At 70.9% G+C, this 56,413-nt stretch carries 52 protein-coding genes and 1 pseudogene (2 of these 53 cut by a window edge); 32 read left to right on the forward strand and 21 right to left on the reverse strand.

Annotated features, from left to right (window positions below):
• Window positions 1-869: the 3' portion of an alpha/beta hydrolase gene (locus tag ACWGIH_RS22315; protein ID WP_453444682.1), read on the forward strand. It extends 250 nt beyond the left edge of the window; the window shows 869 of its 1,119 coding nt (coding positions 251-1,119); its start codon lies beyond the left edge, outside the window; its stop codon occupies window positions 867-869.
• A gap of 24 nt (window positions 870-893) precedes the next feature.
• Here the strand turns inward: ACWGIH_RS22315 and ACWGIH_RS22320 are convergent, their stop codons facing one another.
• The gene (locus ACWGIH_RS22320) at window positions 894-2,051 is read right to left on the reverse strand and encodes an ABC transporter ATP-binding protein (protein WP_453444683.1); all 1,158 of its coding nucleotides are present in this window, start codon (window positions 2,049-2,051) and stop codon (window positions 894-896) included.
• 132 nt (window positions 2,052-2,183) lie between these two features.
• Between ACWGIH_RS22320 and ACWGIH_RS22325 the strand changes: the two genes are divergently transcribed.
• From ACWGIH_RS22325 to ACWGIH_RS22340, 4 genes are all read left to right on the forward strand, one after another.
• Window positions 2,184-2,912 carry an ABC transporter permease gene (locus ACWGIH_RS22325; protein WP_363210601.1) on the forward strand — a complete coding sequence of 243 codons (729 nt, stop codon included), beginning with the start codon at window positions 2,184-2,186 and terminating at the stop codon, window positions 2,910-2,912.
• Window positions 2,909-3,589, forward strand: coding sequence for an ABC transporter permease (locus tag ACWGIH_RS22330; RefSeq protein WP_453444684.1), 681 nt, complete (start codon window positions 2,909-2,911; stop codon window positions 3,587-3,589). The genes ACWGIH_RS22325 and ACWGIH_RS22330 overlap by 4 nt, the downstream gene beginning before the upstream one ends.
• Before the next feature lie 58 nt (window positions 3,590-3,647).
• A complete protein-coding gene (locus tag ACWGIH_RS22335; protein ID WP_453444686.1) occupies window positions 3,648-4,622 on the forward strand; it encodes an ABC transporter substrate-binding protein in 975 nt (324 codons plus the stop codon).
• A 153-nt stretch (window positions 4,623-4,775) separates the two neighbouring features.
• Complete coding sequence (locus ACWGIH_RS22340; RefSeq protein ID WP_453444687.1) at window positions 4,776-5,777, forward strand: hypothetical protein; 1,002 nt, start codon at window positions 4,776-4,778, stop codon at window positions 5,775-5,777.
• A 144-nt stretch (window positions 5,778-5,921) separates the two neighbouring features.
• On the opposite strand, the gene ACWGIH_RS22345 is transcribed toward ACWGIH_RS22340, so the two are convergent.
• Window positions 5,922-7,265, reverse strand: coding sequence for a PH domain-containing protein (locus ACWGIH_RS22345; protein WP_453444688.1), 1,344 nt, complete (start codon window positions 7,263-7,265; stop codon window positions 5,922-5,924).
• Window positions 7,262-7,780, reverse strand: a complete 519-nt coding sequence (locus tag ACWGIH_RS22350; protein WP_453444689.1) for a PH domain-containing protein — start codon at window positions 7,778-7,780, stop codon at window positions 7,262-7,264. Before ACWGIH_RS22350 ends, ACWGIH_RS22345 begins: the two co-directional genes overlap by 4 nt.
• A gap of 63 nt (window positions 7,781-7,843) precedes the next feature.
• Between ACWGIH_RS22350 and ACWGIH_RS22355 the strand changes: the two genes are divergently transcribed.
• Window positions 7,844-8,995, forward strand: a complete 1,152-nt coding sequence (locus tag ACWGIH_RS22355; protein ID WP_453444691.1) for an NADH-quinone oxidoreductase subunit D — start codon at window positions 7,844-7,846, stop codon at window positions 8,993-8,995.
• Window positions 8,996-9,024: 29 nt separating this feature from the next.
• Here ACWGIH_RS22355 and ACWGIH_RS22360 read toward each other — a convergent pair whose 3' ends face one another.
• The gene (locus ACWGIH_RS22360) at window positions 9,025-9,972 is read right to left on the reverse strand and encodes an SAM-dependent methyltransferase (RefSeq protein ID WP_453444757.1); all 948 of its coding nucleotides are present in this window, start codon (window positions 9,970-9,972) and stop codon (window positions 9,025-9,027) included.
• A gap of 162 nt (window positions 9,973-10,134) precedes the next feature.
• Between ACWGIH_RS22360 and ACWGIH_RS22365 the strand changes: the two genes are divergently transcribed.
• Entirely contained in the window at window positions 10,135-11,337 is a 1,203-nt protein-coding gene (locus tag ACWGIH_RS22365) for a sensor histidine kinase (RefSeq protein WP_453444693.1), read from the forward strand.
• A gap of 116 nt (window positions 11,338-11,453) precedes the next feature.
• Window positions 11,454-12,128, forward strand: a complete 675-nt coding sequence (locus ACWGIH_RS22370; protein ID WP_453444694.1) for a response regulator — start codon at window positions 11,454-11,456, stop codon at window positions 12,126-12,128.
• 54 nt (window positions 12,129-12,182) lie between these two features.
• Here ACWGIH_RS22370 and ACWGIH_RS22375 read toward each other — a convergent pair whose 3' ends face one another.
• Window positions 12,183-13,295, reverse strand: a complete 1,113-nt coding sequence (locus ACWGIH_RS22375; protein WP_453444758.1) for a DUF5937 family protein — start codon at window positions 13,293-13,295, stop codon at window positions 12,183-12,185.
• Between the two features lie 220 nt (window positions 13,296-13,515).
• On the opposite strand from ACWGIH_RS22375, the gene ACWGIH_RS22380 reads away from it, so the two are divergent.
• On the forward strand, window positions 13,516-13,743 hold the full coding sequence (locus tag ACWGIH_RS22380) for a hypothetical protein (RefSeq protein ID WP_453444696.1): 228 nt from the start codon (window positions 13,516-13,518) through the stop codon (window positions 13,741-13,743).
• Here ACWGIH_RS22380 and ACWGIH_RS22385 read toward each other — a convergent pair.
• Entirely contained in the window at window positions 13,700-14,863 is a 1,164-nt protein-coding gene (locus tag ACWGIH_RS22385) for a threonine aldolase family protein (protein ID WP_453444698.1), read from the reverse strand. The genes ACWGIH_RS22380 and ACWGIH_RS22385 overlap by 44 nt on opposite strands.
• Window positions 14,864-15,010: 147 nt before the next feature.
• Here ACWGIH_RS22385 and ACWGIH_RS22390 point away from each other — a divergent pair, with 147 nt between their 5' ends.
• The 11 genes from ACWGIH_RS22390 (at window position 15,011) to ACWGIH_RS22440 (ending at window position 23,606) form a co-directional block, all read left to right on the forward strand.
• Window positions 15,011-15,955 (forward strand): Rossmann-like and DUF2520 domain-containing protein, encoded by a 945-nt coding sequence (locus tag ACWGIH_RS22390; RefSeq protein ID WP_453444699.1) that lies wholly within the window; start codon window positions 15,011-15,013, stop codon window positions 15,953-15,955.
• Window positions 15,952-16,953, forward strand: coding sequence for a pantoate--beta-alanine ligase (gene panC, locus ACWGIH_RS22395; RefSeq protein ID WP_453444700.1), 1,002 nt, complete (start codon window positions 15,952-15,954; stop codon window positions 16,951-16,953). Before ACWGIH_RS22390 ends, panC begins: the two co-directional genes overlap by 4 nt.
• A complete protein-coding gene (locus ACWGIH_RS22400) occupies window positions 16,950-18,665 on the forward strand; it encodes an L-aspartate oxidase (RefSeq protein ID WP_453444701.1) in 1,716 nt (571 codons plus the stop codon). Before panC ends, ACWGIH_RS22400 begins: the two co-directional genes overlap by 4 nt.
• 2 nt (window positions 18,666-18,667) lie before the next feature.
• A complete protein-coding gene (gene nadC, locus ACWGIH_RS22405; RefSeq protein ID WP_453444702.1) occupies window positions 18,668-19,651 on the forward strand; it encodes a carboxylating nicotinate-nucleotide diphosphorylase in 984 nt (327 codons plus the stop codon).
• A 7-nt stretch (window positions 19,652-19,658) separates the two neighbouring features.
• On the forward strand, window positions 19,659-20,465 hold the full coding sequence (locus ACWGIH_RS22410) for a type III pantothenate kinase (protein WP_363210616.1): 807 nt from the start codon (window positions 19,659-19,661) through the stop codon (window positions 20,463-20,465).
• Between the two features lie 142 nt (window positions 20,466-20,607).
• Window positions 20,608-21,027 carry a hypothetical protein gene (locus ACWGIH_RS22415; RefSeq protein ID WP_453444704.1) on the forward strand — a complete coding sequence of 140 codons (420 nt, stop codon included), beginning with the start codon at window positions 20,608-20,610 and terminating at the stop codon, window positions 21,025-21,027.
• A gap of 101 nt (window positions 21,028-21,128) precedes the next feature.
• Window positions 21,129-21,743: a hypothetical protein gene (locus ACWGIH_RS22420; RefSeq protein ID WP_453444759.1), complete on the forward strand. Its 615-nt coding sequence runs from the start codon at window positions 21,129-21,131 to the stop codon at window positions 21,741-21,743.
• Between the two features lie 14 nt (window positions 21,744-21,757).
• Window positions 21,758-21,931, forward strand: a complete 174-nt coding sequence (locus ACWGIH_RS22425) for a hypothetical protein (RefSeq protein ID WP_453444706.1) — start codon at window positions 21,758-21,760, stop codon at window positions 21,929-21,931.
• A 153-nt stretch (window positions 21,932-22,084) separates the two neighbouring features.
• A complete protein-coding gene (locus ACWGIH_RS22430) occupies window positions 22,085-22,501 on the forward strand; it encodes a BlaI/MecI/CopY family transcriptional regulator (protein WP_453444707.1) in 417 nt (138 codons plus the stop codon).
• 9 nt (window positions 22,502-22,510) lie between these two features.
• Window positions 22,511-23,044: an amino-acid N-acetyltransferase gene (locus ACWGIH_RS22435; RefSeq protein WP_453444708.1), complete on the forward strand. Its 534-nt coding sequence runs from the start codon at window positions 22,511-22,513 to the stop codon at window positions 23,042-23,044.
• Window positions 23,045-23,267: 223 nt separating this feature from the next.
• The gene (locus ACWGIH_RS22440) at window positions 23,268-23,606 is read left to right on the forward strand and encodes a histone-like nucleoid-structuring protein Lsr2 (RefSeq protein ID WP_363210622.1); all 339 of its coding nucleotides are present in this window, start codon (window positions 23,268-23,270) and stop codon (window positions 23,604-23,606) included.
• Here ACWGIH_RS22440 and ACWGIH_RS22445 read toward each other — a convergent pair.
• Entirely contained in the window at window positions 23,585-24,178 is a 594-nt protein-coding gene (locus tag ACWGIH_RS22445; RefSeq protein WP_453444710.1) for an SCO3374 family protein, read from the reverse strand. The genes ACWGIH_RS22440 and ACWGIH_RS22445 overlap by 22 nt on opposite strands.
• A 441-nt stretch (window positions 24,179-24,619) precedes the next feature.
• On the opposite strand from ACWGIH_RS22445, the gene ACWGIH_RS22450 reads away from it, so the two are divergent.
• The gene (locus ACWGIH_RS22450; RefSeq protein ID WP_453444712.1) at window positions 24,620-27,145 is read left to right on the forward strand and encodes an ATP-dependent Clp protease ATP-binding subunit; all 2,526 of its coding nucleotides are present in this window, start codon (window positions 24,620-24,622) and stop codon (window positions 27,143-27,145) included.
• An 84-nt stretch (window positions 27,146-27,229) separates the two neighbouring features.
• Here the strand turns inward: ACWGIH_RS22450 and ACWGIH_RS22455 are convergent, their stop codons facing one another.
• The gene (locus ACWGIH_RS22455) at window positions 27,230-29,794 is read right to left on the reverse strand and encodes an NACHT domain-containing protein (RefSeq protein WP_453444760.1); all 2,565 of its coding nucleotides are present in this window, start codon (window positions 29,792-29,794) and stop codon (window positions 27,230-27,232) included.
• Between the two features lie 303 nt (window positions 29,795-30,097).
• Window positions 30,098-30,532, reverse strand: a complete 435-nt coding sequence (locus ACWGIH_RS22460; protein ID WP_453444713.1) for a PPOX class F420-dependent oxidoreductase — start codon at window positions 30,530-30,532, stop codon at window positions 30,098-30,100.
• A gap of 205 nt (window positions 30,533-30,737) precedes the next feature.
• Here ACWGIH_RS22460 and ACWGIH_RS22465 point away from each other — a divergent pair, with 205 nt between their 5' ends.
• Window positions 30,738-31,448, forward strand: a complete 711-nt coding sequence (locus ACWGIH_RS22465) for a DUF4232 domain-containing protein (RefSeq protein WP_453444715.1) — start codon at window positions 30,738-30,740, stop codon at window positions 31,446-31,448.
• A 25-nt stretch (window positions 31,449-31,473) separates the two neighbouring features.
• Here ACWGIH_RS22465 and ACWGIH_RS22470 read toward each other — a convergent pair whose 3' ends face one another.
• Window positions 31,474-34,572 carry an NACHT domain-containing protein gene (locus ACWGIH_RS22470; RefSeq protein ID WP_453444716.1) on the reverse strand — a complete coding sequence of 1,033 codons (3,099 nt, stop codon included), beginning with the start codon at window positions 34,570-34,572 and terminating at the stop codon, window positions 31,474-31,476.
• A gap of 489 nt (window positions 34,573-35,061) precedes the next feature.
• On the opposite strand from ACWGIH_RS22470, the gene ACWGIH_RS22475 reads away from it, so the two are divergent.
• Window positions 35,062-35,742, forward strand: a complete 681-nt coding sequence (locus tag ACWGIH_RS22475) for a M23 family metallopeptidase (RefSeq protein WP_453444718.1) — start codon at window positions 35,062-35,064, stop codon at window positions 35,740-35,742.
• An 11-nt stretch (window positions 35,743-35,753) separates the two neighbouring features.
• On the opposite strand, the gene ACWGIH_RS22480 is transcribed toward ACWGIH_RS22475, so the two are convergent.
• Window positions 35,754-36,329: a TetR/AcrR family transcriptional regulator gene (locus ACWGIH_RS22480; protein WP_453444719.1), complete on the reverse strand. Its 576-nt coding sequence runs from the start codon at window positions 36,327-36,329 to the stop codon at window positions 35,754-35,756.
• Between the two features lie 183 nt (window positions 36,330-36,512).
• On the opposite strand from ACWGIH_RS22480, the gene ACWGIH_RS22485 reads away from it, so the two are divergent.
• The gene (locus tag ACWGIH_RS22485; protein WP_453444720.1) at window positions 36,513-38,186 is read left to right on the forward strand and encodes an MDR family MFS transporter; all 1,674 of its coding nucleotides are present in this window, start codon (window positions 36,513-36,515) and stop codon (window positions 38,184-38,186) included.
• Window positions 38,187-38,313: 127 nt separating this feature from the next.
• On the opposite strand, the gene cseC is transcribed toward ACWGIH_RS22485, so the two are convergent.
• The 5 genes from cseC to ACWGIH_RS22510 form a co-directional block, all read right to left on the reverse strand.
• Window positions 38,314-39,678 (reverse strand): two-component system sensor histidine kinase CseC, encoded by a 1,365-nt coding sequence (gene cseC, locus ACWGIH_RS22490; protein ID WP_453444721.1) that lies wholly within the window; start codon window positions 39,676-39,678, stop codon window positions 38,314-38,316.
• Window positions 39,679-39,746: 68 nt separating this feature from the next.
• Complete coding sequence (gene cseB, locus ACWGIH_RS22495; protein ID WP_453444723.1) at window positions 39,747-40,460, reverse strand: two-component system response regulator CseB; 714 nt, start codon at window positions 40,458-40,460, stop codon at window positions 39,747-39,749.
• Window positions 40,461-40,469: 9 nt separating this feature from the next.
• Window positions 40,470-41,090 carry a hypothetical protein gene (locus tag ACWGIH_RS22500; RefSeq protein ID WP_453444724.1) on the reverse strand — a complete coding sequence of 207 codons (621 nt, stop codon included), beginning with the start codon at window positions 41,088-41,090 and terminating at the stop codon, window positions 40,470-40,472.
• 32 nt (window positions 41,091-41,122) lie between these two features.
• Entirely contained in the window at window positions 41,123-41,671 is a 549-nt protein-coding gene (locus ACWGIH_RS22505) for a SigE family RNA polymerase sigma factor (RefSeq protein WP_453444725.1), read from the reverse strand.
• A gap of 148 nt (window positions 41,672-41,819) precedes the next feature.
• Window positions 41,820-42,743: an A/G-specific adenine glycosylase gene (locus tag ACWGIH_RS22510; RefSeq protein ID WP_453444727.1), complete on the reverse strand. Its 924-nt coding sequence runs from the start codon at window positions 42,741-42,743 to the stop codon at window positions 41,820-41,822.
• A 541-nt stretch (window positions 42,744-43,284) separates the two neighbouring features.
• On the opposite strand from ACWGIH_RS22510, the pseudogene ACWGIH_RS22515 reads away from it, so the two are divergent.
• Window positions 43,285-43,676 (forward strand): annotated as a pseudogene (locus tag ACWGIH_RS22515) (response regulator transcription factor); the annotation flags it as partial.
• A 16-nt stretch (window positions 43,677-43,692) separates the two neighbouring features.
• Here ACWGIH_RS22515 and ACWGIH_RS22520 read toward each other — a convergent pair.
• Window positions 43,693-44,376 carry a phosphatase PAP2 family protein gene (locus ACWGIH_RS22520; protein WP_453444728.1) on the reverse strand — a complete coding sequence of 228 codons (684 nt, stop codon included), beginning with the start codon at window positions 44,374-44,376 and terminating at the stop codon, window positions 43,693-43,695.
• Window positions 44,377-44,560: 184 nt separating this feature from the next.
• Between ACWGIH_RS22520 and ACWGIH_RS22525 the strand changes: the two genes are divergently transcribed.
• Window positions 44,561-45,391, forward strand: coding sequence for a hypothetical protein (locus ACWGIH_RS22525; protein WP_453444729.1), 831 nt, complete (start codon window positions 44,561-44,563; stop codon window positions 45,389-45,391).
• Between the two features lie 68 nt (window positions 45,392-45,459).
• Here ACWGIH_RS22525 and disA read toward each other — a convergent pair whose 3' ends face one another.
• Together disA and radA are read right to left on the reverse strand one after the other, a co-directional pair.
• Window positions 45,460-46,584 carry a DNA integrity scanning diadenylate cyclase DisA gene (gene disA, locus ACWGIH_RS22530; RefSeq protein WP_363210644.1) on the reverse strand — a complete coding sequence of 375 codons (1,125 nt, stop codon included), beginning with the start codon at window positions 46,582-46,584 and terminating at the stop codon, window positions 45,460-45,462.
• Between the two features lie 79 nt (window positions 46,585-46,663).
• Complete coding sequence (gene radA / locus ACWGIH_RS22535; protein WP_453444731.1) at window positions 46,664-48,073, reverse strand: DNA repair protein RadA; 1,410 nt, start codon at window positions 48,071-48,073, stop codon at window positions 46,664-46,666.
• A 238-nt stretch (window positions 48,074-48,311) separates the two neighbouring features.
• Here radA and ACWGIH_RS22540 point away from each other — a divergent pair, with 238 nt between their 5' ends.
• Window positions 48,312-50,015 carry a BACON domain-containing protein gene (locus tag ACWGIH_RS22540; protein WP_453444732.1) on the forward strand — a complete coding sequence of 568 codons (1,704 nt, stop codon included), beginning with the start codon at window positions 48,312-48,314 and terminating at the stop codon, window positions 50,013-50,015.
• Window positions 50,016-50,054: 39 nt separating this feature from the next.
• Here the strand turns inward: ACWGIH_RS22540 and ACWGIH_RS22545 are convergent, their stop codons facing one another.
• A complete protein-coding gene (locus ACWGIH_RS22545) occupies window positions 50,055-50,888 on the reverse strand; it encodes a hypothetical protein (protein ID WP_453444734.1) in 834 nt (277 codons plus the stop codon).
• A 71-nt stretch (window positions 50,889-50,959) separates the two neighbouring features.
• Here ACWGIH_RS22545 and ACWGIH_RS22550 point away from each other — a divergent pair, with 71 nt between their 5' ends.
• The 5 genes from ACWGIH_RS22550 to ACWGIH_RS22570 all read left to right on the forward strand — a co-directional run bounded on the left by ACWGIH_RS22550 (window position 50,960) and on the right by ACWGIH_RS22570 (window position 56,058).
• The gene (locus tag ACWGIH_RS22550; RefSeq protein ID WP_453444735.1) at window positions 50,960-51,919 is read left to right on the forward strand and encodes a Ppx/GppA phosphatase family protein; all 960 of its coding nucleotides are present in this window, start codon (window positions 50,960-50,962) and stop codon (window positions 51,917-51,919) included.
• A gap of 98 nt (window positions 51,920-52,017) precedes the next feature.
• A complete protein-coding gene (locus ACWGIH_RS22555) occupies window positions 52,018-52,842 on the forward strand; it encodes a sugar phosphate isomerase/epimerase family protein (protein WP_453444736.1) in 825 nt (274 codons plus the stop codon).
• A complete protein-coding gene (locus ACWGIH_RS22560) occupies window positions 52,839-53,468 on the forward strand; it encodes a TetR/AcrR family transcriptional regulator (RefSeq protein ID WP_453444738.1) in 630 nt (209 codons plus the stop codon). The genes ACWGIH_RS22555 and ACWGIH_RS22560 overlap by 4 nt, the downstream gene beginning before the upstream one ends.
• 135 nt (window positions 53,469-53,603) lie before the next feature.
• On the forward strand, window positions 53,604-55,457 hold the full coding sequence (gene ilvD / locus ACWGIH_RS22565; protein WP_453444739.1) for a dihydroxy-acid dehydratase: 1,854 nt from the start codon (window positions 53,604-53,606) through the stop codon (window positions 55,455-55,457).
• 307 nt (window positions 55,458-55,764) lie between these two features.
• Complete coding sequence (locus tag ACWGIH_RS22570; protein WP_453444740.1) at window positions 55,765-56,058, forward strand: SH3 domain-containing protein; 294 nt, start codon at window positions 55,765-55,767, stop codon at window positions 56,056-56,058.
• A 35-nt stretch (window positions 56,059-56,093) separates the two neighbouring features.
• Here ACWGIH_RS22570 and ACWGIH_RS22575 read toward each other — a convergent pair whose 3' ends face one another.
• Window positions 56,094-56,413, reverse strand: the 3' end of a protein-coding gene (locus tag ACWGIH_RS22575; protein ID WP_453444741.1) for a protein kinase domain-containing protein. 1,900 nt of this gene lie beyond the right edge of the window; the window shows 320 of its 2,220 coding nt (coding positions 1,901-2,220); its start codon lies off the right edge, out of view; its stop codon occupies window positions 56,094-56,096.

Raw genomic sequence — 56,413 nt, forward strand, 5'->3', positions numbered from 1 at the left:
TCGACCACGATCCCGCCAAGGGCGGCTCCCCCGTCGACGTGCGCGGCACCCGGACCGTGAACGTGCCCGGCGGCGGCAGGCCGTCGACCGGCGGCCAGATCCAGAAGGTGGTCGTCAGCGGGAAGGAGGCGGACATAGCGAGCCCCGCGTACGTCTACCTGCCGCCCGAGTACTTCCAGCCGCGGTACAAGAACCGCACGTTCCCGGTGTCCGTCGTGCTGACCGGCTACCCGGGCACCGCCGAGGCGCTGATCAAGGGCCTGCACTACCCGCAGACCGCCCATTCGCTGGCCAGGCGGGACAGGATGAAGCCGATGATCCTGGTCATGATGCGGCCCACGGTGGCGCCGCCTCGCGACACCGAGTGCGTGGACATCCCCGGTGGACCGCAGGCCGAGACGTTCTTCGCGAAGGACCTGCCGGGCGCCATCTCCGAGCACTACCGGGTGGGCCGTACCGCGGGCAGCTGGGGCGTCATCGGTGACTCCACGGGCGGCTACTGCGCCCTGAAGCTCGCCCTGCACCATCCCGACGTGTACGCCGCGGGGGCGGGCCTCTCCGCGTACTACAAGGCGCCCATCGACGTGACGACGGGCGATCTCTTCCACGGCGACAAGGAGTTGGAGGAGCGTGCCGACCTCATGTGGTACCTCGACCACATGCCGGCGCCCGAGACGTCCCTCCTTGTCACCACCAGCCGACAAGGAGAGGACAACTTCGCGGACACCGAGAAGTTCATCGGCAAGGTGAAGTCGCCCACCAGGGTCTCGTCCATCACGCTCGACAGCGGGGGGCACAACTTCAACACCTGGCGCCGGGAGATCCCCGCGACCCTGGAGTGGATCAGCGGGCGGCTGAACGGCAAGTAGCGCCTCAGGACTTGCCGAAGCGCCTCAGGACTTGCCGACAGCCGTGATGGTCTCCAACTCGACCTCCCCACGCGCGATGTCGCGCGCGTCGGCCGCCGTCGACCTGCGCAGCGCCTCGTGCAGCCGGGCCGGGGTGAGGACGCCCAGGAAGCGGCCCTCGCTGTCCTTGTCGATGACCGCGATCCAGCCCGCGTCGTGCTGGAGCATCGTGGCGAACGCCTGCTTGAGGGTGGCGCCCACCGGGAGCCATGCCTCCATGCGGCGGGCGTGATCGCGCACGGCGCCCTTGCCGCCGTGCGCGTGCTCGGCGGAGATCCAGCCGTGCAGATTGTTCTCGCCGTCCAGGACGACCGCCCACTGGGCGTCGAGCCGCGCGGGCAGCGGGTCGTCCAGGTGCACGACGGGAGGCTGCTCCAGGTCGCCCTCCTCGATGGGCGTCACGGAGAGACGCTTGAGGCCGCGGTCCGCGCCGACGAAGTCCGCCACGTACGCGTTGGCCGGTGCGCCCAGGATCGTCGAGGGCGTGTCGAACTGCTCGATGCGCCCATCTCCGTAGACGGCCATGCGATCGCCCAGGCGGACGGCCTCCTCGATGTCGTGCGTGACGAAGAGGACGGTCTTGCGGACGGCCTGCTGGAGGCGGAGGAACTCGTTCTGCAGGTGCTCGCGCACCACGGGGTCGACCGCGCCGAACGGCTCGTCCATCAGGAGCACCGGCGGATCGGCCGCCAGCGCGCGGGCCACACCGACCCGCTGGCGCTGTCCTCCGGAGAGCTGCTCGGGGTAGCGGTCGCCGAAGACGGCGGGGTCGAGGCCGACCAGGTCGAGGAGTTCGGCGGCACGCTCGCGGGCCTTGCCGCGCTTCACGCCGAGCAGGTGCGGGACGGTCGCCGTGTTCTCCAGGACCGTCTTGTGCGGAAAGAGGCCGACCTGCTGGATGACATAGCCGATACGGCGCCGGAGCTGCACCGGATCGGTGGTGGATATGTCGTCGCCGTCGACGAATATCCGGCCTTCGGACGGCTCGATGAGGCGGTTCACCATCTTCATCGTCGTCGTCTTGCCGCAGCCCGACGGGCCGACGAGCGTGACCAGTTCACCCTCGGCGACCTCGAAGGACAGGTCGTCGACGGCCGTGGTGCCGTCCTCGTACCGCTTGGTGACGTGCTCGAACCGGATCATGATTCCCCATTGTTGCGGGCGTTGTGTAAAGCCCATGTTGCGCCAGTACGACGAGTCTCGGCGATTGTCGGTGCTGCGCGTTAGGGTCGCCAGACGGCCTCAGGAAACGGGACTCGGGGGGAGTGGGGCGGGATGAGCGAAGAGAACTGTCTGGTGACGAACGACTGGATCTGCGGGGAGTACGTCCGCTCCCGCAGCCAGGAGCTGATCGACGCCACCGTGCAGCACGTGGGCATCACCGCCGCCTCGGTCGCCATCGGCGTCGCCGTCTCGCTGCCGCTCGCGCTGCTCGCCCGGCGCTGGCGCTTCCTGGCGGGGCCGATCCTCGGCGTGACGACCGTGCTCTACACCGTTCCGTCGCTCGCGATGTTCTCGCTGCTCCTGCCGTTCTTCGGTCTCTCGGCGTCGCTGGTCGTCACGGGCCTCGTGCTGTACTCCCTGACGATCCTGGTGCGGAACATCCTGGCGGGGCTCCAGGCCGTCCCGGACGAGGCCAGGGACGCGGCCAAGGGGATGGGGTACGGACCGCTGAGGCTGCTGTGGGAGGTGGAACTGCCGCTCGCGCTGCCCGCCCTGCTCGCCGGAGTCCGCATCACCACGGTCTCTACGGTGGCGCTGACGACGGTCGGCGCGATCGTCGACTACGGAGGCCTCGGATCGCTGATCCTCGACGGCCTCGACACGACCTTCAAGGCGCAGGTGCTCACCGCGTCCGCGCTCTGCGTGGTCCTCGCGGTCGTCGCCGACCTGCTCCTCCTCGCGCTCCAGCGGTGGCTGACGCCGTGGACCCGCGTCCATCGCATACGTACGAAGCGTCCCGCCCCGGCGGAACGCACGGCCAAGGTGGCTGAACCTGCATGAACGCGATAACCGGCGCGTACGACTGGCTGACCACGAGTGCCAACTGGCAGGGCGAGAAGGGGGTGTGGCACCGCCTCGCCGAGCACCTCTACTTCAGCGGCGTCTGCCTCGCCGTCGCGTGTCTGATCGCGCTGCCGATCGCCCTGTACCTCGGCCACATCGGCAAGGGCGGCGCCCTCGCGGTGAACATCTCGAACATCGGCCGCGCGGTGCCGACGCTCGCGGTGCTCGTGCTGCTCACGCTCACCCCGCTCGGCGAGCACGGGGACATACCGACGCTGATCGCGCTCGTCCTGTTCGCGGTGCCGCCGCTGCTCACCAACGCGTACATCGGGATGCGGGAGGTCGACCGGGCGGTGGTGGAGGCGGCCCGGGGGATGGGCATGAGTGGCCGCCAACTGTTCGTACGGGTCGAACTGCCCCTCGCGTACCCGCTGGTCATGACCGGCGTGCGGTCCGCGGGAGTGCAGGTCGTCGCCACGGCGACGCTGGCCGCGATGGCGGGCGAGGGGGGCCTCGGCCGGATCATCACCGCCGGGTTCAACCTGCAGAACACGCCCCAGGTGGTGGCGGGCGCGCTCCTTGTGGCGCTTCTCGCGCTCTTCGTGGAGGTGGTTCTCGTCGTGGCGGGGAAGGTGTTCAGTCCCATGCGAGGGCGGTCGGGGGTCGCGCGGTGATTCCCGAGATCCCCAAGTTTTCCAGTTTGCCCGGGTCTTTCGAAATGGTGGTTCACCCATGAACAGCACAACGCGTCGCGCACGACGGATGGCAGGGGCGGCCGTGGCCGTCGTGGCGCTGACCGCGGGGCTCACCGCGTGCGGCGGGGACAGCCTGGAGAAGGACGGCAAGGGCGAAGGGGACAAGGCGGGCGGCAAGGGCAAGGTCGTGGTCGGGTCGGCCCGTTTCACCGAGCAGAAGGTGCTCGCCGAGCTCTATGTGGGCGTCCTCGAGGACGCCGGGTACGACGCCGAGGTCAAGACCGTCCAGAACCGCGAGGTGTACGAACCCGAGCTCAAGAAGGGCTCGATCGATGTCGCTCCCGAATACGCGGCGACGCTCGCGGAGTTCCTCAACCTCGGCAAGAACGGCCCGAAGGCGAAGCCGGTCGCCTCGAATGACGTGGACGCCACGGTGGCCGCGCTGAAGAAGCTCGCGGAACCGCAAGGCCTGAAGGTCTTGCCCGTCGGCGGGGCGGTCGACCAGAACGCGTTCGCGGTGAGCAAGGAATACGCGAAGGAGCACAAGCTCAAGACGCTTTCGGATCTCGGTAAGTCCGGCGAGAAGGTCAAGATCGCCGCGAGCGACGAATGCGAGTCGCGTCCGTTCTGCGCTCCGGGACTCAAGAAGACGTACGGCATCGATGTCGCGGGAATCGACCCCAAGGGTGTCGGCACCACGCAGTCCAAGCAGGCCGTGAAGAACGGCACGGACCAGGTGGTGCTGACCACGACCACCGACGCGACGCTCGACAGCTTCGGACTTGTGGCCCTTGAGGACGACAAGAAGCTGCAGAACGCGGACAACATCCTTCCGGTTGTGAACGCGAAGGAAGCGGGTGGCAAGGAGATAGCCGACGCGCTCGGGAAGCTGACCAAGACCCTGACGACGGAAGATCTCGCGGAACTCGACCGGAAGGTCGATGTGGAGCGGCAGAAGGAAGCCGATGTCGCCAAGGAGTATCTGGAGTCGAAGGGATTGATCAAGAAGTAGAGCCGGCCGGACGGGGCATCCTCGAAGTAGCACGGCCGAAAGTGGAGTTGAGTGGCCGAAGAGGACCGTGAAGGGTGGGGAGTTAGCGCTGTGACGCTCTCATTTTGGCGGGCGGGGCACCATAGTTCGCCTACGCGCGGTAAGTTTCTGGCCATGCCACGTGGACGTCACCGCCATTCCCCACCCCTGCACAGGCTGCTTCCTCCCTCGACGGTCGCAGGTCTCTCCCTTGTCTGCGCCGGCGGCGCCTGGCTGTTCGCGGAACCCGTCGTGCTCCGCGGCCTCGCCGCGGCCGCGGCCGCGGCTGCCGTCGTGGGCTCGGTCGTCATGCGCCGCTGGGACCTGGCGGCCGGCAAGCAGGTCGCCGAGCTGGGCCGGGCCCGCAAGAGCGACGAGTGGCGTTACGAGGAACGCATAGCCGAGTGCGAGTCCGACCTCGACGAGTCCCGCGAGATCCGGGGCCGTCTGGAGACGAAGCTGCGCTCCAAGCGGGCCGAGCTCGCCGCCCTGCGCAACGAACACGCGGCGCTCCTGCGGCGGTACGCGACGGCGGAGACCGAGCGCGCGAGCGCCCTCGAGGGCCGTCGGCTGCTCGCCATCGAGGCGTCCACCCCGGCGCGGGCGTTGCCGCCGGCCCCCACGCGCGTGGAGCCCGCGGCCCGAGTCGAGGCGCCGGCTCCCGTCGTGCGCCCGGGGTCGATCGCGCCCCCGTCGCTGTACGACAGGGCGAACATGGCGCTCGACCGGCTGACTCCGAAGCCTTCCCCCGAGGGCGATGCCTCCCGGCAGCGCGCGGACGGGGACGAAGCGCGGGGGAAGTCCGGGGCGGCCGAGGGGTACGGCGGGCATGAGCGCGCGGTCGCCGTCGCGCCGCCCGCGCAGAGGCGACGCCAGACCGCCCAGGGCGGCTTCGACTTCTTCGGCACGAAGAGCGAGGCGGCCGCCGGCGCGCTGGAGTCCGTGCAGAACGTGGACCTCGCGGACGTCGTGGGCGAGGAGGCACTCGCCGTGCACAAGGCGGAGTCCGAGGCCGAGTTCAAGAACGCGCCGCAGGACGACGCCGCGCGGGGCGTGGGCCAGGTCATCGACCTGACGGCGCACGACGAGACCGAGCAGATCGACGTGGCGGAGCTGCGGACGGCGCTGCGGGCGTAGGCGGGCCCCTGGGCCTTGGTTGCCGTCATCACCGGCTCCGCCGAGTTCGTCCTCCAACGCCGGACGGGCTGACGATTCGGCCCTACCGTCGGGGGCGGGGCCGGGGCAGAAGCCCTTTCGTCACGCCATCCACCGGTCAGGCCGTCACGCCATCCACCGGTCGGGCCGCGCCGTCCTGCGCCCCGTACGCGACCTCTCGGCCTGCGCGGACAGCAGCGCGAGCGCCTCCTCCGTGGGCCGCAACCGCGCCGTCACCGTCTTGTCGGCGCCCGTGTCGACGTGCACGTCAGCCACCCCCTTGAAGTGCTCCCAGGGCCCCTGCGTGAGCCGCACGCTCTGCACCTTCGCGTGCGGGACCAGGGACAGGCGGCGGCGCAGCAGACCGTGCCGCGCGGCGAACACCGTGTCCGTGACCGTCAGGCCGTACCCCTTCCACCACACCGGAAGGCACCACGCGGCCCGCGCGGGAGGGCGGACGAGCTCGGCGGCGTCCGGCACCCGCACCCCCGGCAGGATGCGCGCGATCACGGCCTCCGCGACCTCCCGCGGCGCGACCGGGACCAGGACGCCGTTGGACGAGCTCGCGACATCCAGTTCCACCCGCACCCAGCCGCGCCGCCGCCACAGCCACGGTTCCACGACGCGCACCGTCTGCACGCGTCCCGGGGGCACCGTCTCGTGCGCCTTGTCGAGCAGTCCGTGGTCGATGCGCAGGCCGTCGGGGGACTCGCCCACCTTCCAGTCGTACTCCGCGATGTACCGCCCCACGCTGCCGGCGAACGCGCCGCCGAGCATGGGCAGTCCCGTCGCGAGAACGGTCCACAGGTTGTGGGTGGTGAACCACAGGAGGGGCGGCACGATGAGCGTGGCGACGAGCATGCCCCACGTCGTGCCGGTCAGCAGCAGGGCGATCGCGAGCATGCGCGGCTGTACGTGGACCAGGTTGTTGACCGGCGCCTCGCCGACCTCGTGGGCCGTCTCGGGCGCGAAACCGGCCGCGCGCGCGAGGAGTTCGGCCCGCAGGGAAGAGGCCTCCTCCTGCCCCAGATAGGCCAGTTCGTCCTTCTTCTCCGTCCCGACGACATCCAGCTTGAGCTTGGCGACGCCCGCGATGCGGGCCGCGAGCGGCTGCGTCACGTCCACCGCCTGGAGCCGGTCGAGCCGGATGTGCGCGGTGCGCCGGAAGATCAGGCCCGTGCGGATGCGCAGTTCGGTGTCGGTGACGGCGAAGTGCGTGAACCACCAGCTCATGAAGCCGTAGCAGGCGCCGCCCAGGAGGACGACGGCGACACCGGCGAGCAGCCCGGTCACGGGCAGCTCGGAGACCCGCCGCTGCGTGCCACCCGGGTCGTGCACCGCGAAGCCCACGAGGACCGCGACCGGGGCCCAGGCCCGGCGCAGGGGCGTGACGGGGTGCAGACGCCGCTCTCGTACGACCTCGACGCCCGGGGCGTGTTCCTGCCCCGCGACCTCCCGTACGCCGCTCACAGCCCCGCCGAACGGGCCTCGCCCAGTTCGGTGAGCCGGTCGCGCAGCCGCTCCGCCTCCTCGGGGACGAGACCGGGGATGCGGGCGTCCGTGGCGGCGGCAGCCGTGTGCAGCTGCACCCCGGCCAGTCCGAAGTAGCGCTCCACGGGCCCCGACGTCACCTCGACGAGCTGCATCCGGCCGTACGGGACGACCGTCTCCTCGCGCCAGAGCACGCCCCGGCTGATCAGCAGGTCGTCCACCCGCTCCGCGTACCGCCACGAGCGCCAGTTGCGTCCCAGCATCGGCCAGCCCCACGCGACGAAGGCCAGCGGGATGGCCGCGAACGCCGCCCACGGGGGCCCCGCGAAGATCCACAGGAGCACCCCGACGGCCGCCGCGAGCGGCACGAGCCACACCACGAGAAGCAGCCGCCGCATCCGCAGCACTCCCCGCGGCAGCCCGGTCCACACCGGTTCCGCGTCTGACTCTCCCGGCCGCGCCGGACGTGCCGGTCCCGCCGTCCCCGTTTCCATGCCTCAAGCGTACGTAGCCGACGTGACAGTCGCGTATGTGCGCGCGTACGAGAGAATGCGCGCATGAGCCCCACGACGGAGACCACGCTCGGCATCGGCGGCGCCGCGGAGAGCACCGACATGGTGCTCAACATCGGCCCGCAGCACCCGTCCACGCACGGCGTGCTGCGGCTGCGCCTCGTACTCGACGGCGAGCGGATCCAGCAGGCCGAGCCGGTCATCGGCTATATGCACCGCGGTGCGGAGAAGCTCTTCGAGGCGCGTGACTACCGGCAGATCGTGGTGCTCGCCAACCGGCACGACTGGCTGTCCGCGTTCTCGAACGAGCTCGGCGTCGTCCTTGCCGTGGAGCGGATGCTCGGCATGGAGGTGCCCGAGCGCGCCGTCTGGATGCGCACGCTCCTCGCCGAGCTGAACCGCGTCCTCAACCACCTGATGTTCCTCGGCTCGTACCCGCTCGAACTGGGCGGGATCACCCCGGTGTTCCACGCGTTCCGGGAGCGCGAGGAGCTCCAGAACGTGATGGAGGAGATCTCCGGCGGCCGTATGCACTACATGTTCAACCGCGTCGGCGGCCTCAAGGAGGACCTGCCCGCCGGATGGGCCGCACGCGCGCGTGCGGCTGTCGCGTCGGTCCGTTCCCGCATGGACGTCTACGACAAGCTCGTCCTCGGCAACGAGATCTTCCGGGGGCGTACGCGCGGCGTCGGAGTGCTGTCCCCTCAGGCGGTGCACGCCTACGGAGTGAGCGGCCCCATCGCCCGTGCCTCCGGAGTCGACTTCGACCTGCGCCGCGACGAGCCGTACCTCGCGTACGGGGAGCTCCAGGACACCCTGAAGGTCGTCACGCGTCAGGAGGGCGACTGCCTGGCCCGCTTCGAGTGCCTTCTGGAGCAGACCCACAACGCCCTCGACCTCGCCGACGCCTGCCTGGAGCGGCTCGCCGAGCTGCCCCAGGGACCGGTCAACCAGCGCCTCCCGAAGGTGCTCAAGGCCCCCGAGGGCCACACGTACGCGTGGACCGAGAACCCCCTGGGCATCAACGGCTACTACCTGGTCTCCAAGGGCGAGAAGACCCCGTACCGCCTGAAGCTCCGCTCGGCGTCCTACAACAACATCCAGGCCCTGGCCGAACTGCTGCCGGGACAGCTGGTCGCCGACATGGTGGCGATCCTGGGGTCGCTGTTCTTCGTGGTCGGCGACATCGACAAGTAGCGGGCCGGTATCCACAAGTAGCAGGCCGGTCAAGCCTCCAGCGGGTCGGGGATGCCGACCGGCTGGATCAGCCACCCGAAGTCGCCGAGCCCGCCCTCGGCGGTCAGTTCGGCCGCCTCTCCCGCGCGCGTGAGGGCGTGCACGTACGCCGCCGGATCGCTGGATGCCAGGGAGAGCGGCGGGCGGGCGCCGCTCACGCCGAGCGCCCGCAGGGCCGCCCGCTGGGTGAGCAGCCGGGCTCCGGGCAGCGCGCACGCGTCGAGCGCCACATGGGCGGTGATGTCGCACGTGCCGTCGGGGACGGGCGCCGTCTCGCGGCCCTCCCTGAAGCCGGTCAGTGTCCCGAAGGGCGGCCGCGCGGCACGGTCGTGCGCGTAGTCCACGGCGACCGCGAGGCCGCGCGTCAGCGTCGCCGCGGCCGTCGCCCACGCCTCGTCCCGGGAGCGGCCGGTCTCGGCGCGCAGGCCGGGCTCCGGGGCGAGCGGCCACCACCGCGCCAGCCAGGAGGCGTCCGCGCCCTCCACCGCGTCGCCGAGGGACTCGCTGCCGTCGTCGCCGACGAGCACGTGCCGCGCCAGGCCTTCGGAGTCCACCTCGACGACGTCCAGCGGGACGTTGTCGAGCCATTCGTTGGCGAAGAGCAGGCCGGTGACCCCGGTGGGCGGCAGCTCGCGCCACTCGACGCGCGGATCGAGTCCCGCCGGGCGCGCGGCCCGCTCGACCGCGCAGGCACGCACGCGTGGCGCCACGTCGGCGGGCAGCGCGTCGAGGACGCCCGCGGTCAACTCGCCGCGCCCCGCGCCAAGATCGACGAAGGCCAACTCGTCCGGGTGGTCGAGCGCCTCGTCCACCCGGCACAGCAGCCGGGCCACCGCGCCCGCGAAATGGGCCGAGGCGTGCACCGACGTCCTGAAGTGTCCCGCGGGTCCCTCGGGGCGCAGATAGAAGCCGCCGGGCCCGTAGAGAGCGGCTTCCATGGCCTCCCGCCAGCCACGCCGTGCGTCTTTCCGCTCACCTGGCACCTCGTTCGTCACGCGAGAAGGCTAAGCGGGCCTCCACCTTGGGGAGTACACGCGAGCGGTACGGATCGGACCTCCGGTTGACCCCGGAGGGCCGTCCCGCTGCCTACGCTGGGTTACGTGCAGCGCGTCTATGACTTCCTCCGCAGACACCCGACCGGGGTCGATGGCTTCTGGGCCCTCGTCCTGCTCGGGGTCTCCGGGCTTGGCCTCGTCACCATGGCCGACGCGGAAGGCCATGACCCGGCGGTCCCGGCCGCCCTCGTCGTCGTCGGCATGTCCGTCGTGGTGGCACTGCGCCGCAGGTACACCGAGAAGATGCTGGTGCTCGCCGCCGTGCTCGGCATGGCCCAGCTGATCTTCGACGTCAAGACGATGCCGGCCGACTTCGCCATGCTGGTGATCATCTACACGGCCTCGGCCGACGGCACGAAATGGGCCTCGCGGTTCGCCCTCATGGGCGGCCTGTGCGCGGCTCCGCTGTCGTCGCTGCGCTGGCCGGAGGAGAGCATAAGTACCTTCGGCAGCATCTTCTTCGCGATCTTCCAGATGGTGCCCTTCGCCCTGGCCTGGGTGCTCGGCGACTCCATCCGCACCCGCCGCGCCTACTTCGCCCAGCTGGAGGAGCGCGCCGACCGCCTGGAGAAGGAGCGGGCGGCGCAGTCCAAGGTCGCGGTGGCGGCCGAGCGGGCCAGGATCGCGCGCGAGCTGCACGACGTCGTCGCGCACAACGTCTCGGTGATGGTCGTCCAGGCCGACGGCGCGGCGTACGTCCTCGACGCGGCCCCCGAGCAGGCCAAGCAGGCCCTGGAGACCATCTCGGGCACCGGGCGGCAGGCACTCGCCGAGATGCGCAGGCTGCTGGGCGTGCTGCGGACCGGCGAGCACCAGGAGAGCGGTGAGTACGTCCCGCAGCCCGACGTCGAGCAGCTCGACGAGCTCATCGAGCAGGTGCGCACGGCAGGCCTGCCGGTCGACTTCAAGGTCGAGGGAACTCCGCGCCCGCTGCCGAGCGGCGTCGAGCTCACGGCGTACCGCATCGTGCAGGAGGCGCTCACCAACACCCGCAAGCACGGCGGCGAGAACACCGGCGCGAGCGTGCGCCTCGTCTACTTCGACGACGGCCTGGGGCTGCTCGTCGAGGACGACGGCAAGGGCGCGCCCCACGAGCTGTACGAGGACGGCGGCGCGGACGGCAGCGGGCACGGCCTGATCGGCATGCGGGAGCGCGTCGGCATGGTCGGCGGCACCCTGGACGCGGGGCCGCGGCCGGGCGGCGGCTTCCGCATCAGTGCGCTTCTCCCGCTCAAGCCCGCGAATTGACACCTGTCACCGAAACGTCCACGCCATACGCTCTTGACCACGTACGCCACATCCGTTCGCTTACGAAGCACCTGCACGAAGCACACTCACGAAGCACATTCACGAAGGGGCCTTTGATGTCGATCCGCGTCATGCTCGTCGACGACCAGGCGCTGCTGCGCACGGGGTTCCGGATGGTGCTCGCCGCACAGCCGGACATGGAGGTCGTCGCGGAGGCGGGCGACGGGGTCGAGGCACTCCAGGCGCTGCGGACGACCGAGGTCGACGTGGTGCTCATGGACGTACGCATGCCGAAACTGGACGGCGTGGAGACGACCCGGCGCATCTGCCAGGACGAGAACCCCCCGAAGGTGCTGATCCTGACCACCTTCGACCTCGACGAGTACGCCTTCTCGGGGCTGAAGGCGGGCGCCTCCGGCTTCATGCTGAAGGACGTCCCTCCGGGTGAGCTGCTCGCCGCGATCCGCTCCGTGCACAGCGGTGACGCGGTGGTCGCGCCGTCCACGACACGGCGCCTTCTGGACCGCTTCGCGCCGATGCTGCCGAACGCGGGCGGGCAGCCCGCGCACAAGGAGCTGGAGCGGCTCACCGACCGTGAGCGCGAGGTCATGATCCTGGTCGCCCAGGGTCTTTCCAACGGGGAGATCGCGGCGCGGCTCGTCCTCTCGGAGGCCACGGTGAAGACCCATGTGGGGCGCATCCTGACGAAGCTCGGCCTGCGGGACCGGGTGCAGGTGGTCGTCCTGGCGTACGAGACGGGCCTGGTGCGGGCGGGCGGCGGCGGGGCCTGACGGGGGCGGACGGGGGCTGAGGAGCCAAGGCGGGGCGAGGCGGGGCAGGGCGGGTCAGCGCAGGATGCCCTCCAGGAAGTCGCTGCCCAGGCGGGCCACCACGGTGACGTCCAGTTGGTGCAGGACGTAACGGCCGCGCCGCCGTGTGGTGACCAGGCCCGCGTTCTTCAGCACCGTGAGGTGACGGGAGACCTCCGGAGCGCTCAGGCCGCTCGCGTGGGCCAGCTCGCCGGTGGTGAACGGTGCGCGGGCTATGTTGCGGCACAGCCGCAGGCGCACGGGGTGAGCCAGCGCGGTGAGCCTGCGCTCCAGGGTTTCCACGGACGTGGGGCTTGTCAGCTCGGGTGAGGCCACGGGGTAGTGGATCACCGGTCGCCAGCCGGGCGCGTGCAGGACCATCAGGTGCGGCCAGGAAAAGTGCGACGGCACGAAGGTGAGGCCCGTGCCGACCGTGTGGTCCAGGGCTGTCGTGGTGCCCTGGGGCAGCTTGTCCACGGTGATGCGGTGGCCGTCCTCGTCCAGTGAGAGTGCCGTCGACACCGTGGACAGCATGTCGGCGAGGCCCTTGTGGCGCAGGACTTCGGTCTTGTGCCGGGCGTCGGCGGCCAGTTGAACGTGCACCCGCCGCCAGGTGTCGGCGAAGAATGCCTCGTCGCAGTCCTCGAGGAGGCGGCGCAGCCAGGCCCGGACGGTGTGCGGATCGGTCAGGAGGCGCTCGGCGAAGTCCAGTTGCCGCGTGCCGCGCGTGGCGGCGAGCTCCAGGGCGCGGGCACCCCGGACCGGGTCGGTGAGCGGCGAGGGCCCGCCTTCGTTGTACGTCGTGCCGCAGGTGAACTCCAGGGCCGCCATGACGAAGCGCTCGTCGTCCAGGCGGTCGAGGAGGTCCAGTTCGTCGGTGAGCGTGGCGCCCGGCCTGCCGTCGCCGTCGACGACCCCGGCGAACGGCATGAAGACGTCCGAGAACGTGTTCCGCCACAGAAAGTCGGCCTCGCACAGCCGGTCGGCGAGGTCCGGCTTGAGGCCGGCGGTGGTCGCCGTGGCCCAGCCGTGCAGCCCCGGGTGGTGGCCCGGTTCGGCCAGCGCGTGCAGGGCGACGCCCAGCTCCGCCAGGGGCGAAGGGTCGAAGAAGATCCGCTCCTGCGGCAGGCCCGCGATCTCGATGTGCACGCTCATGGACCCATCGTGCACCGTGCCACCGACATGCCGGCCGCCGATTGACGCCCGGTGTCAATCGGCGCGACGACGGCGTGACGGCGGGAGCAGTCTGTGGTGACAGGGCCGGACACGACTCCACCGGATCCGGTCTCCACCCCCTGGTGCCGACTCTTGCTTCCCGTCGACCCAGGGGTGCCCGATAAGTAACAATTGTTCTGAGAGGCGAACCGTCATGAGCATCACCCAGCAGTACCTGCTCGACAGCTACCGCGCCGTCCAGCACGACGAACGCACCCCGCCCGCCCCCGGCCGTCACGACTGGCAGGTCGTCCGCGAGATACGCGACTACGGCCGCTTCCGTGCCGTCGTCGAGGGACGCCCCGCCCACGGAAGGCTCCGGGCCGCCGTGGCCCGGCTCATCCGGGGATCCGTCGCACGAACTCCGCGACCGCATCATTGACGTCGTCGGACGTCCACTCCAGGCCCGCCTCGGTCACGGTGACCTCCGTGACCGAGAGTCCGGGCGGCCCGTCCGGGAACCACCGGCCGAACAACTGGGTCTTGGTCTCCTCGGCCTGGCCGAGCGCCGCCTCGCTGAGGGCCTCGGCGTCGTACGGCAGCCAGACCTGGAACTGGTGCGTGTGCGGCCGCTCGGGGTGCACGCGCGACCAGGGCACCCCGGCGGCCGCGAACCCCTCGCGCAGCGCGTCGGCGACCACGCGCGCGTGGCTGACGTAATCCGGAAGCCGGGGGAGCGTGTTCTTCAGGCCGAGCAGAGCGGCGACGGCGGCCGGGAACTGCTGGAAGACCAGGCCCCCGTAGCGGTGACGCCAGGTCCGCGCCTCGTCGACCAGGGTGCGCGGGCCCGCGAGCACCGCGCCGCTCAGGCCGTCCAGGGACTTGTAGAACGACACGTACACGGTGTCCGCGAGGCCCGCGATCTCCGCGAGGGAGCGGTCGAAGTGCGGTGTGCACTCCCACAGGCGCGCACCGTCGAAGTGCACGACGGCGTCACGCTCCCTGGCCGCCTCCACGACCTCTTCGAGCTCCTCCCAGGTCGGCAGCACGAAACCGGCGTCCCGCAGCGGCAGTTCGAGCATCAGCGTCCCGAAGGGCTCATCGAAGTCCCGCACCTCGTCGGCCGTGGGCAGCCGCGGCTCCCTCGTCGGATGCACCGTGCGCAGCCCGCTCACCGCGGAGAGCGCGCCCCTTTCGTGCACCTCGGGGTGCGCCTTGGGATGGAGGGCGACCGTCGCGTTGCCGGTGCGGCCCGCCCAGCAGCGCAGGGCGACCTGCTGGGCCATCGTGCCGGTCGGGAAGAAGGCGGCGGACTCCTTGCCGAGCAGCCGCGCGACCTCGTCCTCCAGGCGCGCGACGACCGCGTTGCCGTAGATGTCGACGGGCTCGTCCGGGTCCACGACCTCCGAGGCCGCGTCCGCGAGCGCGGACAGCCGTGCCGCGAGGGGGAGGTGCGCGGACAAGCGGTGCAGGGTGCGGGTGGCGCCGAGGGCGGCGGACCGGCGGCGGGCGGCGAGCAGGTCCTGCTCGCTCACCTCGGATTCTCCGTCGTGTGAAGTCATCCCCCGAGCATGGCGTGCGAGCGGCCACCGGTCATACGAATACCCACAGCCTGTGGACAGCCGAGGACGCGGCACCGACCAATCGCGTTAGCATGACGAGAAATCGTCCGGTACCCCGAGCGGACTGGAACGGGAAGGCGTCATCGCGTGAACGCACCTCAGCAGCCAGACCCGCGGGACCGCCCCGCGAGGCTCACGGTGGGTGTCGTGGGAGCGGGCCGTGTCGGCCCCGCGCTCGCCGCGGCACTCCAGCTCGCCGGGCACCGCCCGGTCGCCGCGTCCGGGGTCTCCGACGCGTCCGTACGACGCGCGGCCGCCCTGCTGCCCGACGTGCCGCTCGTCCCGCCCGCCCAGGTCCTCGAGCGCGCCGACCTGGTCCTCCTGACCGTTCCGGACGACGCCCTCGTGGGTCTCGTCGAGGGTCTCGCCGAGACCGGCGCCATCCGCCCGGGCCAGCTCCTGGTGCACACGTCCGGGCGGTACGGCACCCAGGTGCTCGAGCCCGCGCTGCGCGCCGGTGCCCTGCCGCTCGCGCTGCACCCCGCCATGACGTTCACCGGCACCCCCGTCGACGTGCAGCGCCTGGCCGGCTGCTCCTTCGGCGTGACCGCCCCCGAGGAACTGCGCCTCGCCGCCGAGGCCCTGGTCATCGAGATGGGCGGCGAGCCCGAATGGATCGCCGAGGAGGCCAGGCCGCTCTACCACGCGGCGCTCGCCCTCGGCGCGAACCACCTGGTGACGCTGGTCGCCGAGTCCATGGATCTGCTCAAGGAAGCGGGCGTCTCCGCCCCCGACCGGATGCTCGGCCCGCTGCTCGGCGCCGCCCTGGACAACGCACTGCGGTCCGGTGACGCCGCCCTCACCGGGCCCGTCGCGCGCGGGGACGCGGGCACTGTCGCCGCGCACGTCGCCGAGCTGCGCAAGCACGCCCCGCAGACCGTCGCCGGCTATCTGGCGATGGCCCGCGCGACCGCCGACCGCGCCCTCGCCCACGGACTGCTCAAGCCCGAGCTCGCCGAGGACCTCCTGGGCGTCCTGGCCAACGGCGGGGGCGGGACCGGGAGCGGAGACGCCGAGGGAGGAGCCCGATGACCCGCCTGGTGCACACCGCCGAGCCGCTGCGCACGCGCGCACGCGCCGGGCGCCGCGTCGTCGTCATGACCATGGGCGCCCTGCACGAGGGCCACGCCACCCTGATCCGCACCGCGCGCCGCATCGCGGGCGACGAGGGCGAAGTCGTGGTCACGGTCTTCGTGAACCCCCTCCAGTTCGGCGCGGGCGAGGACCTCGACCGCTACCCCCGCACCCTGGACGCCGACGTCAAGATCGCCGAACAGGAAGGCGCGGACTTCGTGTTCGCCCCCTCCGTGGACGAGGTCTACCCCGGCGGCGAACCGCAGGTCCGGATCAGCGCCGGCCCCATGGGCGCCCTCCTCGAAGGGGCCACCCGCCCCGGACACTTCGACGGCATGCTCACGGTCGTCGCCAAGCTGCTGCACCTCACCCGGCCCGACGTGGCGCTGTACGGCCAAAAGGACGCCCAGCAGCTCGCCCTCATCCGCCGCATGGTGCGGGACCTGAACTTCGGCGTCGACATCGTCGGCGTACCCACCGTGCGCGAGGACGACGGCCTGGCCCTCTCCAGCCGCAACCGCTATCTCTCGCCGGCCGAGCGGCGCACCGCGCTCGCGCTCTCCCAGGCCCTCTTCGCGGGCCGCGACCGGCACGCCGCGCAGGAGGCACTGCACGCGCGGGCGGCGCTCGCCCCCGTCACGCACGCGCGCGCCGACGCCCTGAACGCCCTGGGGGAGTCCCGCGCCGCGGCCGACACCCACGCGGTCGCCCAGTCCGTCACGCCCTCCGTGCCCGGCGGCCCCGCGGCCGTCCGCGCCGCCGCCCGGCACGTCCTCGACCAGGCGGCCCGCAGCAGGCCCCCGCTCGAACTGGACTACCTGGCGCTGGTCGACCCCGCCGACTTCACGGACGTACAGCCGGGCCACACCGGTGAGGCGGTCCTCGCCGTCGCGGCCAAGGTCGGCGCGACCCGGCTGATCGACAACATCCCGCTCACGTTCGGAGCCACCCCATGAGTGCCACCGGAATACGGCTGCACGCCCCCGCGCCCGGCTGGTCCCTGGAAGCCGACCTCGTCGTCGTCGGCTCCGGAGTGGCCGGGCTGACCACGGCCCTGCGCTGCTCGGCGGCGGGCCTCAAGACCGTCGTGGTCACCAAGGCACGCCTGGACGACGGCTCCACGCGCTGGGCCCAGGGCGGCATCGCCGCGGCACTCGGCGAGGGCGACACCCCCGAGCAGCATCTGGACGACACCCTCGTGGCGGGCGCGGGCCTGTGCGACGAGGAGGCCGTGCGCACCCTGGTCACCGAGGGGCCCGACGCCGTGCGCCGCCTCATCGAGACCGGCGCCCACTTCGACACCGGCCCCGAAGGGGCCATCGAGCTGACCCGGGAGGGCGGCCACCACCGCCGCCGCATCGCCCACGCGGGCGGCGACGCGACCGGCGCGGAGATCTCCCGCGCCCTGGTCGAAGCGGTGCGCGCGCAGGCCATCCCGACCGTGGAGAACGCCCTCGTACTCGACCTGCTCACGGATGCCGACGGCCGCACCGCCGGGGTCTCCCTGCACGTCATGGGAGAGGGCCAGCACGACGGCGTGGGCGCGGTGCACGCCCCCGCGGTCGTCCTCGCCACCGGCGGCATGGGTCAGGTCTTCTCGGCCACCACGAACCCCTCCGTGTCGACGGGCGACGGCGTCGCGCTCGCCCTGCGCGCGGGCGCCGAGGTGAGCGACCTGGAGTTCGTGCAGTTCCACCCCACCGTGCTCTTCCTGGGCGCCGACGCGGAGGGCCAGCAGCCGCTGGTCTCCGAGGCGGTGCGCGGCGAGGGGGCCCACCTCGTGGACGCGGACGGCGTGCGCTTCATGGTGGGGCAGCACGAGCTCGCGGAGCTCGCCCCGCGCGACATCGTCGCCAAGGGCATCACACGGCGCATGCAGGAAAAGGGCGCCGAGCACATGTATTTGGACGCCCGCCACTTCGGCGCCGAGATGTGGGAGAACCGCTTCCCGACGATCCTCGCCGCCTGCCGCGCCCACGGCATCGACCCGGTGACCGAGCCCATACCCGTCGCCCCGGCCGCGCACTACGCCTCCGGAGGCATCCGCACCGACCCGCACGGCCGCACCACGGTCCCGGGTCTGTACGCCTGCGGAGAGGTCGCCTGCACCGGCGTGCACGGAGCGAACCGCCTCGCCTCCAACTCCCTTCTGGAAGGCCTGGTCTACGCCGAGCGCATCGCCGCCGACATCGCATCGCCGCACACGGGCAGGACACTCCACGCGCGCGTGCCCGCACCCGTCTCCTCCCGTCCCGACACCCCCGCGCACCCTTTGCTGCCCCCCGAGGCCCGCTTCGCCATCCAGCGCGTGATGACCGAGGGCGCCGGAGTGCTCAGGTCCGCCGACTCCCTCTCCGAGGCCGCGGCCCGGCTCGCCCGCATCCACGCCGAGGCCGCGGGCGCCCTCGCCGAGGACGGCAAGACGGCCGAGCCGGGCGTCGACACCTGGGAGACCACCAACCTCCTGTGCGTCGCCCGCGTCCTGGTGGCCGCCGCACAGCGCCGCGAGGAGACCCGCGGCTGCCACTGGCGCGAGGACCGCCCCGACCGCGACGACGAGGCCTGGCGGCGCCACATCGTCGTACGCCTCAACGCGGACCGGACCCTGGCCCTGCAGACGACCGAGACCGCAGACTTCCCTCCGACGACCAGCCCTCAGGAGAAGTGACCGTGAGCACCCCCGACGACCTCCCTCTCGCCCCCACGGGCGGTGGCTGCGGCGATGCCTGCGGCTGCGGCTCAGACGACGCGTACGACCCCATGGAGTGCGGCCTCGACCCCGCTCTCGCGCAGCTCCTGACCGAGGCGGGGCTCGACCCCGTGCAGGTCGAGGACATCGCGCACATGGCGATCGAGGAGGACCTGGCGGGCGGCGTGGACGTCACCTCGGTCGCCACGATCCCCGAAGAGGCCGTCGCCACCGGCGACTTCACCGCGCGCGAGGCCGGCACCGCGGCGGGCCTGCGCATCGCCGAAGCCGTCATCTCCATCGTCTGCACGGACACCTTCGAGGTGGAGCGGCACGTCGAGGACGGCGACCGGGTGGCGGCGGGCGACAAGCTGCTCAGCGTCACCACCCGCACCCGCGACCTGCTCACCGCCGAGCGCAGCGCGCTCAACCTCCTGTGCCGCCTCTCCGGCGTGGCGACGGCCACGCGCGCGTGGGCCGACGCACTGGACGGCACCAAGGCCGAGGTCCGCGACACCCGCAAGACCACGGCCGGGATCCGCGCCCTGGAGAAGTACGCGGTGCGGATGGGCGGCGGCGTGAACCACCGCATGTCGCTCTCCGACGCGGCCCTGGTGAAGGACAACCACGTGGTGGCCGCCGGAGGCGTGGAGCAGGCCTTCACGGCCGTCCGCGAGGCCTTCCCCGACCTGGCCGTCGAGGTCGAGGTCGACACCCTCCACCAACTGCGCGAGGTCGTGGACGCGGGCGCCGACCTGATCCTCCTGGACAACTTCACGCCGGGCGAGACCGCGGAGGCCGTGGCCCTCGTCGACGGCCGCGCGATCCTGGAGTCCTCGGGCCGCCTCACCCTGGAGAACGCCCGGGCGTACGCGGAGACGGGCGTCGACTACCTCGCGGTGGGCGCCCTCACCCACTCGTCGCCGATCCTGGACATCGGCCTCGACCTTCGCGCGGCGGAGTGACGACGACATGCTGCTGACCATCGACGTCGGAAACACGCACACCGTCCTCGGCCTCTTCGACGGCGAGGAGATCGTCGAACACTGGCGCATCTCCACCGAGGCCCGCCGCACCGCCGACGAACTCGCCGTACTGCTCAACGGCCTGATGGGCATGCACCCGCTGCTCGGCGACGAACTGGGCGACGGCATCGACGGCATCGCCATCTGCTCGACCGTCCCCTCCGTCCTGCACGAGCTGCGCGAGGTCACCAGGCGGTACTACGGAGACGTGCCCGCCGTCCTGGTGGAGCCCGGCATCAAGACCGGCGTGCCGATCCTGATGGACAACCCCAAGGAGGTCGGCGCCGACCGCATCATCAACGCGGTCGCGGCGGTCGAGCTCTACGGAGGCCCCGCCATCGTCGTCGACTTCGGCACGGCGACGACGTTCGACGCGGTCTCCGCGCGCGGGGAGTACACCGGAGGCGTCATCGCCCCCGGCATCGAGATCTCCGTGGAGGCCCTCGGCGTACGGGGCGCCCAGCTCCGCAAGATCGAGCTGGCCCGGCCGCGCAGCGTCATCGGCAAGAACACCGTGGAGGCCATGCAGTCCGGCATCCTGTACGGCTTCGCGGGTCAGGTCGACGGCGTCGTGCAGCGCATGGCCCGCGAACTGGCGGGCCCTGGCGGCGACCCGGACGACGTGACGGTCATCGCGACCGGCGGCCTGGCGCCCATGGTGCTCGGCGAGGCCACGGTCATCGACGAGCACGAGCCGTGGCTGACTCTCATCGGCCTCCGCCTGGTCTACGAGCGGAACGTGTCCCGGAGTTGATGCCCGAGTGATGACCCGGAGTTGAGTGCCGCCGGAGCCGTCGGCTCATAACCGGCGGCTCATAAACGGGGCTTGCGCACACAACCCTGCGCCCCATACAAGAGTCAGCGCAGGGACGGGACTTGAGAAGGTTCGAGCGGGCGTGGAGCAAATGGGGCGTAGGGGAAGACTGGTCGCGGCAGTGGCGGCCGGGGTGCTGGCCGGCCTCGCCGGACCTGCCGCGACGGCGCATACGGCCACCACGGCCAACACGGCCAACACGGCCACCACGGCCAACACGGCCACCGGGTTCGACGAGGGGCGCCCCGCGTACGGGGTGAGGGCCCTGGCCACGACAGCCGCACCGTCCACGACCTCGAGCACGTCGCCCACGTCCGGTGCGACCCCCACCTCCACCACGACACCGGACGCCGAAGGGGAAGGCCCCGATGCCCGCGAAGCACCTGACGGCAGGATGGCGGACACCGGGGCGAACGTCCTCCCCTGGATAGCCGCCGCCGCGGCCGGTGCCCTCGGAGTCGGCGCGGTCGTCTTCGCGTTGATACGCCGCCGTTCGGAATAGACGAGCGGGCAAAGCCACGCCACATATTGGCGTTAAGCGGATTTTGTCCACTTTGCACGTATCGTCAGTCCATGCCCACGCCATACGGATCTCGCGGCGGCATGGCCTTCGGTGCGGAGGAACTGCGTGTGCTCCGCCGCGCTCTGGCCCTCGCCCTGCATCCCAGCCCCGTCTCCGACGAGGACGTCCAGGACTGCCTACGCCTAGCCGACGCCGTCGACGAGGCGGTGAGCGAGGGTGCCAGGCTCCGCGCCTTCCTGCTGGCCGACCTCGCCCGCTACCGGACGGCCCTGCCCGGCACCGCAACCGGCTACCTCGCGCTCCTGGAGGACGTCCTCGGCGCCGGCTATCAGCCCGGCGCCGACGATCTCGCCGCGCTGCGTGCCCTGCGCGGCAACCCGGTGGCCGCCGCCCTCCTCGACCGCTGCCGGACCGTCGCCGAACAGGCCGTACGCGCCCGTCTCGCGGGCCGGTCCCCTGCGGCCGTCCCGGCGCCCCGCCCCCTCGTCCCCGCCTCGCGCACGCGTCTGCTCGCTCTCCCCGGCGGCCGCAGCGGAGCCGGTGACCGGGCGACGGCTCCCAAGCCCAAGACGCCGAACTCCCCTCCGGCGAAACCGGCCGCCCCGGAGCCGCCACGCCCCGTGCCGACCCCGGCCGAGGTCTTCCCTCCCAAGCGCCGTCCGACGGACCCGCCGCACCAGCTCGCCGCGGGCTAGCTACTCTGGGGGGCATGGAATACGTCTCCGCGCTCCTGCCCCCCGTAGTGATGGCCGTGTTCTTCGGCGGTCTCATCGTGACGATCGTGAAGACCCAGGGCGGCGCCAACAAGGCCAAGGAGGACGCGGCCGTCGACGCCGTGCTCTCCAGCGCCGAAGGCGCCCGGCAGACCCCCAAGACCCCGTGACCTGAGGTCGCCCCAGTCACCCCACGTCACCACCCGCACACCCCTGGCGTACGACTCGCTCCCATTCTGAGTCGTACGCCCTTTTTGTTGGGGAAATGGCGCCTCCGCCACGTCCGTCACGTCATTAGTGACATCTCCCACTATTGTTCTCGTGTGCCTCGCCCCTTGGGAGAACTCGAAGACTCAGTCATGACACGGGTGTGGAAGTGGAACCGCCCCGTGACCGTTCGAGAAGTCCTGGAAGACCTTCAGCAGGAACGGTCCATCGCCTACACCACCGTCATGACCGTTTTGGACAATCTTCATCAGAAGGGCTGGGTGCGCCGTGAAGCGGAAGGCCGCGCCTATCGATATGAGGCGGTCTCCACTCGGGCCGCCTACGCCGCCGCACTGATGAACGAAGCTTGGTCGCAGAGCGACAACCCGGCGGCCGCTCTCGTCGCGTTCTTCGGGATGATGTCGGCGGAACAGCGCGAAGCACTCAGTGACGCGATGCGGATCGTGGGCCCCGCTGTTCAAGTCCCGGCCCCGCAGAACCCCGGCGAGGCGGAGCCCGAAGCAGAGCGATAGCGTCCGGTCATGCCAGCAGAACCCCCTGATCTCAGCGCTAAAGCAGTCTCCGTACGCCGGGCGCGCACAGCCGATGTGCCGGTCGTACGCAACCTCCTGGACTCCTACGCACGCCAGGGGATCCTGCTCGACAAAGCGACGGTCGCCCTTTACGAGTCCATCCAGGAGTTCTGGGTGGCGGAACGCGACGACAACGCAGAGGTCGTCGGCTGCGGTGCTCTGCACGTGATGTGGGAAGACCTCGCGGAAGTGCGCACTCTCGCCGTGAACCCCGACGTCAAGGGCGTCGGAGTGGGCCATCAGGTGTTGGGGAAGTTGCTGCAGACCGCTCGCTGGCTCGGTGTCCGCAGGGTTTTCTGTCTCACCTTCGAAGTCGACTTCTTCGCGAAGCACGGCTTCGTGGAGATCGGTGAGACACCTGTCGACGGAGATGTCTACAGCGAGCTGCTGCGTTCCAAAGACGAGGGCGTCGCGGAGTTCCTGGGCCTCGAACGAGTGAAACCGAACACCTTGGGCAACAGCCGGATGCTTCTGCATCTGTGATCGTCGTCGGTATTCCGGGCTGCCTGCTGCCCCGGTTCCCTATGTCCGAAACGCGCATGTTTCCTGGGTTCTCGGGGTCCCCGGTCTCTCCCGGGGGTTTGTGTTTTCCCAGCAAAAGCGGTTTGCTTTCCGACGTACTGCAGTACTGCATATAACAGGGGGCGGCGATTCCGCGGCTCACGCCGTGCGATCCGGCCCTAAGTTATCGATGAAAGGAAATCCGGTGGCACAGAAGGTTCAGGTCCTTCTTGTCGATGACCTCGACGGTGGCGAGGCAGACGAGACCGTGACGTTTGCGCTGGACGGCAAGTCGTACGAGATCGACCTCACCACGTCGAACGCGGACAAGCTCCGTGGTCTTCTTGAGCCTTACCTCAAGGGTGGTCGTCGCACCGGTGGCCGTGGTTCGGCCGGGCGTTCCAAAGCCCGTGCCTCCGCCACGAGCGGCGGTCAGGACACCGCGGCGATCCGCGCCTGGGCCAAGGACAACGGTTTCGAGGTCAACGACCGCGGCCGCGTCCCCGCGTCCATCCGCGAGGCCTACGAGAAGGCCAACGGCTGACGACGGGTCCGTCGCAACCGGACCCGGTGGCATTGCGTCGCCGCCGTGTCCACAAGCCGTACGAGACCGGAGCCCACGGCGGGGTCGCTGTGGGGCACGGTGCCACCCCCCACGCACGACAGGGACGGCAATGCCGGCAGCGTCGGCTCCACCTCGCACCCGGGCTCCGGGGGTCGCAGCCACACGGCGGCCCCCTGCGTGCCGGACCACCCCGGAGGCGTGGGCGCGTCGGTCCGTCCGCCCGCCCCGACGGCCGTGAGGTCCAGGGGGATGCCGCCCCACTCCAGCCAGTCCAGGAGCCCCGGCAGCTCGTCGGCGCTCCCCGCGGCCACGAAGAGCCGCATCGATTCTCCTCGCAGGGCCACCGGCGCCTTCGGCCCGAGATGCCTCAGCGCGGCGAAGCCGGCCTCGGCGGGCAGCTGCAGTACATCGAAGCGGAGCCCCGTCAGGAGCTGCACCGGCAGCCCTGGACGGTGCTCGTCCGTCGCCCAGCCGAGTTCGTTCGCGTACCACTGCCGCACCGGGTCGCTCTGCTCGACCGGTACACGGGGCTGGGGAACGGTGAAGGCCATGCATGGAGCAACCGGCCGGAAGCGTCTCGGGTTACGCAGAGTGGCCCTGTGATTGCTCTCGGTGTCCGGAAAGAGGGCGTAAGGGCGTGTTCGGCCGCGCAAGGGTGTTCGCCCGTAGCGGAGGGAACCGGCGCGCGCCGCATGGAGTGTCAGTCCTTACGGGTAAGACATCCCTAGTGGGGAGGGGCGACACACGCGCGAGGCCGTCTCACGTTCGCCATCGGCGTAGTGGTGGTGAGGGTAAGTGCTTGGCCTGCGGGAACATCGTCTCGCACCATCGGGTTGGAGCAGTTGTCGGCGTTCGGGGTCAGGAGGCACCTCTTGTTCTCGGCCGGGTGTCGGCAGTTGGAATGAGCGGTCCCCGCTTGCGGGACTAAGCTGCGGAAGGACAGGGAGGGGACAGCCCCCTTACTGCCTGACCGCTCTGAGGAGCGATTAACGATGTTCGAGAGGTTCACCGACCGCGCGCGGCGGGTTGTCGTCCTGGCTCAGGAAGAAGCCCGGATGCTCAACCACAACTACATCGGCACCGAGCACATCCTCCTGGGCTTGATCCACGAGGGCGAGGGTGTCGCCGCTAAGGCCCTGGAGAGCCTCGGGATTTCGCTCGAGGCGGTCCGCCAGCAGGTGGAGGAGATCATCGGTCAGGGCCAGCAGGCCCCGTCCGGCCACATCCCCTTCACCCCCCGTGCCAAGAAGGTCCTGGAGCTTTCGCTCCGCGAGGCCCTTCAGCTGGGCCACAACTACATCGGCACGGAGCACATCCTGCTCGGCCTGATCCGCGAGGGCGAGGGCGTCGCCGCCCAGGTCCTCGTGAAGCTGGGCGCCGATCTCAACCGGGTGCGGCAGCAGGTCATCCAGCTGCTCTCCGGATACCAGGGCAAGGAGACCGCCACCGCCGGCGGTCCTGCGGAGGGCACGCCCTCCACGTCCCTGGTGCTCGACCAGTTCGGCCGGAACCTCACCCAGGCCGCTCGTGAGTCCAAGCTCGACCCGGTCATCGGGCGCGAGAAGGAGATCGAGCGGGTCATGCAGGTGCTGTCCCGCCGTACGAAGAACAACCCCGTGCTCATCGGCGAGCCCGGCGTCGGCAAGACCGCCGTCGTCGAGGGCCTGGCGCAGGCCATCGTCAAGGGCGAGGTGCCCGAGACCCTCAAGGACAAGCACCTCTACACCCTGGACCTGGGCGCGCTCGTCGCCGGTTCGCGCTACCGCGGTGACTTTGAGGAGCGCCTGAAGAAGGTCCTCAAGGAGATCCGCACCCGCGGCGACATCATCCTGTTCATCGACGAGCTCCACACCCTGGTGGGTGCGGGTGCCGCCGAGGGCGCGATCGACGCCGCGAGCATCCTCAAGCCGATGCTGGCGCGAGGCGAGCTGCAGACCATCGGTGCCACGACGCTGGACGAGTACCGCAAGCACCTGGAGAAGGACGCGGCCCTCGAGCGCCGCTTCCAGCCCATCCAGGTCGCGGAGCCGTCCCTGCCGCACACCATCGAGATCCTCAAGGGTCTGCGCGACCGTTACGAGGCCCACCACAGGGTCTCCATCACGGACGAGGCGCTGGTCCAGGCCGCCACCCTGGCCGACCGGTACATCTCGGACCGCTTCCTGCCGGACAAGGCGATCGACCTGATCGACGAGGCCGGTTCCCGGATGCGCATCCGCCGGATGACCGCGCCGCCGGACCTCCGCGAGTTCGACGAGAAGATCGCGGGCGTGCGTCGCGACAAGGAGTCGGCCATCGACTCCCAGGACTTCGAGAAGGCGGCCTCTCTCCGCGACAAGGAGAAGCAGCTGCTCGCGGCGAAGGCCAAGCGCGAGAAGGAATGGAAGGCCGGCGACATGGACGTCGTCGCCGAGGTCGACGGCGAGCTCATCGCCGAGGTCCTGGCCACGGCCACCGGCATTCCGGTCTTCAAGCTGACCGAGGAGGAGTCCTCGCGTCTGCTGCGCATGGAGGACGAGCTCCACAAGCGGGTCATCGGCCAGAAGGACGCCATCAAGGCGCTTTCGCAGGCGATTCGTCGTACGCGAGCCGGTCTGAAGGACCCGAAGCGTCCCGGTGGCTCGTTCATCTTCGCCGGTCCGTCCGGTGTCGGTAAGACGGAGCTTTCCAAGACGCTCGCCGAATTCCTCTTCGGTGACGAGGACGCCCTGATCTCCCTCGACATGTCGGAGTTCAGCGAGAAGCACACGGTCTCGCGTCTCTTCGGTTCGCCGCCCGGATATGTCGGTTACGAAGAGGGCGGTCAGCTGACGGAGAAGGTCCGTCGCAAGCCGTTCTCGGTCGTGCTCTTCGACGAGGTCGAGAAGGCCCACCCCGATATCTTCAACTCGCTGTTGCAGATCCTTGAGGACGGTCGTCTGACCGACTCCCAGGGCCGGGTCGTGGACTTCAAGAACACCGTCATCATCATGACGACCAACCTCGGAACGCGTGACATCTCCAAGGGCTTCAACCTCGGATTCGCCGCGTCGGGTGACGTCAAGACGAACTACGAGCGCATGAAGACCAAGGTCAACGACGAGCTGAAGCAGCACTTCCGCCCGGAGTTCCTGAACCGTGTCGACGACACGGTGGTCTTCCACCAGCTCACCGAGGAAGACATCATCCAGATCGTCGACCTCATGATCGCCAAGGTGGACGAGCGTCTGCGGGACCGCGACATGGGCATCGAGCTCAGCGGTGACGCGAAGAAGCTGCTCGCGAAGAAGGGCTACGACCCCGTCATGGGCGCCCGGCCGCTGCGCCGGACGATCCAGCGCGAGGTCGAGGACATCCTGTCGGAGAAGATTCTCTTCGGCGAGCTCCGCCCCGGCCACATCGTGGTCGTCGGCACGGAGGGTGAGGGCGAGGAAGCCAAGTTCACCTTCCGCGGCGAGGAGAAGGCGGCGCTTCCGGATGTTCCGCCGATCGAGCAGGCGGCTGGTGGCGCCGGGCCTAACCTGAGCAAGGAGGCGTAGCCCGCCGGGCTCGCACAAGCTCACGGGGGCTGCCCCGGACCGTTTCTCGGTCCGGGGCAGCCCCTTTTCCGTCGCGTGGCGCCGCTACGCGGTGATCGTGACCCCCTCCGGCACGTTTCGTACACGGGGCAGGCGGGGGTTCACCCGCAGCACGGTCAGGTTCGGGAAGCGGGAGAGCCAGGACATGTCCGTGTCGGCGAGCTCCGCCGTGATCCACAGGTGGGTGAGCTGCTCGTGCTCCAGGCCGTCCAGGAGTTCCTCGGTGCGCATCACGCCGACGACCTGGATCCACGGGCGCCCGCCCAGCTGCCGCAGCGCCGCGAGCTCGGCCGTGTCGGACACCGGGAAGTACAGGCCGAGCGGATCGAGGTGGGCGATGATCTCGCGCGCGTACCGCTCCGTGTCGAAGTGCCGCCACGGGCGGACCAGCTCGGCCCGGATGGACAGTGCCGAGCGGTGCCGCATACGGGCGAGGTAGTCGATGGCGGCGTCGTCCTGGACGCGGGTGGCCGTGATCGCGAGGAGGAGCGCCTGCTGGTCGCTCGGCACCTGCTCGGGATCCGGCAGTTGCTCCAGGACGATGGGGCCGACCCAGCCGAGGCTGCGGGCGGCCAGCTCCGTCGTGGGGCGCACGAGGTTCTTCGTACGGTCGTGGACGAGCCGCTGCACGTCCGGGTCGAGCTCGGTGACGTGCTCCAGGCAGGCCGCGGCCATCAGACGCCGGTGGTTCACGTGCGGGCGGCGCAGGTTCGGGGCGGCGGCCAGGAGCCGCTCGAGGAAATCGGCGCACTCCTCGGGGCGTGCGTGGGCGGCGGCCATGCGGATGACCTCCTCCCACTCGGCGCGGTGCGCGTGCTCGACGAGGGTGCGGAACTGGCCGCGGGCCACTATCTCCTTGGCGGCGAGATAGTCCTGGAAGGTGCGGTGGATGAAGTCCACCGAGAGGCCCGCCTGTTCGCGCAGCAGCCCGGTGCGGTGCAGCAGATGACGGAAGATCTTCTCGCCGTCGCCCTCGGCGCGCGCGGAGGGGATGGCGGGCAGCGCGCTGTCCAGGATCGCGACCACGCGTTCGCGCGGCAGCTCCGAGACGCCCTCCTCCACCATCGCGTGGGCCAGCTTGCGCAGGAGCAGCTCACGGGGCCCTTGCTGGAGGCGCACGTCGTCGGCGTACAACACGTCACGTTCGGGGTCGCGGCGCTGGAGGAGCATCTCCAGGGCCGCGTCGTACAGCTCCTTGCGCCCTTTGGGCAGGGAGCCGGAGCGGTCGCGGTTGAGGGCGCAGATCAGGCCGCACATCAGGGGGTTGGTGGCGAGCTGGCGCAGCTCGCGGTAGATCCGCACGGAATGCAGGAGGCGCTCCTCGTACTCCCGCAGTTTGTCGCGCTCCGACTGCTCCTTGCACTGGTCGTCGCTCATCGCCGCCGCGTGCCAGTCGTGGATGAAGCGGGTGACCTGGTCGCGTGACATCGGCGCGAGGGACAGTTCCTTGAAGCCCTCTTCGGCGAGGCGCTCCTGGGCGAGCCAGCCGTCCTCGACGGCGGAGGGGCGGGACGTCACCAGGCAGCCGTTGCCGGAGAAGATGCGAAGGAGCCGGCGCAGCTGGTTGCGCAGCTCGCCGCGGGTCGCCTCAGGGGCCTCGTCGATCCCGTCGACCAGGAGCATGGCGCGGCCCGCGAGGAGGGTGCGCACGACCCAGCCCTCCGGAGCCTGGTCGGCGAGGGGGTGGCTGATGGCGTGCAGGAAGTCGTCCGGGGCGGGGAAGCCCTCGCGGGCGAAGCGGCGTACGGGCAGGACGAAGGGCACGCGGGTGCCCGCGCGCGCCGCGGCCACGGCGAGCCACTGGACGAGCGTCGTCTTGCCCGAGCCGGCGACACCGCGCAGGAGGACACGCTCGTGCCCCTCGAGGGCTCGGTCGGCGAGCAGCACGGTGCGCGGCTCGCCCGGTACGCCGCTGCCGCTGCTCTCCTCGGCCTCCAGGCTGAGGTAGGTGTCCTCAAGGGGCCAGCGGTCCGGTGCGTTGGCGAGGTCCACGCCGACGATGGTGAGCCAGCCGTGCTGCCGTACGACCTCTTCGCCGTACGCGGCCTCGAAGTCCCGGTCCTCCTGCGAGCGTTCGGGCTGCCGGGCCGCCGCCTCGGCGTCGTTCAGGTCGATGAGCTGGCGGATGCGGCTGGCACGCTCGGCCATGTCCCGCTGGATGTGCGGGGAGCGGCGCACGAAGTGGTACAGGACATGCAGGCACACGGCCACGAGCAGCTCGTCGTGGAACGACGCGGCGCCGGGCGACAACGCGCGGTCCGCGCCCTGCACGGCACCCCTCAGGCGCCGCGCGTAGTCCTGCGGGCCGAGGCGCACGGCGTCCACGTCCGTGAGGTCGAGCTCGCCGGCCGCGAGGAGCGTCCGCGTCAACACGTCGGTCACGGCGCCGAGTTCGGCCGCCGGCGCGGAGTGCGCATCGGCGGCGAGGTGGACGAAGTCCGCGGCGGTGCGGTGCACGTCGTCCGGTGTCATAGGGGCGTCGGCGCCGCGCCAAGTGGTGAGGGCGGCGATCAGGTCGGGCGCGGCGGGCGGCTGCGGTGGGGGCGTACGGATGAGCCGTTGTACGAGGGGCGCTGCGAGCGGCGAGGGGATACGGACAACGGGCTCCATGGACATGTGGGGTCCCTGCGGGTGGGATTTCGTGTGTCGTGGAGGGTCAAGGGTAGGTCAACTCCGCTGCGGCGGAGGGGGGATGGGCCCGATCCGGCGCGCGCGGGGGGAGTGGGGGGCGGGGGTGAGTGGAGTGGTTGCAGGAAAATCCCGTCAGGGGCGGCTTGGTGTCCCTGACGGTGGGATTTTCCTGCCACTCGTACGCCGGTGTGGCGGGGCGGTGGGGCGGGAGGGGCGCGAGGGGGCGGTGGGGCCGGTCGGGGCGGTGAGGGCGGACGGGGTGTTCCGGCCCGCGCGGGGGACTCAGTTGAGCTTCGTGCCGTACACCCTCTCGACCGTCATCGTGATCAGCACCCGGTGGTCGGAGACCATGACCCGGCGGTACTCGTCCCAGTCCGGGTGCTCACCGGCGGCGGCCCGGTAGTAGTCCACGAGGGCCTGCACCTCAGGGCCCTGGGGGTCGGTTCCGGGTCCGATGAGGGTGGCGTTGCCTTCGGCGGTGGCCCAGGCGCGGCCGTCCTGGCTGGTCACCTCCAGCGCGGCGCGGGCGTCGCGACGCAGGTTCGCGAACTTCGCCGTCTTCGCGGTCGTCGACACGCGGATGACGCCCGCGGAGTGGTCGTACGACGGCATCACGGGCGAGAGCTGGGGCCGCCCGTCGGCCTTGAGGGTCGCCAGCACGCCGAGGCTGCTGCCGGCGAGCAGGGCGTGGGGATCGAAGGGTGCGTCAGTCGTCATGTGGGGCCAACCCGGGGGCGGGGGTGGGGTATTCCGACGCGGCGGGCGCCGGGTGGTCCGCTGACTTTCGGGGTCCTTCTCGCTGCTCAGCAGGGTTCGTTAGGCGGATGTTAGTCGCGTGGGAGTTCGGCATTAGCGGGCTCGACCAGAGTCGGTCTTGTTCCCGAGGAGGGGACGCCACCGACTACATACAGGGGATCCCGCCATGCGTTCCAACACCACCGACGCCGCTCGCCGCCGTACTCTCCGCATCGCCGCCGCGGCCCTGACCGTCGCCGCGAGCCTCTCGCTCACCGCCTGCAACGGCGATGACGTCACGGGGCAGGGTGACCCCTCGGCCGCCTCCAGCGCGTCATCGTCGGGCGGCGGGTCGGAGCAGAGCGGTTCCGGCTCGGGCGGCACGGAGCAGGGCGGCGGGAAGGACTCGGCCGGCAAGACCTCCGGTGGGCAGGGCACTGCGGCCGGGAGCGGTGCGGGCAACGTCGAGCGGGCCGAGAAGTGCCGTACGGATGACCTCGACATCTCGGCCTCGGACAGCACCATCGACGGTGACGACAAGGGTTCGGTCGCGGTGACCTTCAAGAACCCCGGCGACCGGGGCTGCCTCCTCTCCGGGTTCGCGGGCATCGACCTGAAGACCAACGCGGGGGATCTGTCCCCCACGCGTGAGGGGAAGCCCGCCGAGCCGATGGTCCTCACGGGCGGGGAGTCGGTGTCCTTCTACGTCAGCTACCCGATGAACGACACGGGCGGCTCCGGTGTCCGTGTCACGGGCCTCGTGGTGACGCCTCCCGGTGAGACGAAGTCGTACTCCCTGGAGTGGCCGGGCGCCGCCACGCTGCCCGTCAGCGATGGCACGGGCTCCTCGGTCAAGGTCGGCCCGATCGGCAGCGCGGGCCAGGGCGGCGCGTCGTAAGCCGCCTGACCGCTGTGGTTTCAGCTCAGTCGACGGAGGCCGGGTAGATGTCGACCTCGACCCCGGCCGGGATCGCGTCGAGGCCGCTCACCTGGAAGTCCGGGACGATCACGTGCCGGAGGGTCGGTGGCAGTGCCACGGCGCTCAGGTCCATCGTCTCCTCGCCCGGTCGCGTGACCACCTGCAGGCGGGTGACCGCCGGGAAGATCTCCGCCAGGTGGGATGTCGCGCCGCGCCAGCCGTTGGTGCTGGTCAGTATCAGTTCCTTGACGGCCGGCAGACGCAGCGGCGGAATCGCGTGGGTGAGTACGGAAGGCGTCAGGCTCAGGCGTTCGAGCCGGGGGAGGTCTTCGAGTGTCTGCCAGTCGGCCGCGGTGCTCGGGCCGCCGTCCGTACCGAAGATGAGCCAGGTCAACTCCCGCCAACGGCGCATGCGGTGTGCGTCGATGAGTCCGTACCAACTGCCGACGACCCCGAGCGTACGCAGCGGAGCCTCGGCCGGGATGGGCGCGAGACTCCACGACTCGGCAGCAAGGGAGAGGTCGAGGAAGCGGAGCGACTGCAGGCACCGCAGACCGTCGAGCGCCTCGGGTGTGAGCCGGTCGGGGGGAATCTCCAGGGCCAACGAGGTGGGTGTGCAGGACGCGATCAGTCTCGACGCGGCCTCGGGGGAAACCGAGTCGCGGATGTCCAGATGCTTCGGCCGCAGCCCCAGCCGTTCGAGCTCCCTGACCTGGGCGTCGCTCAGGAGCGTGAAGTGCGTTCTGCCGTCGTCGAGCCGGGTGATGACCTGTTCCGCGTAGGGGCGGGCCTCATATCTGCCCCAGCCCCACATGAGCTGACTGCGCACCTGCTGGGAAGGGTGTCGCGCGAGCCGCGCGAGGAACGGGATCGCCGCGTCCGACGCGACGTGCGTCGCGGTCACCGCCACGTGGCGGGCCTCGTCCTCGCTCAGGGCGTCCGGACCCGGCAGCAGATCGAGGACCATGGGCCCGACCGCTGCCAGTTCGCGCGCCTCTTTGGTGCTGCGCGGCGGGATGAGCGCCGCAGTCCGCCGCTCCACCTCCCGCCGCACATCCGGCGCCAGCTCCGCCGCGTGCTCCAGGCAGGCCGCCGCCATCAGATGGATCTTGGTCTGTGCCCGTACGTCGGTGTGCGCGTCGCCCAGTTCGATCAAGTCGCGGAAGATTTCTGCCCGTTCACGTGGGCGCGCCTGCGCCACGGCCATCCGGATGACGTCCGCCCACTGGTCGTCCGCGGCCTGCCGCACCAGAAGGCCGAAGTCCCCTTCGTCCACCACGGCTCGCGCCCCCAGGAAGTCCTGGAAGGTGCGGTGGATGAAGTCGACCGTTCCGGGGGCCGGTTCGCGGAGCAGCCCGCTGCGGTGGAGGAAGTGCGCGTACACCGCCTGCGCGTCGCCGAGGTCGGTCAGTTCCGGGACCGACGGCAGGGCATCGGCGATGACCGTCGTGGCACGCGAGCGATCCATCTCCGTACGGCCGTTGCGGATCAGCCAGTACGCGAGGCGCTGCAGCACCTGGAGCTGCGGCTCCTCGCGCACCTCGGGGATTCCCATGTCGCGCTCTCGGTCACGGCGGACGAGCAGCATGGACAGCGCATGGGTGTAGAGATCCTTGCGGCTCAGCGGCAGGAATCCCCTGCGGTCGCGGTGCAGGGCGCAGATCAGGCCGCACATCAGGGGGTTGGTCGCCAGTTGGCCCAGGTCGGGCTTGGCGGACACGGCTCGCAGGAGCTGTGCCTCGTACGAGGCCAGCGCGTCATCCTCCTCCGGTACACCGGTCGCGGCCGCCCCGTGCCAGCGGCTGATGAAGGTGGCGACCTCCTTACGGCCCATGGCGGAGAGGGTCAGCTCCGTGAAGCCCTCCTCGGCCAGCCAGTCCTCCCGTACCGCCGATGGCCGTGACGTCACCAGCCAGCGGTTGCCCGGGTGGGCGTCGATGAGGTCCGTCAGCCACGCCCGCGTGCGGGCGCGCTCCGACTCCGGGATCTCGTCGATGCCGTCCACCAGGATCAGGGCGCGGCCCGCCGTCAGCACGCGGGACTCCCAGCCCTTGGGCTGCGTGCCGGCCAGCGGGGACCCGACCGCCGAGAGGAAGTCCGCGGGGGCGGGAAGGCGCTCGCCGTGCCGGGTGAGGGTGCGGAGGGGCAGGACGTAGGGGATGCGGTCGTAGAGGTACGTCATGCGGTCGTCGTCCGGGGCGGGGCGCGCGGAGCTGACCGCGAGCCACTGGACGAGGGTCGTCTTGCCGGAGCCCGCCTCGCCGCGCAGGAGTACCCGGTCGTGCTCGGCCAGTGACTGGTCGGCGGGGCGGGGGGTGGGGGCGGTCGGCGCGTCCCACAGACCTTCGGCGTACCCGGGCGAGTAGGTCAGACGCGCGGCCTGTGCCCGGTCCGTAGCCTCCAGCGACATGTACGCCGCATCCAGCGGCCACTTCCCCGGTGTGCGGGTCAGATCGATCCCGAAGATCGTCAGCTTCCCGTGCTTCTTCGCGACGTACGCGAGATACCGCTGCTCGAAGGCCACGTCCTCCGCCCCGGGCAGGGGATTGCGGGCGATCAGTTCGTCGATCTTGGTGATCAGTTCCGACTGGCGGCGGCTCTGTTCCACCAGGGTCCGGGCCACGAAGGCCGAGCGTTGCGTGAAGAAGTGCAGGATGTGCAGGCACGTCGTGTCGAGCAGGCGGTCGTAGAAGTACGCCGCGTCGGCGGACAGGTCACGGTCGGGGTTGCCGCTCGCCCGGCGCAGGCGCAGGGCGAGGGCGTTGTGGCCGAGCTCGACCGCCTGGACGTCCGTCAAGGTGAGGTCGCCCAGCGCGTGCAGGGTGCGGGCGAGCGCGTCGACCACGGCCTGTTCCTCGTCGGCGGGGACGGCGCTCTCGCCGGAGGCCCGTACGGCCTGGCGCACCAGCTCCGCCGCGAGCCGCGCCAGGTCCTTGTCGGTCAGCTTCCGCTTCTCGCCCCGGAAGGACACGAGCCCCGAGAGGCGGACGGGGTTCTCGACCAGTCCCGCGCCCGGCCCCTCCCGTACGAAAAGGCGCTTGACCAGGGGTGTGACGACGCTCGACGCGAGTCGGGTGACGGAGCCTATGGCCGCGGGATCCATGCGCCGCAGCGTAGCGCCGGTCACATTCGGGAGGTTGTGGATCTCGGGGGCCGGTGACATGACGCACAGGCGTTTTGTCCGGTACTAGGCGGAATAGTGGTACCGCCGGGAGGGGTGGTCGGGACCTTCGGCACGCAACCCGCGGGACCTTGGGCGCGTCGGGAGGGTCCACCCGCGGGACGTGCCAGTGCTGGCCCGAGGTGCCCTTTCGAAGTGGGGTTAAACCTGACTCCGAGCGTCAATTCCGGCAGATGGTTGAAGGGGGAATTGTCGGAATTTGTCGGTGTCAAGGGGTCGAAAGAGGGGTGGCTGGCTACGGCATTCGGTAGTAGATGGGGGGTTTGAGCAGGGGGCGGGGTGCGGGTTACCAAGGTGAGGCCCCGGCGGAACGCAGCGAAGCGTGTGTGCCGGGTCCCTTTGTGTCCCACGTGCCTCGCAGCGACAGCGGCGGTGTCACGTACACGCTCCCCATCCCGGAGGTCATCCGCCATGTCGAAGCGCGCCACGTCCACCCAGTCCGGCCTGTCCCTGCTCCGTACGCGGACGGCCGTCATCACCGTCGCCGCCGCCGGGCTCGGCGCCTCGGCCGTTCTCGGTACCGGGATCGCCGCCGCCGCCGACGCCAAGAGCGGCGCGCTGCCCGGCGTCTCCGCCAACTCGATAGCCGCGCAGGCCGACGCGCAGGCCAAGGCCGCGTCCAAGGCTCAGCAGGCCGCCACCAAGGCCAAGCAGGCCGCCGCCAAGAAGGCAGCGGGCTGGCAGGACCCGGTCGACAAGTACACGCTCTCCGCGTCCTTCGGGCTCGGCGGCAACATGTGGTCCAGCAAGCACTCCGGCCAGGACTTCGCCGTGTCGATCGGCACCTCCGTCGAGGCCGTGCACAACGGCACCGTCGTCAAGGCCGGCGGCAACGGCGCCGGTGACGGTCCCGCGTACGGCAACGCCATCGTGATCAAGCACGACAACGGCACGTTCTCGCAGTACGCGCACCTGTCGAAGATCGACGTCCGCGTCGGCCAGAGTGTCGGCACCGGCCAGCACATCGCCGCCTCCGGCAACACCGGTAACTCCAGCGGCCCGCACCTGCACTTCGAGATCCGTACGACCCCGAACTACGGCTCGGCCGTCGACCCGGTCGCGTTCCTGCGCTCGAACGGCGTCAACGTCTGACGAGCACGTGTCTAGGCGCCTTCGTGCGCCTGGGTCACCAGATCGATGGCGACCTCGAGGATGGCCTTGCGCTTCTCCTCGGGGTCGCCTTCGACGTCCTTGAGCACGAACATCCCGCCGTGCATCGTGAACAGCGCGCTGAAGCAGCGCACCTGCGTCGTCATCGGCGTACCCGGCTCCCTGAGGATGTCGAGCAGACCGAGCATGCGGTCCTTGAAGGTCTCGCCCGTCTTCAGGTCCCGCATCGTCGCCTGGTTCTCCTGCATGAAGCGGAAGAGCGGCGCCGCTCCCTTGAGGATCTCGCTGTAGCGGGTCAGGATCGTCCGCTTCGTCTCCAGCGTGCGCGGCTGTCCCTTGCCCCACTCCATCAGCTCGTCGATGGGCCGGGTCATGTCCTCGAAGATGCTGGTGAGGATGTCTTCCTTGGTCTTGAAGTGGTAGTAGAGCGCCGCCTTCGTGACGTCCAGATGTTCCGCGATCTCGCGCAGTGACGTCTTCTCGTACCCCTGCTCGGCGAAGAGTTCGAGGGCCACGTCCTGGATGCGCTGGCGGGTGTCCCCGCGGCGCTGCTGCTTGCCCGTGACCATCTCTTGCTCCCTGGCTCCCTCGGCTCGAATCCTTGGACCCGATTTTACTTACTTGACGCCCGGCTAGTTGGGGGTCTAGTTTCCCCCAGTGTAGTCAGCTTGCCGGTCGGCAAGTAAGTGGCGACGGACAGCAATACGCAGCGGACAGCACTACGCAGTCGGGGCAACCGGGGAGTGGGGAACATGGCCGAGACAGAGACAAAGCCGGGGGAGCAGGCGAAGGAATCGCCTCAGCCGCGCAGTGTGCGCGTCGTGATGATGGCGCTGATGGTCACCATCCTGCTCGCGATGCTCGACAACATGATCGTCAGCCCCGCGATGCCGACGATCGTCGGTGACCTCGGCGGCATGGAGCACCTGTCGTGGGTCGTCACCGCGTACATGCTCGCGACCGCCGCCTCGACGCCCATCTGGGGCAAGCTCGGCGACATGTACGGGCGCAAGGGCGTCTTCCTCACCTCCATAGTGATCTTCCTGCTCGGTTCCGTGCTCAGCGGAATGGCGCAGGACATGGGCCAGCTGATCGGCTTCCGTGCCGTCCAGGGGCTCGGCGCGGGCGGTCTGATGGTCGGCGTCATGGCGATCATCGGTGAGCTCGTCACGCCGCGGGAGCGCGGCAAGTACATGGGCATGATGACCGGCGTCATGGCGGTGGCCATGATCGGCGGACCGCTCGTCGGTGGCACCATCACCGACCACCTCGGCTGGCGCTGGGCCTTCTACATCAACCTGCCGCTCGGCGCCGTCGCGCTCGCCATGGTCACCGCCGTGCTGCACCTGCCGAAGAAGAAGGCGGAGGGGCGCATCGACTACCTCGGTGCGGCGCTGCTCACCGTGGGCATCAGCGCGCTCGTGCTCGTCACCACCTGGGGCGGCACGGAGTACGCCTGGTCCTCGACCGTGATCATGGAACTCATCGCGATCGGCGTCGTCTCGCTCATCAGCTTCGTCATCGTGCAGAAGAAGGCCGCCGAGCCGATCCTGCCGCTGCACATCTTCCGCAGCCTCAACTTCACGCTCATGTCGGTGATCGGCTTCCTCACCGGATTCGTGATGTTCGGCGCGATGCTGTTCCTGCCGCTCTACCAGCAGGCGGTGCAGGGCGCCTCGGCCACCAACTCCGGGTTGCTGCTGCTTCCGATGCTGCTCTCGATGATGGTCGTCTCGTTCTTCTCGGGCCGGTTCACCACCTCCACCGGCAAGTACAAGATCTTCCCGATCGCCGGCACCGTACTGATGGTCCTCGGGCTCTTCCTGCTGTCCACGATGGACACCGACACCACGCGGTTCATGTCGGGCGTCTACATGGCGGTGCTCGGTGCGGGCATGGGCTGCCTGATGCAGATCACCATGCTGGTCGCGCAGAACAGCGTCGAGATGAAGGACATGGGCGTCGCGTCGTCCTCGGCCACGCTCTTCCGTACGCTCGGTTCGTCGTTCGGCGTCGCGATCATGGGGGCGCTCTTCAACAGCCGGGTCGAGGACACGATGGCCTCGCGCGCCGGGGATCTCGGCGGCAAGGTCACCGAGCAGTCGGCGCAGCTGGACGCGAAGAGCCTGGAGAAGCTGCCGGACGCGGTGGCGGGCGCGTATCAGCACGCGGTGTCCGCCGGTACGCACTCGGCGTTCCTGCTGGGCGCGATCGTCGGGGTCGCGGCGCTGATCGCGGCGTTCTTCGTCAAGGAGGTTCCCCTGCGGGGAGCCGGGCCGAAGGACTCCGAGCCCAAGGACGCCGGCTCCGGGGAGGCCAAGGACTCCGAGCCCAAGGACTCCGGATCCGGGGACGGGAAGCCGGCCGGGGGCGCGGCCGGGGACGCCGCTCCTGGGGCGCGGGAAGCGGTTGCAGAGGCTGTCTGACCTGCGTTCCACCCGGCTGTGAACGGGTCCCGGTGCCTTGACGGCGCCGGGGCCCGCTGTCGTTTGGATCTACGTACAGGCGCGTTGTGGCTTGTCGCGCAGTTCCCCGCGCCCCTTTGGGGCGCTTCTACTTGTCCGGCAGTCGCAGGATCGGGAAGCTGCCCGTGTTGGTGGGGGCGTGTTCCGGGAGCCAGAGGACTGCCACCGCGCCCTCCGCCGGGTCCTGCGGGGCCGCGCCCGCGGGCGTCACGTTGCGGAACGTGAGCCGCGCGCCGAGCACCCGCGCCTGGCCCGCCGCGATCGTCAGGCCCAGGCCGTGGCCGACGCCCGCGCGGTCCGTGCTGCCGGTGCGGAAGCGGCTCGGGCCCTCCTCCAGGAGACCCGCGGGGAACCCGGGGCCGTGGTCGCGCACCCGCACCACGCGGCCCTCGACGCTGACCTCGACCGGCGGCTTGCCGTGCTTGGCCGCGTTGGCGAGGAGGTTGCCGAGGATGCGCTCCAGGCGGCGCGGGTCGGTGGTCACCTCCGACTCGTGCACCACCGTCACGCTCACGTCCGAGTTCAGCACCGCGATCCGCCGCGTCACGAACTCGCCGAGCATCAGGTCCTGCAGCTCGGCCCGCTCGGCCGCGCTGTCCAGCCGCGCCACTTCGAGCACGTCCTCGACCAGCGTGCGCATCGCCTGCGCCCGGTCCCTGACCAGCTCGGTCGGGCGGCCCGGCGGAAGCAGTTCGGCCGCCGTGAGCAGGCCGGTCACCGGCGTACGCAGCTCGTGCGCGATGTCCGCCGTCACCCGCCGCTCCGCCTCAAGGCGCTGCTTGAGCGCGTCCGCCATCGCGTCCACCGACCGCGCGAGGTCATCGGTCTCATCGCGTACGACGCCGCCGATGGCGTCCCGTACGCTCACGTCCGTCCGGCCCTGGGCGACCTCCTGCGCCGCGGTCGCCGCCTTGCGCAGGCGCCGCGAGAGCTGGCCGCCGATGAGCACCCCGAGCGCGCAGCCGCCGAAGACGACCGAGATGGAGCCGATGACCAGGGCCTGGTCCAGGTCCTTCATGACGGTGGCGCTGCGGTCGGTGAAGCGGGTGTGCAGCGACAGGATGTGGCCGTCGCTCAGCGGCACCGCCGCCCAGATGTCCGGCACACCGCCCTCGTGGTCCTCCACGTACGTCGCGCGACGTCCGGCGAGCACCTTCGCCAGGAGGTCCTTGGGCATCTCCGGGTCGTCGATCTTCATGCCGAACTGACCCGTGCGCCCGGACGTCTCGTAGATCCGCTGGGCGTACAGGATCCGCTCGTCCTGCACGTCGCGCGCGTTGTCGAGCATCGATACGCGTGCCGCGTTGTGCACGACCAGGCTCAGCGCCACCGCGACGAGCGCGCCGACCAGCGCGATCGCCGCGCTGATCTTCCAGCGCACGCCGGTGCGCAGGCCGGAGCCCAGCCTCGTGCGCAGACGGGCGCGCAGCCCGGCCGCCGTCCCCCCGCTCATATGTGTCCCCCGGGATGCGCCACGCCTGCGAGCCACGTGACGTGGTTGATCTCAGTCATGCGGTCGGCTCACGCCTTGAGCTTGTAGCCGAAGCCGCGGACCGTCTCGATCCGGTCCTGGCCCACCTTCGTGCGCAGCCGCTGCACGTGCACGTCGACGACGCGGGTGTCACCGCCCCAGCCGTAGTCCCACACGCGCTCCAGGAGCTTGTCGCGGGAGAGCACCGTGCCGGGCGCGGACGAGAACTCGAGCAGCAGGCGCATCTCGGTCGGCGTCAGCGCCACCGGGGCGCCGTCCTTGCGGACCTCCATGCCCTCCGTGTCGATCTCCAGGTCGCCGAAGTGCAGCACACCACCGTCCGGCGAACCGCCCTCGCCGCCGACGGGCGCCCCCGAGTCGGGTCCGCTCGCGTGCCCGAAGCGGCGCAGGACGGCGCGGATCCTGGCGACCAGGACGGCGCCGTCGAAGGGCTTGGTCACGTAGTCGTCGGCCCCGGCCTCCAGGCCGAGCACCACGTCGATGGAGTCGGCACGCGCCGAGAGCATGATCACCGGAACCGTCGACTCGTCGCGGATGCGGCGGCACAGCGAGACGCCGTCGAGCCCCGGCACCATCACGTCGAGCAGCGCGATGTCGGGGCGGTCGGCGCGGAAGGCCTCAAGGCCCTTCAGGCCGTCGGGCATCGCGGTGACGACGAAGCCGTCCCGTTCGAGCGCGAGCTGCGTCGCCTCGCGGATGACGTCGTCGTCCTCGACGAACAGGACATGGGTGTGCTCTGCCATCGGCTGCTCTCAGTTCTCCGTCGGAGCGGGTGCGTCGCCGCCGGCCGCGCTGCTGTAGTGACTGCGGGTGCGGTCCGTCTCGGTGAAGTGGTTCGAGGACCAGCGGTACGTGATGACTTCCTCGCCGGAGGGATACGACACCGGGTCACCCTTCTCGTACACCTGCTTGGTCACCACCAGGTCGCCCCGGTCGATCTCCGCATAGACCGGCGGCTCCTCGTCCTGGAAGACATTCTCGTACTTCTTGCCCTCGGCGCGATACACGTAACTGCTGGTGCCGACCGCATCGCCGCAGGTCATGATGTTCACGACGACATCGGACGCGGTCCCTCCGGTCAGGCTGCCGTACGAGACGTCGACCGGGTACTCGTCGGCGACGCAGGGCTTCAGGTCACGCTTGACCGTCCGGCTCACCTTCGGGTCGTCCTTGACGAGCTGCACCGCCTCCAGGCTGGAGGGCGGCGAGGGCGCGGACGTCGTCGACGGCGTCGGGGACGGCGAGGGGGTCATCACCGTCTCGCCGCGGTTGCCGGGACCCTCGTCGCGGGCGCCGGAGCCGCCGGTCGAGCAGGCGGTGAGCAAAAGGCCGATGGCGGCGAGCGCGACCCCTGCCGCGCTCCCCGCCCTCATCGTCCTGCCGGTCGTCCTGCAAGCCCGGGTGCTTAGGCCGCGCAACGCTCCCGCTCCTCACGTTCGAGCGCGCCGGTGGCGGGCTCCGCGCGGTCCCGGCTCTCCAGCTCCTGGCGGAGCCGGGCGAGCGCCCGGTGCAGGGTGCTCTTGACCGTTCCCGCGGACATGCCGAGTGCCGCGGCCGTCTCCTCTGTGGACATCTGCTCCCAGTGTCGCAGCACGACGACGCTGCGCTGCTTGGGGGCGAGCACCTTCATGATGTCCATCAGGAGGGCACGGTCGGCGTGCTGCTCCGTGGAGTCCTCCACGCGGGCGTCGGGCAGCTGCTCGGTGGGGACCTCCTCGAGCTTGCGGGCCCGCCACCACTCCGTACGCGTGTTGATCATGACGCGGCGCAGATAGGCGTCCGCGAGCCGCTTGTCGGCTATGCCGTCCCAGCGGCCGTACGTCCGCACGAGCGCCGTCTGGAGCAGGTCCTGGGCGTCCACGGGGTCGGGGACCAGGCGCCGGGCACTGCGCAGCAGGGCGTCCTGCCGAGTGCGGACGTACTCCTCGAACTCGAGCACCTCGCCGTGCGCCATACCCAACCGCCTCCGTTCACCGACCACCGCTGCTTGTGCGGTACGGCTATGAAGCTACGGAGGCGTTGTCACGAGGCTGTGCGGAGCAGCCAGCGGGGGGCGCACGGCCTTCCGTCGGTTGTGTAACAGAAGTAGGCGAGGCGTAAAGCTAGGTCAGGGGGAGCCGGTAGAGCCCGTCGGGGAGCGGCTCCACGAGACCGTCGGAGACGAGTCCGTCCAAGGCGCGGGCCCGCTGCACGGGCTCGTCCCACACCCGGTCGAGCGCCGCCTGCGGCACGGGGGCGACGGCCTCGCGGAGCACCGCGAGCAGCTTGCCGCGGACTTGGCGGTCCGTGCCCGCGTACGTCTGACCCCGGCGGGCCGGCCCCTGATGCGCCGGCTTCCCGGCGCCCTGCCACGCGCACTGCGCGGCGATGGGGCATCGTCCACAACTCTCGTTCTTGGCGGTGCAGACGAGGGCGCCGAGCTCCATGGACGCGGCGGCCCAGCGGGATGCCGTGCGCTCATCCTCGGGGAGGAGGGCGCGGGCCAGCTTGCGCTCGGCGGCGGTGGTGGCGTTGGGCGGGTACTGGACGCCGGTCACGGCGCGTGCGAAGACGCGGCGCACGTTGGTGTCGAGCACCGCGTGCCGCTGCCCGTACGCGAACGACGCCACGGCCGCGGCGGTGTACTCGCCGATGCCGGGCAGCGCGAGGAGCTGCGCGTGCTTGGCCGGTACGTCGCCGCCGTGCCGTTCCGTTATGGCGACGGCGGCGCCGTGCAGGCGGAGCGCCCGGCGGGGGTAGCCGAGGCGTCCCCAGGCGCGGACGGCCTCACCCGGGGCTTCCTTGGCGAGGTCGGCGGGGCGGGGCCAGCGGGCGATCCACTGCTCGTACACGGGCAGGACGCGGTTCACCGGCGTCTGCTGCAGCATGAACTCGCTGACCATCACGCCCCAGGGCCCGGCGTCGGGCCGACGCCACGGCAGGTCGCGCGCGTTCGCGTCGAACCAGGCGATGACGGGACCGTGCAGGGCCTCGCCGGCGGGCTCGGGGCTGTCTGACATTGGCATGGGCTTCGTGGGCGCAGTCATGGCATGACGATCCTGCCACGGGCCCACCGGGGGGCGGGCCAGGCGGGGCCGTTTCCTCCCCCACACGCGGCCCGAAGCGTGCCTCTCGCCCGGCCCGAAGCGTGCCTCTCGCCCGGCCCGAAGCCTGCTTCCACCGCGCGGACGTCTACCTGCCGCCTTGCCACGGCGGCTTCCGCCGGGCGCGCTCGGCACAGCCAAGATCGTCGTACGCGGCGTGGACCCCGTGGTGAGTGGCTCATCCTCATGGGGACCCTGTCTTCGGGGCCGTCTTCCCTTGGCTCGCCGGGCGCTACCTCCGCCAGGCCCGCGAACTCTCCGCCCCGGGATGGACCGCGCCGCCCAACTGGAGCGCGAGCAGCCCATCGTCGCCGACCGGACCCGGCTGCGGGAACGGGCCCGCATCGCCCAGGACATGCACGACGACCTGCCGGAACGGCACCGCACCGCCGCCGGCCTGCGCGTGGCCGCACCGGACACCACCGACCGGCTGCACGAGAACATCGGGCTGCTGAGGGAGGAGGGAGACGAGGCGAGGGAGGAGGCGCGAGCGCTGAGCGGCGGAGCCACCGGCTTTCTGCTGAAGTCCGGTGACCCGCACGAACTCATCGCGGGCGTACGCGCGGTGGCCGGCGGCGCCGCCTTCCTCTCGCCCAAGGTGGCCCGCCACGTCATCGACGGCTACGGCGCACAGCGCACGGTCCGCGGCGCGGACGCTCGCGCGGGGTGAGGACCGCGGCCCTCACCCCGCGCGAGCGCGAGGTGCTCGGGCTCGCGCGGGGTGAGGGCCTGTCCAACCCGGAGATCGCCGCCCGGCTCCATCTGGTGGAGGGCACGGTCAAGGCGTACGTGAGCGCGGTCCTCGACCGGCCCGGGGTCAAGAACCGCGTCCAGGCGGCGATCGTGGCCTACGAGGCGGGACTTGTGCGGCTCTGACGCCCCCTCACGACCCTCAGCGGCGGTGCGACGCGGGCCGCCGGTGCGATCCCGCCCGCGCCCCTGCCTGCGCCCCCTCCTGCGCTGCCGACGCCGGGACGCCGGGCCCCGCGAACCACCTGACGACACCCGTCGACGAACCACGCATCGCCTCGACGACGCGCGCCACGGGACGGGTCGTCAGACGTACGAGGAGGAGGGCGAGCGCGGCGCCCAGGAGCAGGCCCACCCCCACGTCATGCGGATAGTGCACGCCCACGAAGACCCGTGAGAACGCCATGAGGACGGCCATCGGCAGTGTCAGCGCCGCGATCCGCGGCCAGGCGAGCGCCAGGCCCACGGCGGCTGCACCGGCGATCGTCGAGTGGTTGCTGGGGAAGGACCAGTCGCCGTACGCGGGGCACTCGACGATCGAGGTGACCGCGCCGGCGACGGCCCGGCACGGACGCTCCTCGTCGATCGCGGACTTGAGCGCCTCGCTGCAGACGTAGGCCACCGCCGTGACGAGGGGCGCGAGAACGGCTATCGCGAGGGCGCGGGGGTCTCCGTGCCGTGCCCGCCACCAGGCGACGATGAAGAGCACACCGAAAAGCAGCAGTCCGAGCTCCGTCCACACCTCGGCGAGATGCTGGAACCAGGTAGGGGTGTCGTTGGCGAAGTCGGTGACATCGCGATAGAGATCGTCGGTCATGGTGTCCATGATTACGGACGGTACGTAGTGGGTCCGAATCGTCACACCCGGCGATCGACCCGTCACGCCCCCTGACGAAAGACAGGGGTACGAAAGCGGAACAGGTCGTTCCGTGATGATGATCCGCAAACTTTGTGACTCTGGGCGGCGGGTGGGGCAGGACAAGGCCCGGATCTCTCGTAAGGTTTGGGCCGTGGGATCTCTGCGCAATCCGGTCGGGCCGCTTCCCTCCACCATCTACTGGCGTCGGAGGGCCGTTCTGCTGTCCTTGATCGGACTGCTGGCGCTCCTGGCCGTGTGGGTGATCACCATGGGCGGTGGGGGCAAGAACGACGGCGCCGACGGCCCGTCGGGCTCCGGGCCCGCCACGTCCATCACGCCAGGGCCTTCCGGCTCCGGGCCCGCCATCAGTCAAAACCCGGGCGGGCGCGAGGAGTCGGGCGACGAGGGCGACTCCGGCTCGGGCGGCTCCGGTGACTCCGGCGGCGGCTCAGGTGACTCCGAGGGGTCCGACGGCTCGGGCGGCGCGGGCGGCTCCGGCGGCGGAGACGGCAGCGGCTCGGACGACGGCGCCAAGGGCGGCGGCGGTGCGGGCGGACAACTGCCCGCGGGGTCGAGCCTGCCCAACTGCGTGAGCGGCGACGTGAAGTTGAAGCTGAGGAGCGTCCACAACCGGTACGAGGTCGGCGAGAAGCCGAAGTTCGAACTCGTCGCCCAGAACAGCGCGGGCAAGGCCTGCAAGGTGGATCTCGGCGGCAAGAAAACGGTGCTGACGATCACTCAGGCGGACGGCGACAAGGAGATCTGGTCGTCGGCGGACTGCCCCGCGGGCGGCGGGAGCCTCCTGCTGCGGGTGCCGGGCGACGGGCGCGTCACGCACACCGTGCAGTGGGACCGCCGGGAGAGCGAGCCGAACTGCGCGACGCCTTCGGCGGGCAGCGCGTCCCCCGGCACGTATCTCGTGGAGGCCAAGTCGCCCGGACTGGGTTCGGTGAAGACGTCGTTCGTCCTGGAGGACAGCTGACCGCCGGGTGATCGGTGGGTGGGCGAGGAGCCCACCACCCACCCGGCAGCACCCTCTGGACGTACCGCTCAGACGTACCGCTCCAGGATCGACGACTCGGCCAGGCGTGAGAGTCCCTCACGGACACTGCGGGCCCGCGCTTCCCCCACCCCGTCCACGGTCTGCAGATCGTCGACACTCGCGGCGAGCAACTTCTGCAGGCCCCCGAAGTGCTCGACCAGGCGGTCGATGATTGCGCCGGGCAGCCGCGGCACCTTGGCGAGCAGGCGGAAGCCGCGCGGGGAGACCGCGGAGTCCAGCGCCTCGGGGGAGCCGGTGTAACCCAACGCCCTTGCCACGGTGGGCAGTTCGAGCAGCTCCGCGTGGCTCAGCGCGTCCAGTTCGAAGAGCGCCTCCTCGACCGTGCGGGAGCGCTTGGCGGTCGGCTCGGGGACGTAGTCCCGGACGACCAGCTCGCGCTCGGGCTCGACGCCCGCGATCAACTCGTCCAGCTGGAGGGCGAGGAGACGGCCGTCGGTGCCCAACTCCACCACGTACTCGGCGATCTCCGTGGCGATGCGGCGCACCATCTCCAGGCGCTGGGCGACGGCGGTGACATCCCGCACCGTCACCAAGTCCTCGATCTCCAGGGCGGACAGGGTGCCCGCCACCTCGTCGAGGCGCAGCTTGTACCGCTCCAGGGTCGCGAGGGCCTGGTTCGCGCGGGACAGGATCGCCGCCGAGTCCTCCAGGACCTTGCGCTGCCCGTCCACGTAGAGCGCGATGAGGCGCATCGACTGGGAGACGGAGACGATGGGGAAGCCCACCTGCTTGGACACGCGGTCCGCGGTGCGGTGCCGGGTGCCCGTCTCCTCCGTGGGGATCGTCGGGTCGGGGACGAGCTGCACGCCCGCCCGCAGGATCTTGGTGATGTCCTTGTCGACGACGATGCCGCCGTCGAGCTTGCACAGCTCGCGCAGCCGCGTCGCCGTGAACTCGACATCCAGGATGAATCCGCCCGTACACATCGATTCGACGGTCTTGTCCCAGCCGAGGACGATAAGCCCTCCGGTGTTGCCGCGGAGGATGCGCTCAAGGCCGTCGCGCAGGCCCGTGCCGGGCGCGACCGCGCTCAGAGAGGCGCGCATCAGCCCGTCGGCGCCGGAACTCCCACCGGGCTTGCCGGGAGCTGACGCCCGGTCGTTGGCTGCCACTGCACTCCTCGGGTCGCGGGTTGTCCAAGCCCCGGTCCGTACGACCGCTTCGTACGGATGGGCGAGACCAGGGCAAAGTCTACCGGCGCTCTTCGGCCTCCCGTAGGGCCTCTCTGCGACGCGACCTCGGAAGTACCCGCAGCGCGTCCCCCATGTCGGCGACTTCGGTGACCTTCATACCGGCCGGGATCTTGCCCGGGTCGGCCGGGACAAGGGCGTGCGTGAAGCCCAGACGGTGCGCTTCGGCGAGCCTGCGCTGGACGCCCGTGACCCGTCTGACCTCGCCCGCCAGGCCCACTTCGCCGATCGCGACGAGATTTTTCGGCAGCGGGGTGTCGCTCGCCGCGCTGGCCAGGGCGAGGGCGACGGCGAGGTCCGCGGCGGGCTCGGAGAGCTTCACGCCGCCGACCGTCGCGCTGTAGATGTCGCGCTTGCCGAGTGCGGTGATGCGGCCCCGCTGCTCGAGAACGGCCAGCATCATCGAGACGCGGGAGGTCTCAAGACCGGACGTGGTGCGCCGGGGCGAGGGGATCTGGGACTCGACGGTGAGGGCCTGGACCTCGGCCACCAAGGGGCGGCGGCCTTCGAGCGTGACCGTCAGACAGGTGCCGGGGACGGGTTCCGTGCGGCGGGTGAGGAAGAGACCGCTGGGGTCGGCGAGGCCGGTGATGCCCTCGTCGTGCAGTTCGAAGCAGCCGACCTCGTCCGTCGTCCCGTACCGGTTCTTGACGCCTCGGACCAGGCGCAGGCGCGCGTGGCGGTCGCCCTCGAAGGACAGGACGACGTCCACGAGGTGTTCCAGGAGGCGGGGTCCCGCGATGGCGCCGTCCTTGGTGACGTGGCCGACCAGGAGCGTGGACATGCCGCGCTCCTTGGAGGCGCGGATCAGCGCGCCCGCCACCTCGCGGACCTGGGCCATGCCGCCCGGCGCCCCGTCGATCTCCGGGGACGCGATCGTCTGGACCGAGTCCAGGATGAGGAGCGAAGGCTTCACCGCGTCCAAGTGGCCGAGGACGGCGGCCAGATCGGTCTCCGCCGCGAGATAGAGGTGGTCGTCGATCGCCTTGATGCGGTCGGCGCGCAGCCGGACCTGGCTCGCCGACTCCTCGCCGGTGACATAGAGCGTGCGGTGCTCGTCGCTCGCCGACTTCGCCGCGACGTCCAGGAGCAGCGTCGACTTGCCGACGCCGGGCTCGCCCGCGAGCAGGACCACGGCGCCGGGCACCAGGCCGCCGCCCAGGACGCGGTCGAACTCGGGGACGCCGGTGGAGCGTGCGGTGGCCCGGCGGCCGTCGACCTCGCCGATGGGCAGGGCGGTGGAGGTGACGCGGCCGGGGGCGGTGGTGCGGACAGCGGGCGCGCCGTACTCCTCGACCGTGCCCCACGCCTGGCACTCGGGGCAGCGGCCGAGCCATTTGGCCGTCTGCCAGCCGCACTCGGTACAGCGATAGGACGGCCGGTCTTTGCCGGACTTCGTACGGGCAGCCATGAACCGAACCGTAGCGGGCGCCACTGACAACCACCGAGGCGCCACTGACATCCACCAAGGCGCCACCGAGATCCACCGACGGTGGCCGGCTGTTGCGAGAGGCGAACCGTTTCAGGCGCGTGCGCGGGTCACGGAATCATGGGTTCCTGTCCCCTTTTGAGGGATCTGTTCACCCGTAAGGATTAAATGTGCTCAAGTGGGAGGAGGGGCCCGGCATCATCCGCCTAACTTCGCACGGGTGATGAGCAGCAGGCCGGAAACCCCCACCCAAGCAACCGGCGCACACCGGGCGCATCGTGACGCGCGCCAGCGCGTTGTGCCCCGCTCGGTGCCGCAGGCGCCGCCCGCACGCTATGAGCCCTGTCTGGACGGTCTGTTCACCTACTGCCTGTCCGTGCTCTGCGATCACGACACCGCGACCGCCGCCCTGGGCGACGTGCTCGCCATCGCCGAGCGCCGCGGCTCACGCGGCCCCGCCGAGGCCGAACTGAGGTCCTGGCTGTACGCACTCGCCCGCTGGGTCTGCCTGCGCGCCCTCGCCGAAGCCAAGCGCAAGCGGCAGGGCGGCGCCCACGCCTCCGGAGCGGCCCCCCGCGTCCCGAAGGCTGACGCCTCCGAGACGCTTCCGGACGAGACGGAGCGGCAGCGGCGCCGCGAACTCGCCCAGCTGGCCTGGCCGGAGGCCGCGGGGACGACGCCCGAGCAGCGGGAGGCCCTCGAGCTCGCCGTACGCCACCAGCTCACCGCCAAGGAAGTCGCCGCGGTCATCGGCATGGACCTCGTGCAGACCCGTGACCTGCTCGCGTCCGCCGCCTGCGAGGTGGAGCGCACCCGGGCCGCGCTCGCCGTCGTGGAGACCGGCACCTGCCCGATCGTCGCCCGCCTCACCGGCGACAACCAGCTCCTGCTCGGCACGGCCCTGCGCCGCGAGCTCGTCCGGCACGTCGACGACTGCCCGCGCTGCCGCATCACCGCGGAGCGCGCCGGATCCTCGGCCTGGCCCGGCACCGCGGCGTCCCCTGCCGCCCTGCCCGTCATCGAGGCCCCGCGAGCCGCCGTGCACGTGGCGATGGCGCACGTCCCGCGCGCGCGGGGCGGCGGTCCGCGCTTCGACCGGCACGGATTCCCGATGGACCCCAAGGACCACGCGGCCCGCCGCGACCGGATGCGCGCGCGTGCCGTGACGACGACGGTCGTCGCCACCGTGGTGGCCGCCCCGGTGCTCGCGCTCTGGGCGGCCTACCGGGGAGCGCCGCTGACCGGCGAGGGCCAGGACGGGCGCTCGGTCAGCGCGAGCGAGGCCGGGGACGACGGGATCAACGGCGACCGAAGGCGCGAGGACTACGAGAACGCGGGCAACGCCCACACGCCGCCCGACCCCCGCTTCACCGCGGGCAGCCGCTCACCGGACGTCTCCGTGGAGGTCATCAGCGCCGGATCGCCCCCCTCCCGTTCCGGGACCGGGGCGGGTCGCCTCACCGTCCAGGCGCAGCCGAGCGGCGGCACGACCTTGATCACGCTCTCCGCGTCAGGGGGCGAGCCGGTCCACTGGTCGGCGAGCGCGGGGGCGTCCTGGCTCTACCTGAGCCGGTCCTCCGGGACGCTCGCACCGGGGGAGACGTTCACGATCCGGGTGTACGTCGACCACGCGCGCGAGCCGGCCGGGCACTGGAGCGCACGCGTCTCCATCGCGCCCTCGGGGGCGATCATCTCGATCGGCGGGTACGGCAGCGGTTCGGGCCGCCCGACACATCCGGGCCCCCGGCCGACCCCGACCCCGCCGAAGCCCAGGCCGACGCCTTCGACACCGGACCCGACGCCGACACCGTCGGAGCCGGACCCGACCCCGACCTCCCCGGACCCGACACCGACACCATCGGACCCGGGCAACTCGACACCCCCGCCCAGCGACAGCGGCGACCCGAGCCCGAGCGAGGGCTAGAGATCCTCCCCGGGCCCGCCGCTTCCCGAAAAGCCCCGCCTACCGCGAAGGATCCGCCGGATGCGGCGCGAGCAACGGCAGCTGAGAGGCGAGGCGCTCCTCGCACAGCTCGGCAAGACGGTCGTACCCCTCCTTGCCCATCAGCTCCGTCAGCTCGGGGCGGTAGGAGACGTACACCGGGTCACCCGCGCCGTGCGCCGACGTCGCCGACGTGCACCACCAGTGCAGGTCATGACCGCCGGGACCCCAGCCCCGGCGGTCGTACTCCCCGATGGTCACCTGGAGGATGCGGGTGTCGTCGGGCCTGTCGATCCAGTCGTACGTCCGGCGGACCGGCAGCTGCCAGCAGACGTCCGGCTTCGTCTCCAGCGGCTCGCGGCCCTCCTTCAGCGCCAGGATGTGCAGCGAGCACCCCGCGCCCCCGGCGAAACCGGGGCGGTTCTGGAAGATGCAGGAGCCGTTGTACGGGCGGGTCTGGCGCTCGCCGTCGTCGTCCGTCGAGACCCAGCCGCTCACCGTGCCGATGTCGTGGTGCTGCCAGATGTCCGGCGTGAGCCGCGCCACGGACTCGGCGACCCGCTTCTCGTCGTCCTCGTCCGAGAAGTGCGCGCCCAGCGTGCAGCAGCCGTCGTCCGCGCGGCCCGCCTGGATGCCCTGACAGCCACTGCCGAAGATGCAGGTCCACCGAGAGGTCAGCCATGTCAGATCGCAGCGGAAGATCTGCTCGTCGTCCGCGGGATCAGGGAACTCCACCCAGGCGCGGGCGAAGTCGAGGCCCTTCTCGTGCGGCTGCGCCTTCCCCGGCTTCACCGGCTTCCCCGACATCTTCTTGGACTTCGTTTTGTCGGTCTTCGCCTTTTTCGTCTTTGGCACGTCTCCAGGGTATGCGCGCGGTACCCGGTCCGGGGACCAGCGACCGCCGTACGCGCAGTAGCGTTCCGTATATGAGACTCGGTGTCCTCGACGTAGGTTCGAACACGGTGCATCTGCTGGTGGTGGACGCACACCCTGGCGCGCGCCCCCTGCCCGCGTACTCGCACAAGGCGGACCTGCGCCTCGCCCAACTCCTCGACGAGGCCGGGGCGATCGGCCCCGAAGGCGTCGAACGCCTCGTCGGCACCGTCCGTGACGCGATGGAGGCCGCGGAGGACAAGGGCGTGGAGGATCTGCTGCCGTTCGCGACCTCCGCCGTACGCGAGGCCAGCAACGCCGATCAGGTCCTGGCCCGCGTCAAGGAGGAGACCGGCGTCGATCTGCAGGTCCTCAGTGGCGCCGAGGAAGCCCGCCTCACGTTCCTCGCGGCCCGCCGCTGGTTCGGCTGGTCGGCGGGAAAGCTCCTGGTCATCGACATCGGCGGCGGGTCCCTGGAGATCGCGTACGGAATAGACGAGGAGCCGGACGCGGCGGTCAGCCTGCCGCTCGGCGCCGGCCGTCTGACCTCCGCCTGGTTCGGCCAGGACCCGCCGGACCCGGCCGACGTGAAGGCGTTGCGCAGGCACGCGCGCGCCCAGATCGCGCGCACGGTGGGCGAGTTCAGCCGCTTCGGCGCCCCGGACCACGTCGTGGCGACGTCGAAGACGTTCAAGCAGCTGGCCAGGCTCGCGGGCGCCGCACGCTCCGCCGACGGCCTCTACGTCCAGCGCGAGCTGAAGCGGAAGTCCCTGGAGGACTGGGTCCCGCAGCTCGCGGCGATGACGACGGCCGAGCGCTCCGAGCTGCCCGGAGTCTCCGAAGGACGGGCCGGACAACTGCTCGCGGGGGCGCTCGTCGCCGAGGGCGCGATGGACCTCTTCGGCGTCGAGACGCTGGAGATCTGCCCCTGGGCGCTGCGCGAGGGCGTGATCCTGCGCAGGCTCGACCACCTGCCGGCGACCCAGGTGGCCACCACCGACGCCGAGGCGTAGACGTACGCCTCGGCGGTCGAGGACATACGTCACATACGGCCCGAGTGTGGGGGAGACCACCTCCCGCCCGCCCAGGCGTGGCCCGTACGCTGTCCCTCGTGGCAGAACCAGTGGTGCGCATCCCGGATGCGAAGGTCGCCCTGTCGACGGCCTCGGTCTATCCGGAGTCGACGGCGACGGCCTTCGAGATCGCCGCGCGCCTCGGCTACGACGGGGTCGAGGTCATGGTCTGGACGGATCCCGTCAGCCAGGACATCGAAGCCCTGCGCAGACTCAGCGACTACCACCAGATCCCGATCCTCGCCGTTCACGCGCCATGTCTCCTGATCACACAGCGCGTGTGGTCCACGGACCCCTGGGTGAAGCTCCAGCGCGCGCAGGTCGCCGCCGAGAAGCTGGGCGCGTCGACCGTCGTCGTGCATCCGCCCTTCCGCTGGCAGCGGGGATACGCGAACGCCTTCGTCGACGGCATCTGGCGGATGGCGGACGAGACGGACGTGCGATTCGCCGTCGAAAACATGTACCCGTGGCGCTACCGCGACCGCGAGATGCTCGCCTACGCCCCCGACTGGGACGTCACCAAGGACGACTACCGCCACTTCACGGTCGACCTCAGCCACACCGCGACCGCCCGCACGGACGCCATGCAGATGATCGACCGCATGGGCGACCGCCTCGGGCACGTCCACCTCGCCGACGGCAAGGGCTCCGCCAAGGACGAGCACCTGGTGCCGGGCCGCGGCAACCAGCCGTGCGCCGAACTCCTCGAGCGCCTCGCGACGAGCGGCTTCGACGGCCACGTCGTCATCGAGGTCAACACGCGGCGCGCGATGTCCAGCGCCGAGCGGGAGGCGGACCTCGCCGAAGCCCTCGCCTATACGCGGCTGCACCTGGCGTCCGCGGTGCAGGTGCCCCGGTCGTGACGTCTCCAGCAGCCGACGGAGCGGCTCCGCGCCGCAGGGGGCGCCCCTCCCGTACGCAGTCGGCCGAGGGCCCCGCGATGCGGGACCGCATCCTGGAGGCGGCCCGCACCGAGTTCTCCGCACGGGGGTACGAGAAGACGTCCGTGCGGGGGATCGCCAAGGCCGCCGGGGTGGACTCGGCGCTGGTGCACCACTACTTCGGCACGAAGGACCAGGTCTTCGCCTCGGCGATCGAGGTGGCCTTCGCGCCCGCGCTCGACGCGCCGTCGGCGATCGACGACGGGCCGCTCGACGGCGTCGGCGAGCGCCTGACCCGCTTCATCTTCGGCGTCTGGGAGAACCCCGACACCCGCGTCCCGCTCCTCGCGATCGTGCGCTCGGCGGTGAACAACGACACGGCGGCGGCCGTCTTCCGCCGCCTCGTCTCGACGCAGCTGCTCGGCAGGGTGGCGAGCCGTATCGACCAGCCGGACGCCGAACTGCGGGCGGAACTGGCGGCCGCGCAGCTGGTGGGCACCGCGATGCTGCGCTACGTCATCCAGGTGGAGCCGCTCGCGTCGGCGGACCCGGAGGCGATCATCGCGCGGCTCGCGCCGGTGGTGCAGGGGCATCTGACCGGGCCCTGAGCGCCCGCCCGCGAACCGCCCACCGAGACAGCCGTCCCGCTATCCGGACAGCCTGTCCAGATCGTGGAGCGTCGGCGTACGCTCGAGGACAGTCGACCCTTATGTCTCTCCAGATCCCTGAAGGAGCGAGCGACGATGCCCGAGCTCAGGTCCCGCACAGTCACCCACGGCCGCAACATGGCGGGCGCACGCGCCCTTATGCGTGCCTCCGGTGTACCCGGCGCGGACATCGGGCGTAAGCCGATCATCGCCGTCGCCAACTCCTTCACCGAGTTCGTCCCGGGCCACACCCACCTGCAGCCGGTCGGCCGCATCGTCTCCGAGGCGATCACGGCGGCGGGCGCCATCCCCCGCGAGTTCAACACCATCGCCGTGGACGACGGCATCGCGATGGGCCACGGCGGCATGCTCTACTCCCTGCCCTCCCGCGACCTGATCGCGGACTCGGTGGAGTACATGGTGGAGGCGCACTGCGCGGACGCGCTGATCTGCATCTCCAACTGCGACAAGATCACCCCCGGCATGCTGAACGCGGCCCTGCGCCTCAACATCCCGACGGTCTTCGTCTCCGGCGGCCCGATGGAGGCCGGCACGGCCACGCTGGTCGACGGCACGGTCCGAAAACTCGACCTGGTCGACGCGATGAGCGACGCGGTGAACGAGAAGGTCTCGGACGCGGACATCCTCCGTATCGAGGAGAACGCCTGCCCGACGTGCGGCAGCTGTTCCGGCATGTTCACCGCCAACTCCATGAACTGCCTGACCGAGGCCATCGGCCTCTCCCTGCCGGGCAACGGCTCGATGCTCGCCACGCACACCGGCCGCAGGGCGCTGTACGAGCGGGCGGGCGCGACGGTCGTCGAGATCGCCAAGCGGTACTACGACGGGGACGACGCCTCGGTCCTGCCGCGCAACATCGCCACCCGCGCCGCCTTCGACAACGCCATGGCGCTCGACATCTCCATGGGCGGCTCCACGAACACGATCCTGCACCTGCTCGCGGCGGCGCAGGAGGCCGAGCTCGACTACACCCTCGCCGACATGGACGAGGTCTCGCGCCGCGTCCCCTGCCTGGCCAAGGTCGCCCCGAACGTGGCGCCCGGCGGCACGTACTACATGGAGGACGTGCACCGCGCCGGCGGCATCCCCGCGATCCTCGGCGAGCTGTACCGCGCGGGCCTCCTGAACGAGGACGTGCACTCGGTCCACTCCGCGTCCATCAAGGACTGGCTGGACACGTGGGACGTGCGCGGCGGCTCCCCGTCGGACGAGGCGGTCGACCTCTGGTACGCGGCCCCGGGCTGCGAGCGCTCGGCGACGGCCTTCTCCCAGTCGAAGCGCTGGGACACCCTGGACACGGACGCCGCGGGCGGCTGCATCCGGGACGCGGCCCACGCGTACTCGAAGGACGGCGGGCTCGCGGTCCTCAAGGGCAACCTGGCCGTGGACGGCTGTGTCGTGAAGACGGCGGGCGTCGACGAGTCGATCTGGACCTTCGAGGGCCCGGCCGTGGTCTGCGAGTCGCAGGAAGAAGCGGTCGACAAGATCCTCAAGAAGCAGGTGAAGGAAGGCGACGTGGTCGTCATCCGCTACGAGGGCCCCAAGGGCGGCCCCGGCATGCAGGAAATGCTCTACCCCACGTCCTTCCTCAAGGGCCGCGGCCTCGGCAAGGCCTGCGCCCTGGTCACGGACGGCCGCTTCTCCGGCGGTACGTCGGGCCTGTCGATCGGCCACGCGTCGCCCGAGGCGGCGTCCGGCGGCACGATCGCCCTGGTCGAGGACGGCGACCGCATCCGCATCGACATCCCGAACCGCGGCATCGAACTCCTGGTCCCGGAAGCGGAGTTGGAGTCCCGCCGCGAGGCCCTCGGCGGCGTCTACGCCCCCAGGGCCAGGGACCGCAAGGTCTCGGCAGCCCTGCGGGCCTACGCAGCGATGGCCACGAGCGCGGACCGCGGCGCGGTGCGGGATGTGTCGAAGCTGGGCTAGCGGGCTTGCGTTCTGCTTGTGAACCCGGGCCGGATGCTCTCCGGCCCGGCTCCCCACCCACCCCCTCCCAGCCGGTTTCCCCGCCCGTCGGCGGAATGTCTTTCAGCCCGTCCGGCGTTTGAGGACGAACTCGGCGAAGCCGGTGATGACGGTCACCAAGGCCCCCGCGCCAGAGCGGGTTTTCGGGAAGGGGCGGGGTCGGGGAAAGGAACTCCCCACTCCGCAACCACCCCACCTCGCCCAGGCGTCCCCCCAGTGACGAACTACCAAGGGCGGCCCGAGCCGCCGCTCCACGGGGGAGAGAAGCATGAGCGAGAACGTCATAGCGCCGGAATCCGCAGAGGCAATCGAAGCCGCGGCGGCAAGAACGTACGCCATCGCGGCGGACGTCAACGTCCGCTCGGGACCGGGCACGTCGTACGGCAAGGTCGGCCGCCTCTCGGCAGGAACCCGAGTGACGATCCAGTGCCAGAAGCCGGGCGAGAAGGTCACCGGCCCGACGGGCACGTCAAAGCTCTGGGACCGCATCGGCAGCGGCCGCTACGTCTCCGACACGTACGTCCGCACGGGCAGCGACGGGTACGTGGCACCCCGCTGCTGACCCACACCCGTACGGGGTTCAGGAGCCGCTGAAGTTCACCCGGACTTCGGCGGCTTCGTCGCGTCGAACGAGAACACGGTGTTCTTGGCCGCCGCCACGAAGATCACCCGCCCCGAGACCGCGACCCGCGGACTCGCGTTCACCTCACCGCCAAGGCCCTCGGCCCGCGGATCGGTGCTCCACAGGGTCCTGCCCCGCGGTGAAACGGCGACCACCCGGCCACTGGGCGAGCTGAAGTACAGCGCGCCGCCGCTCGACGTCGGCCCGGAGGCCCCCTCCACACCCGTCTGCCGGGACCACTTCTGGCGCCCGGTCGCGGGATCCACCGCGCTGATCCGCCCGGTCGGCTCCGCGA

Source organism: Streptomyces sp. NPDC054872, assembly GCF_053610705.1.

Coding starts and splice junctions, on each gene's coding strand:
- panC (WP_453444700.1), top strand. CDS start 15,952: ATGACCCGCCTGGTGCACACCGCCGAGCCGCTGCGCACGCGCGCACGC.
- ACWGIH_RS22465 (WP_453444715.1), top strand. CDS start 30,738: ATGCGTTCCAACACCACCGACGCCGCTCGCCGCCGTACTCTCCGCATC.
- ACWGIH_RS22340 (WP_453444687.1), top strand. CDS start 4,776: ATGCCACGTGGACGTCACCGCCATTCCCCACCCCTGCACAGGCTGCTT.
- ACWGIH_RS22470 (WP_453444716.1), bottom strand. CDS start 34,572: ATGGATCCCGCGGCCATAGGCTCCGTCACCCGACTCGCGTCGAGCGTC.
- ACWGIH_RS22360 (WP_453444757.1), bottom strand. CDS start 9,972: ATGGAAGCCGCTCTCTACGGGCCCGGCGGCTTCTATCTGCGCCCCGAG.
- ACWGIH_RS22450 (WP_453444712.1), top strand. CDS start 24,620: ATGTTCGAGAGGTTCACCGACCGCGCGCGGCGGGTTGTCGTCCTGGCT.
- ACWGIH_RS22435 (WP_453444708.1), top strand. CDS start 22,511: ATGCCAGCAGAACCCCCTGATCTCAGCGCTAAAGCAGTCTCCGTACGC.
- cseC (WP_453444721.1), bottom strand. CDS start 39,678: ATGAGCGGGGGGACGGCGGCCGGGCTGCGCGCCCGTCTGCGCACGAGG.
- ACWGIH_RS22475 (WP_453444718.1), top strand. CDS start 35,062: ATGTCGAAGCGCGCCACGTCCACCCAGTCCGGCCTGTCCCTGCTCCGT.
- ACWGIH_RS22325 (WP_363210601.1), top strand. CDS start 2,184: ATGAGCGAAGAGAACTGTCTGGTGACGAACGACTGGATCTGCGGGGAG.
- ACWGIH_RS22510 (WP_453444727.1), bottom strand. CDS start 42,743: ATGACTGCGCCCACGAAGCCCATGCCAATGTCAGACAGCCCCGAGCCC.
- ACWGIH_RS22445 (WP_453444710.1), bottom strand. CDS start 24,178: ATGGCCTTCACCGTTCCCCAGCCCCGTGTACCGGTCGAGCAGAGCGAC.
- ACWGIH_RS22355 (WP_453444691.1), top strand. CDS start 7,844: ATGAGCCCCACGACGGAGACCACGCTCGGCATCGGCGGCGCCGCGGAG.
- ACWGIH_RS22320 (WP_453444683.1), bottom strand. CDS start 2,051: ATGATCCGGTTCGAGCACGTCACCAAGCGGTACGAGGACGGCACCACG.
- ACWGIH_RS22350 (WP_453444689.1), bottom strand. CDS start 7,780: ATGGAAACGGGGACGGCGGGACCGGCACGTCCGGCGCGGCCGGGAGAG.
- ACWGIH_RS22400 (WP_453444701.1), top strand. CDS start 16,950: ATGAGTGCCACCGGAATACGGCTGCACGCCCCCGCGCCCGGCTGGTCC.
- ACWGIH_RS22485 (WP_453444720.1), top strand. CDS start 36,513: ATGGCCGAGACAGAGACAAAGCCGGGGGAGCAGGCGAAGGAATCGCCT.
- ACWGIH_RS22330 (WP_453444684.1), top strand. CDS start 2,909: ATGAACGCGATAACCGGCGCGTACGACTGGCTGACCACGAGTGCCAAC.
- ACWGIH_RS22480 (WP_453444719.1), bottom strand. CDS start 36,329: ATGGTCACGGGCAAGCAGCAGCGCCGCGGGGACACCCGCCAGCGCATC.
- radA (WP_453444731.1), bottom strand. CDS start 48,073: ATGGCTGCCCGTACGAAGTCCGGCAAAGACCGGCCGTCCTATCGCTGT.
- ACWGIH_RS22420 (WP_453444759.1), top strand. CDS start 21,129: ATGGCCTTCGGTGCGGAGGAACTGCGTGTGCTCCGCCGCGCTCTGGCC.
- ACWGIH_RS22460 (WP_453444713.1), bottom strand. CDS start 30,532: ATGACGACTGACGCACCCTTCGATCCCCACGCCCTGCTCGCCGGCAGC.
- cseB (WP_453444723.1), bottom strand. CDS start 40,460: ATGGCAGAGCACACCCATGTCCTGTTCGTCGAGGACGACGACGTCATC.
- ilvD (WP_453444739.1), top strand. CDS start 53,604: ATGCCCGAGCTCAGGTCCCGCACAGTCACCCACGGCCGCAACATGGCG.
- ACWGIH_RS22335 (WP_453444686.1), top strand. CDS start 3,648: ATGAACAGCACAACGCGTCGCGCACGACGGATGGCAGGGGCGGCCGTG.
- ACWGIH_RS22500 (WP_453444724.1), bottom strand. CDS start 41,090: ATGAGGGCGGGGAGCGCGGCAGGGGTCGCGCTCGCCGCCATCGGCCTT.
- ACWGIH_RS22425 (WP_453444706.1), top strand. CDS start 21,758: ATGGAATACGTCTCCGCGCTCCTGCCCCCCGTAGTGATGGCCGTGTTC.
- ACWGIH_RS22520 (WP_453444728.1), bottom strand. CDS start 44,376: ATGGACACCATGACCGACGATCTCTATCGCGATGTCACCGACTTCGCC.
- ACWGIH_RS22570 (WP_453444740.1), top strand. CDS start 55,765: ATGAGCGAGAACGTCATAGCGCCGGAATCCGCAGAGGCAATCGAAGCC.
- ACWGIH_RS22505 (WP_453444725.1), bottom strand. CDS start 41,671: ATGGCGCACGGCGAGGTGCTCGAGTTCGAGGAGTACGTCCGCACTCGG.
- ACWGIH_RS22370 (WP_453444694.1), top strand. CDS start 11,454: ATGTCGATCCGCGTCATGCTCGTCGACGACCAGGCGCTGCTGCGCACG.
- ACWGIH_RS22455 (WP_453444760.1), bottom strand. CDS start 29,794: ATGGAGCCCGTTGTCCGTATCCCCTCGCCGCTCGCAGCGCCCCTCGTA.
- ACWGIH_RS22550 (WP_453444735.1), top strand. CDS start 50,960: ATGAGACTCGGTGTCCTCGACGTAGGTTCGAACACGGTGCATCTGCTG.
- ACWGIH_RS22385 (WP_453444698.1), bottom strand. CDS start 14,863: ATGACTTCACACGACGGAGAATCCGAGGTGAGCGAGCAGGACCTGCTC.
- ACWGIH_RS22380 (WP_453444696.1), top strand. CDS start 13,516: ATGAGCATCACCCAGCAGTACCTGCTCGACAGCTACCGCGCCGTCCAG.
- ACWGIH_RS22410 (WP_363210616.1), top strand. CDS start 19,659: ATGCTGCTGACCATCGACGTCGGAAACACGCACACCGTCCTCGGCCTC.